This window comes from Synechococcus sp. R65.1 (assembly GCF_047461755.1).
In the GTDB taxonomy this organism is placed as follows: domain Bacteria; phylum Cyanobacteriota; class Cyanobacteriia; order Thermostichales; family Thermostichaceae; genus Thermostichus.
On the sequence record NZ_JANSHU010000014.1, the window covers coordinates 1 to 57,671 of the forward strand.

41 protein-coding genes and 1 tRNA gene (1 of these 42 running past the window's edge) are annotated in these 57,671 nt (G+C 58.9%); 22 read left to right on the forward strand and 20 right to left on the reverse strand.

Going from position 1 to position 57,671, the window contains the following annotated elements:
- Positions 1-108: 108 nt before the first annotated feature.
- Both tsaE and lgt read right to left on the reverse strand, forming a co-directional pair.
- Positions 109-714, reverse strand: coding sequence for a tRNA (adenosine(37)-N6)-threonylcarbamoyltransferase complex ATPase subunit type 1 TsaE (gene tsaE / locus NW814_RS07355; protein ID WP_414405777.1), 606 nt, complete (start codon positions 712-714; stop codon positions 109-111).
- Positions 689-1,543, reverse strand: coding sequence for a prolipoprotein diacylglyceryl transferase (gene lgt, locus NW814_RS07360; protein WP_414405778.1), 855 nt, complete (start codon positions 1,541-1,543; stop codon positions 689-691). The genes tsaE and lgt overlap by 26 nt, the downstream gene beginning before the upstream one ends.
- 166 nt (positions 1,544-1,709) lie before the next feature.
- Between lgt and recA the strand changes: the two genes are divergently transcribed.
- Positions 1,710-2,843, forward strand: a complete 1,134-nt coding sequence (gene recA, locus NW814_RS07365) for a recombinase RecA (protein WP_414405779.1) — start codon at positions 1,710-1,712, stop codon at positions 2,841-2,843.
- On the opposite strand, the gene NW814_RS07370 is transcribed toward recA, so the two are convergent.
- Positions 2,840-3,649: a TrmH family RNA methyltransferase gene (locus tag NW814_RS07370; RefSeq protein ID WP_414405780.1), complete on the reverse strand. Its 810-nt coding sequence runs from the start codon at positions 3,647-3,649 to the stop codon at positions 2,840-2,842. The two genes, recA and NW814_RS07370, sit on opposite strands and share 4 nt — an antisense overlap.
- Positions 3,650-3,658: 9 nt before the next feature.
- Positions 3,659-5,005 carry a 16S rRNA (cytosine(967)-C(5))-methyltransferase gene (locus tag NW814_RS07375; RefSeq protein ID WP_414405781.1) on the reverse strand — a complete coding sequence of 449 codons (1,347 nt, stop codon included), beginning with the start codon at positions 5,003-5,005 and terminating at the stop codon, positions 3,659-3,661.
- Positions 5,006-5,068: 63 nt separating this feature from the next.
- On the opposite strand from NW814_RS07375, the gene hisA reads away from it, so the two are divergent.
- Positions 5,069-5,854 carry a 1-(5-phosphoribosyl)-5-[(5-phosphoribosylamino)methylideneamino]imidazole-4-carboxamide isomerase gene (gene hisA, locus NW814_RS07380; protein ID WP_414405782.1) on the forward strand — a complete coding sequence of 262 codons (786 nt, stop codon included), beginning with the start codon at positions 5,069-5,071 and terminating at the stop codon, positions 5,852-5,854.
- Between the two features lie 117 nt (positions 5,855-5,971).
- Complete coding sequence (locus NW814_RS07385; protein WP_414405783.1) at positions 5,972-7,165, forward strand: M20 metallopeptidase family protein; 1,194 nt, start codon at positions 5,972-5,974, stop codon at positions 7,163-7,165.
- Between the two features lie 372 nt (positions 7,166-7,537).
- Here the strand turns inward: NW814_RS07385 and NW814_RS07390 are convergent, their stop codons facing one another.
- The 6 genes from NW814_RS07390 to NW814_RS07415 are packed head-to-tail and all read right to left on the reverse strand — an operon-like array spanning position 7,538 to position 16,472.
- Positions 7,538-8,110 carry a hypothetical protein gene (locus tag NW814_RS07390; protein WP_414405784.1) on the reverse strand — a complete coding sequence of 191 codons (573 nt, stop codon included), beginning with the start codon at positions 8,108-8,110 and terminating at the stop codon, positions 7,538-7,540.
- Positions 8,111-8,126: 16 nt separating this feature from the next.
- Positions 8,127-9,839, reverse strand: a complete 1,713-nt coding sequence (locus NW814_RS07395) for a helicase HerA domain-containing protein (RefSeq protein WP_414405785.1) — start codon at positions 9,837-9,839, stop codon at positions 8,127-8,129.
- Entirely contained in the window at positions 9,836-10,432 is a 597-nt protein-coding gene (locus NW814_RS07400) for a hypothetical protein (RefSeq protein WP_414405786.1), read from the reverse strand. The genes NW814_RS07395 and NW814_RS07400 overlap by 4 nt, the downstream gene beginning before the upstream one ends.
- Positions 10,432-11,625 carry a DNA double-strand break repair nuclease NurA gene (locus NW814_RS07405; RefSeq protein WP_414405787.1) on the reverse strand — a complete coding sequence of 398 codons (1,194 nt, stop codon included), beginning with the start codon at positions 11,623-11,625 and terminating at the stop codon, positions 10,432-10,434. Before NW814_RS07405 ends, NW814_RS07400 begins: the two co-directional genes overlap by 1 nt.
- 18 nt (positions 11,626-11,643) lie before the next feature.
- Positions 11,644-15,204, reverse strand: coding sequence for an AAA family ATPase (locus NW814_RS07410; protein ID WP_414405788.1), 3,561 nt, complete (start codon positions 15,202-15,204; stop codon positions 11,644-11,646).
- 2 nt (positions 15,205-15,206) lie between these two features.
- Entirely contained in the window at positions 15,207-16,472 is a 1,266-nt protein-coding gene (locus NW814_RS07415; RefSeq protein WP_414405789.1) for a metallophosphoesterase family protein, read from the reverse strand.
- 394 nt (positions 16,473-16,866) lie between these two features.
- On the opposite strand from NW814_RS07415, the gene psaA reads away from it, so the two are divergent.
- Both psaA and psaB read left to right on the forward strand, forming a co-directional pair.
- On the forward strand, positions 16,867-19,134 hold the full coding sequence (psaA, locus tag NW814_RS07420) for a photosystem I core protein PsaA (protein ID WP_414405790.1): 2,268 nt from the start codon (positions 16,867-16,869) through the stop codon (positions 19,132-19,134).
- A gap of 21 nt (positions 19,135-19,155) precedes the next feature.
- Positions 19,156-21,390 carry a photosystem I core protein PsaB gene (gene psaB / locus NW814_RS07425; protein WP_414405791.1) on the forward strand — a complete coding sequence of 745 codons (2,235 nt, stop codon included), beginning with the start codon at positions 19,156-19,158 and terminating at the stop codon, positions 21,388-21,390.
- An 86-nt stretch (positions 21,391-21,476) separates the two neighbouring features.
- On the opposite strand, the gene argS is transcribed toward psaB, so the two are convergent.
- Positions 21,477-23,273 (reverse strand): arginine--tRNA ligase, encoded by a 1,797-nt coding sequence (gene argS, locus NW814_RS07430; protein WP_414405792.1) that lies wholly within the window; start codon positions 23,271-23,273, stop codon positions 21,477-21,479.
- Positions 23,274-23,827: 554 nt separating this feature from the next.
- Here argS and NW814_RS07435 point away from each other — a divergent pair.
- Together NW814_RS07435 and NW814_RS07440 are read left to right on the forward strand one after the other, a co-directional pair.
- Complete coding sequence (locus NW814_RS07435; protein ID WP_414405793.1) at positions 23,828-24,652, forward strand: electron transfer flavoprotein subunit beta/FixA family protein; 825 nt, start codon at positions 23,828-23,830, stop codon at positions 24,650-24,652.
- A gap of 29 nt (positions 24,653-24,681) precedes the next feature.
- Complete coding sequence (locus NW814_RS07440; RefSeq protein ID WP_414396661.1) at positions 24,682-25,794, forward strand: electron transfer flavoprotein subunit alpha/FixB family protein; 1,113 nt, start codon at positions 24,682-24,684, stop codon at positions 25,792-25,794.
- On the opposite strand, the gene NW814_RS07445 is transcribed toward NW814_RS07440, so the two are convergent.
- Positions 25,791-26,084: a YggT family protein gene (locus NW814_RS07445; RefSeq protein WP_414405794.1), complete on the reverse strand. Its 294-nt coding sequence runs from the start codon at positions 26,082-26,084 to the stop codon at positions 25,791-25,793. The genes NW814_RS07440 and NW814_RS07445 overlap by 4 nt on opposite strands.
- Before the next feature lie 171 nt (positions 26,085-26,255).
- Between NW814_RS07445 and NW814_RS07450 the strand changes: the two genes are divergently transcribed.
- From NW814_RS07450 to NW814_RS07495, 10 genes are all read left to right on the forward strand, one after another.
- Positions 26,256-27,395 carry a response regulator gene (locus NW814_RS07450; protein WP_414405795.1) on the forward strand — a complete coding sequence of 380 codons (1,140 nt, stop codon included), beginning with the start codon at positions 26,256-26,258 and terminating at the stop codon, positions 27,393-27,395.
- Between the two features lie 296 nt (positions 27,396-27,691).
- Positions 27,692-28,057, forward strand: a complete 366-nt coding sequence (locus NW814_RS07455) for a response regulator transcription factor (protein ID WP_414405796.1) — start codon at positions 27,692-27,694, stop codon at positions 28,055-28,057.
- Positions 28,058-28,157: 100 nt separating this feature from the next.
- Positions 28,158-28,676, forward strand: coding sequence for a CheW domain-containing protein (locus tag NW814_RS07460; RefSeq protein ID WP_414405797.1), 519 nt, complete (start codon positions 28,158-28,160; stop codon positions 28,674-28,676).
- 300 nt (positions 28,677-28,976) lie between these two features.
- The gene (locus NW814_RS07465; protein WP_414405798.1) at positions 28,977-31,331 is read left to right on the forward strand and encodes a methyl-accepting chemotaxis protein; all 2,355 of its coding nucleotides are present in this window, start codon (positions 28,977-28,979) and stop codon (positions 31,329-31,331) included.
- Between the two features lie 145 nt (positions 31,332-31,476).
- The gene (locus NW814_RS07470; protein ID WP_414405799.1) at positions 31,477-36,258 is read left to right on the forward strand and encodes a response regulator; all 4,782 of its coding nucleotides are present in this window, start codon (positions 31,477-31,479) and stop codon (positions 36,256-36,258) included.
- 91 nt (positions 36,259-36,349) lie between these two features.
- The gene (locus NW814_RS07475; protein ID WP_414405800.1) at positions 36,350-36,988 is read left to right on the forward strand and encodes a DUF305 domain-containing protein; all 639 of its coding nucleotides are present in this window, start codon (positions 36,350-36,352) and stop codon (positions 36,986-36,988) included.
- Between the two features lie 88 nt (positions 36,989-37,076).
- Positions 37,077-38,687 (forward strand): apolipoprotein N-acyltransferase, encoded by a 1,611-nt coding sequence (lnt, locus tag NW814_RS07480; protein WP_414405801.1) that lies wholly within the window; start codon positions 37,077-37,079, stop codon positions 38,685-38,687.
- Between the two features lie 60 nt (positions 38,688-38,747).
- Positions 38,748-38,820 (forward strand) — tRNA-Thr (locus tag NW814_RS07485).
- Positions 38,821-38,929: 109 nt separating this feature from the next.
- Positions 38,930-39,538 (forward strand): precorrin-6Y C5,15-methyltransferase subunit CbiT, encoded by a 609-nt coding sequence (gene cbiT / locus NW814_RS07490; protein WP_414405802.1) that lies wholly within the window; start codon positions 38,930-38,932, stop codon positions 39,536-39,538.
- A 448-nt stretch (positions 39,539-39,986) separates the two neighbouring features.
- Complete coding sequence (locus NW814_RS07495) at positions 39,987-40,238, forward strand: ferredoxin-thioredoxin reductase variable chain (protein WP_414405803.1); 252 nt, start codon at positions 39,987-39,989, stop codon at positions 40,236-40,238.
- On the opposite strand, the gene NW814_RS07500 is transcribed toward NW814_RS07495, so the two are convergent.
- Entirely contained in the window at positions 40,235-40,708 is a 474-nt protein-coding gene (locus NW814_RS07500) for a phycobilisome protein (protein WP_414405804.1), read from the reverse strand. The two genes, NW814_RS07495 and NW814_RS07500, sit on opposite strands and share 4 nt — an antisense overlap.
- A gap of 170 nt (positions 40,709-40,878) precedes the next feature.
- On the opposite strand from NW814_RS07500, the gene ftsH reads away from it, so the two are divergent.
- Positions 40,879-42,789 (forward strand): ATP-dependent zinc metalloprotease FtsH, encoded by a 1,911-nt coding sequence (ftsH, locus tag NW814_RS07505; RefSeq protein WP_414405805.1) that lies wholly within the window; start codon positions 40,879-40,881, stop codon positions 42,787-42,789.
- A gap of 75 nt (positions 42,790-42,864) precedes the next feature.
- Here ftsH and glgP read toward each other — a convergent pair whose 3' ends face one another.
- The 3 genes from glgP to NW814_RS07520 form a co-directional block, all read right to left on the reverse strand.
- Positions 42,865-45,066 carry an alpha-glucan family phosphorylase gene (glgP, locus tag NW814_RS07510; protein WP_414405806.1) on the reverse strand — a complete coding sequence of 734 codons (2,202 nt, stop codon included), beginning with the start codon at positions 45,064-45,066 and terminating at the stop codon, positions 42,865-42,867.
- A gap of 291 nt (positions 45,067-45,357) precedes the next feature.
- A complete protein-coding gene (locus NW814_RS07515; protein WP_414405807.1) occupies positions 45,358-46,461 on the reverse strand; it encodes a SpoIID/LytB domain-containing protein in 1,104 nt (367 codons plus the stop codon).
- 196 nt (positions 46,462-46,657) lie between these two features.
- Positions 46,658-47,179: a nucleoside deaminase gene (locus tag NW814_RS07520; protein WP_414396719.1), complete on the reverse strand. Its 522-nt coding sequence runs from the start codon at positions 47,177-47,179 to the stop codon at positions 46,658-46,660.
- Positions 47,180-47,384: 205 nt separating this feature from the next.
- On the opposite strand from NW814_RS07520, the gene NW814_RS07525 reads away from it, so the two are divergent.
- Together NW814_RS07525 and NW814_RS07530 are read left to right on the forward strand one after the other, a co-directional pair.
- On the forward strand, positions 47,385-48,602 hold the full coding sequence (locus NW814_RS07525) for an HhoA/HhoB/HtrA family serine endopeptidase (RefSeq protein ID WP_414405808.1): 1,218 nt from the start codon (positions 47,385-47,387) through the stop codon (positions 48,600-48,602).
- Positions 48,603-48,674: 72 nt separating this feature from the next.
- Positions 48,675-50,252 (forward strand): serine/threonine-protein kinase, encoded by a 1,578-nt coding sequence (locus NW814_RS07530; RefSeq protein WP_414405809.1) that lies wholly within the window; start codon positions 48,675-48,677, stop codon positions 50,250-50,252.
- A 54-nt stretch (positions 50,253-50,306) separates the two neighbouring features.
- Here NW814_RS07530 and NW814_RS07535 read toward each other — a convergent pair whose 3' ends face one another.
- Positions 50,307-51,659 (reverse strand): FAD/NAD(P)-binding oxidoreductase, encoded by a 1,353-nt coding sequence (locus NW814_RS07535; protein WP_414405810.1) that lies wholly within the window; start codon positions 51,657-51,659, stop codon positions 50,307-50,309.
- 373 nt (positions 51,660-52,032) lie between these two features.
- Between NW814_RS07535 and NW814_RS07540 the strand changes: the two genes are divergently transcribed.
- The gene (locus NW814_RS07540; protein WP_414405811.1) at positions 52,033-54,831 is read left to right on the forward strand and encodes a cation-transporting P-type ATPase; all 2,799 of its coding nucleotides are present in this window, start codon (positions 52,033-52,035) and stop codon (positions 54,829-54,831) included.
- Positions 54,832-54,884: 53 nt separating this feature from the next.
- Here the strand turns inward: NW814_RS07540 and NW814_RS07545 are convergent, their stop codons facing one another.
- Complete coding sequence (locus NW814_RS07545; protein ID WP_414396702.1) at positions 54,885-55,814, reverse strand: TIGR01777 family oxidoreductase; 930 nt, start codon at positions 55,812-55,814, stop codon at positions 54,885-54,887.
- Between the two features lie 197 nt (positions 55,815-56,011).
- Between NW814_RS07545 and NW814_RS07550 the strand changes: the two genes are divergently transcribed.
- Positions 56,012-56,569, forward strand: coding sequence for a hypothetical protein (locus tag NW814_RS07550; protein ID WP_414405812.1), 558 nt, complete (start codon positions 56,012-56,014; stop codon positions 56,567-56,569).
- Here the strand turns inward: NW814_RS07550 and hemB are convergent, their stop codons facing one another.
- Together hemB and NW814_RS07560 are read right to left on the reverse strand one after the other, a co-directional pair.
- Positions 56,570-57,556, reverse strand: a complete 987-nt coding sequence (hemB, locus tag NW814_RS07555; protein ID WP_414405813.1) for a porphobilinogen synthase — start codon at positions 57,554-57,556, stop codon at positions 56,570-56,572.
- A protein-coding gene (locus tag NW814_RS07560; protein WP_414405814.1) for a lysophospholipase crosses the window boundary here: on the reverse strand, positions 57,553-57,671 show its 3' portion. 793 nt of this gene lie beyond the right edge of the window; the window shows 119 of its 912 coding nt (coding positions 794-912); its start codon lies beyond the right edge, outside the window; the stop codon is at positions 57,553-57,555. The genes hemB and NW814_RS07560 overlap by 4 nt, the downstream gene beginning before the upstream one ends.

Here is a 57,671-nt window from a genome sequence, read left to right on the forward strand (position 1 = left end):
GGCCTGGTGGCCTTGTCAGCGCTTCACTACCCTATCCCACACTCACCCCCACCGTCAAGACCCATAAGGGGTTTTTGCTGGTAACTGCCTTTACCCTTTGGTGTCTTGCTAAGGGAGCTGGGAAAGTACTTGCTGCCAAAGCTGGGCAGTCCTGAGTCCCCTGCCCTTGACATGTAGCAGGCGGGATCCCTCTGCCTGCAGATGGGGCTCTAGCTGCAGCCAGAGATAGGTTGGAGGCAGGTAAGGGAGGTACTGAGGCCACTCAATGGCAGTGATCCCAACTTGGCCCCAAAGCTCTTCCAGCCCCAGATCTTCTAGAGCCGAAGCCTCTACCTCGCTGGCATGGGCACCAGAGGTAGGCCCTAGGCGATAGAGGTCGCAGTGGAAGAGAGGGATCCGTCCCGTGCGGTATTCCTGCACCAGCACGAAGCTGGGGCTGTCGATGGGCTCAGGGATCTCCAGTCCCTGCCCTAGCCCCTGCACGAAGGTGGTTTTGCCGCTGCCTAGGCCGCCTGCGAGAAGAATGACCAAGCCGGGGGTAGAGTCGATCTCAACCGCTTGGGGGAGAGCAAACTGCTGCTCTGGTGCAGTGAGAAGGCAGGCGGCGGTCTGCCCCAGGAGAGCTGCTAGGGATTGGGTGGCAGCAGCAGACGGCAGTACCAAAGGAGAGGCTTGTTGCCAAAGCCCTTCACCAGTGATCGCCAGATCCGCCATTTGAGATCTCCTTTTCGAGGGGCTGAGTGGGGATCGCTCTCCCCTCCTCTTGCCTAGAAGCGCGTCTTTGAGCTGTCCCTATCAAAGCCAAGCCGACCGCAATAAGGGCTAGGCTGACTACCTGAGCTACCCGCAGAGATCCCAGCATAAGACTGTCGGTGCGCAGGCCCTCGATCCAAAAACGACCAAGGCTGTACCCCACCAGGTAAAAGCCCAAGAGAGTACCGGGAGGAAGCCGGCCCCGGTAGCTCAAAAAGAGCAGGATCCCGAAGAGGCTGAAGTTCCAGAGGGATTCGTACAAAAAGGTGGGGTGGACTCGGGAGCCGTCAGGAAGCTGCAGTTGCACCCGCAGGCGACTATCTGGAGGCAACGCCTCTCCATAGGCCTCGTTGTTGAAGAAGTTGCCCCAGCGTCCAATCCCCTGGCCAAGGCTGAGAGAAGGAACGATGCAGTCGGCCAGCAGCCAAAAGTTTAGCCGCTGTTGGCGGGCAAACAGGTAGAGGGCTATACTGCCGCCGAGCAAAGCGCCGTGGATGGCCATGCCTCCCTGCCAGAGGGCCAAAACCTTCCACCAAGGGCCATGGCGGTAGCGCTCCCACTCAAAGGCCACATAGTACAGGCGGGCAAGAGGCAGGGATCCCACCACCAGCCACGGCAGCAGGTTGGGCATGACATCCGGGGAAAGGCCACGCCGCTCTGCCAGGTGGCGAGCTAGAACAAGGCCCAGAACAGTGGATAGGCCAATCAGCAGGCCATACCAGCGCAGACTAAAGGGCCCCCAACTGAACACCAGTGGGCCGGGGGATTGTAAGACCAAAGTCGTGAACACAGGAGCCTTCCTGAGTGGATCCTTTAGCCCACTCTACCCATCCCCCGCCCCCCCGCTCCAGCCGCAAGCTGAGGGAGAGAACAGGGATCCGCCTAGGCCAAGGGAACGGCAATGCTAGAATGCAGGCTCAACTTCTCACCGCCACGAGTGGGGGAGGGTGCGGGTTATGGCCCAAGGCAAAGCTGCTGCCGTAAACAATGGGGACGACTTGGAGAGGCTAAAAGCAGAGAAACGCAAGGCGCTGGAGCAGGTCCTGGGCCAGATCGAGCGGAATTTTGGAAAGGGGGCAATCATGCGCCTGGGGGATGCTGCCCAGATACGGGTGGAGACCATCCCCAGCGGTGCTCTTACCCTTGATTTGGCTTTGGGCGGCGGCTACCCCAAGGGGCGCATCATTGAAATCTTTGGGCCGGAGTCGTCGGGGAAAACCTCGCTGGCCCTGCACGCCATTGCCGAGGTGCAAAAACAAGGGGGAACGGCTGCTTTTGTCGATGCGGAGCATGCCTTGGATCCAGCCTACGCGGCAGCCTTGGGGGTGGATATCCAGAATCTGCTGATTTCCCAGCCGGACACGGGAGAGGTTGCCCTAGAAATTGTCGATCAGCTGGTGCGCTCTGCGGCTGTGGATATTGTCGTGGTGGATTCAGTGGCGGCGCTGGTCCCTCGGGCCGAGCTGGAGGGAGAGATGGGAGATGCCCAGCTAGGGCTGCAGGCCCGCCTGATGAGCCAAGCCCTGCGCAAGATTGCGGGCAGCGTTAGCAAGACAGGCTCGATCGTTCTCTTCCTCAATCAGTTGCGCTCCAAAATTGGTGGCGTCGGCTACGGTCCCCAGGAAACCACCACGGGCGGCAATGCCCTCAAGTTCTATGCCTCAGTACGGCTAGATATTCGCCGCGTGCAAACTCTGAAAAAAGGTGCAGAAGAATACGGGATCCGAGCGCGGGTTAAGGTGGTGAAGAACAAGGTCGCTCCCCCGTTTCGGCGGGCGGAATTTGACATCATTTTTGGCCAAGGGATCTCCAATGTCGGCTGCATTATTGACCTAGCCGAGGAGATGGGCATTCTTAAGCGGCGCGGCTCTTGGTATAGCTACAAGGAAGAAAACATTGCCCAAGGGCGAGACAATTTGGTTCTTTTCCTAAAGAAAAACACGCAGCTACTGGCGGAGGTGGAAGCGGCTGTGCGCGAAAAACTTTCGGCAGGAGTGCCGGTTTCTACTAGCTATCCAGCAGGAGTAGGGGAAGGAGAGCAGGAAGAGGAAGCAGCCTTTGCAGAGGAGGAGCTCTGGGAGAGCAGCTAAGCACTTCCCCACTGGGCTCGCCGCTGGCGCAGGGCCTCGTAGAGCAGTAGCCCTCCCGCCATGGCCACGTTGAGGGAGTCGACGCCCTCGGCCATAGGGATCCGCACTTGGGCATTAGCCTGCTGGATGGTTGCTTCCCTCAAGCCCGACCCTTCGTTGCCTAGGAGAAAGAGGGTGGGGCAGGTGAGGTCTTGATCCCAGTAACAGGTGGCGCTGGGGGAGAGGGTAGCAGCCAAGACTTGGATGCCATGGCGACGACAGGCCTGGATCCAGCTAGCCAAGTCGGGCAAAACCCGCGGCGGGCAGCGAAACCACTGGCCGGCAGAAGCCCGCAGGACTTTGGGGCTTTCGGGATCGACGCTGTCTGCGCTTAGCCAGAGGCCATCGGCTCCTGCGGCAGCTACAGCGCGAATCAGAGCTCCCAAATTGCCTGGATCTTGCAGGGTTTCTACCACAAGGCCCAGGTGTACCCCCGACAAGGGAGGAGAGGGGATCGGCTGGCTGACAGCCACCGCCACAACTCCCTCCGGAGACTCGGTTGTCGAGAGCGCCGCCATCACTTCCGAGCTGACGGCCTGCCGCCGCAGATCCTTGGGTAGGCTGGCCAGCAAGTGAGGGTGACGCTCAGCCCACTCGGGCGTGTAGCAGAGAGCTTGGAGGGGCCAGCCAACTCGCAGGGCCTCTTCGACGAGGTGGGATCCCTCTACCAAGAAGGCGCCCTGTTCCTGCCGGCCCTTGCTGCGGTGCAACTGCCGCAACTTGCGGATCCAGGGGTTTTTGGGGCTGGTGAGCAGCTCAGAAGCCATAGGGAGGATCTAATCGCAGCGGCGCAGCCGTTGGATAAAAAACCCATCCCGATCTTGCCGGTGAGGCCAGATGAGCAAGGGATCCCCTTCTGGCGCCCAATAGGGATGGGTCTTGAGGAAAGACTGGATGACTCCCTCGTTTTCAGCAGGGTGCAGCGTGCAGGTGGCATACACCAACAGCCCGCCCGGCTTCAGCCAACGGCCTGCCACTTGCAGAAGCTGAGCTTGCAACTGGGCCAACTCGGCAATCCGCTCGGGGGTTTGTCGCCAGCGAGCGTCAGCACGGCGGTGCAGGGTGCCTAGACCAGAGCAAGGGGCATCCAGCAGCACGCGATCGGCGCTTTGCCACGGGGGCAAGGGGGCAGGGGGTTGGGCAGCGGCGCTCAGGGCCAACAGGTCGATGGCCAGGGGACGGATCGAGCTCAAGCCCAAGCGCTGCACATTTTCCTCCATGCGGCGCAGGCGGTGGGGGTGGCGATCCAAAGCCCAAATCTCGCCGCGATCCTGCATCCGCTCGGCTATGTGCGTGGTCTTGCCCCCCGGAGCGGCACAGCAGTCAATGACCCGTTCCCCCGGCTGAGGATCCAGGCAGTGCACCACCTGCTGAGCACTGGCGTCCTGAACGCTCCACCAGCCCTCGGCAAAGCCAGGTAGGGCTCGAATATCGCCGGCAGGATGTCCTAGCCGCAGAGCGCCTGGCACGTCGGGGAGAGGGGTAGCCGGGATCCCCACGGCTGCAAAGGCTTGGCTAACCTTGTCGATCCCTGCCCGCAGGGGGTTAACCCGCAGATCCAGATGGGGCGGCTGGTTAAACCAAGCGCACAAGGCTTCAGTTTCAGCCGGCCCTAGGCGCTCCCACCACAGACGCACCAGCCAGTCGGGAAAGCTGTGCCGGATCCCCAAGGCCTGAATGGGATCAGCAGGCAGCCTTTCCTGCAGGGGCTGGAGGGGATCCCTTTCCGGCTGCGCTAGCACCTGGCGCTGGTAGGCGCGCAAGATGGCGTTCACCACCCCCGCTAGCGATCCCAAACCCACTTGGCGGGCCAGTTCCACACTGGTGTGGATGGCGGCCCTGGGCGGGATGTGATCCAAAAAGGCCAGTTGGTAAAGGCCAAGGTGGAGAATGAGCCGCAAGTCGGGGGGCTGCTTGGAAGCAGGGTGGCGGGCGAAGCAGTCAATCAGGGCATCGAGGGTGCGGCGACGGCGGGTAACACCGTACACCAGCTCGCTGACCAGGTGGCAGTCGGCAGGGCCCAGGTGGCTGCGGGCCAACAGCTGCTCTAGCACGACGTCAGCGTAGGCGTTGTGTCGCTCAATCTTCTGCAAGGCCAACAGAGCCAGTTGACGCGCGTTCATGCTCGCCCCGCCAGGCTTTTTGTTCCTAGGCGATACTGGAGAAGCTCCCTAAGGGATCTCATCATGCCTTACAGCAGCGCCTTTCTAGAGGTAATCCCCGCCATTGACCTCCTCCAGGGCCGCGCTGTGCGCCTCTACCAGGGGGATTACGCCCAAGCCGAGCAAGTGGCTGCTGACCCCATCCACCAGGCCGAGGTGTGGGCGGCCCAGGGTGCTCCTCGCCTGCACGTGGTAGATCTGGACGGGGCCAGAAGTGGGGATCCGGTTAACCTCCCCACGATCGAGCGCATTGTCCGCCAGGTAGCCATCCCGGTCCAGGTGGGGGGTGGGATCCGATCCCTGGAGCGGGCGCGGCAGTTGCTGGATCTGGGAGTGGATCGGGTAATTGTCGGCACTGTGGCCGTAGAGGATCCCAAGACCCTAGAGGCGATGACCCAGGTCCTGCCTGGTCGGATTTGGGTGGGGATCGACGCCCGCCAAGGGCAAGTGGCCACCCGCGGCTGGCTGAGTACTACGCCTCTACAGGCCACTGAACTGGTGCAGCGAGTGGAAGCTCAGGGAGCTGCTGGGATCATCTACACCGACATCAGCCGAGATGGCACCCTAGCTGGGCCCAACCTGGAGCAGTTGCGCCAGATCCTGGCTGTTTCCCGCCTGCCTGTCATCGCTTCTGGGGGGATCGGCTCGCTCACCGACTTGCTTGCCCTACTCGGCTTGCCCGGCTTGGCGGGAGCCATTTTGGGCAAAGCCCTTTACTCGGGGGCCATCTCCCTGCCAGAGGCGTTGCGCGCGGTGGGGCCGGGCCGCTGGCAGGATCTGCCTCCGGAAACCAACTTCCTATGGGCTTAGGTATCGAGCAAAGCTCCTCCTGGCCTAGCTTTGCCATACTGGGTAAACCGATAGGCAGCTGCCTGCAGCTCCGAGAGAACCTTGCCCTGACGCTGTCCATCCTAGTTCCCACCGGTTATGTCCTTTCCCGCCCTGCGCCCTGCCGTTCAAGCCCTCCAGCCGGAACTGGTGGCCTGGCGGCGCCACCTGCACAAATACCCAGAGCTGGGCTTTCAGGAAAAGCAAACTGCCGCCTACCTCAGCTGGCGCCTAAGAAGTTGGGGGATCCCGCACCAAACCGGCATTGCTGGCACTGGCATTGTAGCCACCATTCCAGGAGAAGAGCCAGGGCCGGTCTTGGCGCTGCGGGCCGACATGGACGCCCTGCCCATCCACGAAGCCAATGAGGTGGAGTACCGTTCCACCGTCCCCAACGTCATGCACGCCTGTGGCCATGACGGCCATATGGCTATCGCCCTAGGCACGGCTAAGCTGCTACAGCAGCACCGCCACCGCCTCAGAGGTACTGTCAAGGTCATCTTTCAGCCCGCCGAGGAGGGCCCCGGTGGCGCCAAGCCAATGGTAGAAGCGGGGGTGCTGAAGAACCCGGATGTAGAAGCCCTCCTAGCTCTCCATCTGTGGAATAACCGTCCGCTGGGCACCATTGGCGTCAAAAGCGGCCCCTTGATGGCCTTTGCCGATCGCTTTCACATCGAGGTCATTGGGCGAGGTGGCCATGCTGCCCTTCCCCAGCAGACGGTGGATGCGATTGTGGTGGGAGCCCACATCGTGAGCGCTTTGCAAACCATCGTCTCCCGCAATGTGGATCCGCTGCAGCCAGCCGTGGTAACAGTAGGCCGGTTCCGCGCTGGCGACACTTTCAATGTCATTGCCTCTAGGGCTGAGATTTGGGGCACTGTGCGCAGCTTTCAGCTAGAGGTGCGGGAGCTCATCGCAAAGCGCATGGAAGAAATCGTGGCCGGCATTTGCCAGGCTCACGGAGCCACCTACAAGTTTCAGTACGAGCGGGGCTATCCAGCAGTTGAAAACGATCCCAGGCTAACAGCTCTCGTAGAACAAGCTGCCCGTCAAGTATTTGGCCCAGAGGCCGCCATCCTCCCCGAGATGACCATGGGGGGTGAGGACGTCTCGTTTTTCTTCAACGAGGTTCCTGGCTGCTACTTCTTCCTGGGATCTGCCAACCCTGCCAAGGGGCTGGACTACCCTCACCACCACCCCCGCTTTGATTTTGATGAGGCTGCCCTCAGCCTCGGCGTGGAGCTGTTTCTGCGCTGCATTGAAAACTACACTGGAAAGCGCATTCTGGAGTAAGTAGCAGCGAGACAGCTTGTAGCATGGAGTCCACTAGGGTTCTCCTCTAGTCCTTGATTCACCAGGCAATTGGCCACTTTGTGGCATAACCAACCTTCTGCCTTGACGTAGATGGGCTGAGCTAGTAGGCTTGCAAGTACATCTTTTCTGGTAGGCATTTTGCCTAGGCTAAAGTTGGCTCCGTCTTTAGCCGGTGTGCCTTATGGGGGCAAGGAGCACCTACCTGCAGCTTGCGGGGAAGTTACGCCTGTGGAGATCCCTCTGGCGGGGTGGTAGGTGTTGAGCCTGCTACTAGCTATGGGTCGCTGAAGCAGGAAGAAAGGCTCAACGCCGAGCGAAAGTCTGCTTTTGCCCGGGGTTGTATTAAGTCTTTCAGAGCGGCCTCAGCAAGTCGGCCCCTCCCCTCCCCGGCAGTAGCAAGGGTTTCATGGGCTCTGGAGTGGGAAGGGCAGGGGCAGCCTTCAAGTCGGGAGGAATGTACAGAGGCTTGGGATCGGGATCCCCGCCAAAGGCCAGCACAAGGGCCCGCAGCAGGGCTTGACGTTGCTGGCGGCTCAAAGATTGCACAACGGCTTTGTCCCGAGTGTAGGGGTTGACTGTAAGACGGTTAGCCCCAGGGTACTGTTGGGCAACCATTGGCTCGTTGGCATCGCAATAGTCAGCCAGTGTCAGTTGCCAATCAAAGCGATCAGTTGGGGAACGCCCAGCCACCTGCAGGTGATAGAGCATCATCCGGCGCACCAAGGTATCTTCTTCAGGCCGGGGGCCGCCGTCATTGGGGTTAATGGGAGTGTAGGTGTTTTCCAGCGGCAGATCCGGCAGGGCCTCATACACCCGCCGCGCCGCGTCAGGGATTAGCCGCAACTGGGCATAGGCAGGCCCCGCTTCTAGCAAAAAGGCAGCGGTGATGCCCAGCCACCCTTGCAAAAAAATTTGTTTCCTCATCCTGCTTGCCCCAAAACTAGTCGATGCTCAATCCATCCACCACTTGGGGTTGAGGACGCGGCTTGAGGGGGGCAGAGTGAGCGAGGCGCTCCTGTTGGCGGTGCTTTCGGAAGTAACCCTGCCAGTGGCTAAGGACATCGAGGGTGTCGCCTCCATGCCGAGTGTAGCGCTGCCGCACCTTGCACAAGACAGGGGTATTGACGCACACCCCAGAGACAATCACCTGCCCTCTACTTAAAGCGGGTAGTTCTTGGAGGAGATCCCGGCCAGCAGCCTCGACGCTATGGCGCAAGTTTTCCTGATCGGCAGGGTTGACAATTCGCATCAAAAACTGGCTCATGCACTGCGACAGGATATCTGAATCTAGCTTACCGGGTCGTTGCGTGATCAGCCCTACCCCCAGCCCAAACTTGCGTCCTTCGCTAAGAATAGTGCGCAACACTTGTTTACAACGAGAAGGCTCGTGCGCAGGAGCAAAGCGATGCGCTTCCTCTAGCAAAATGAAAACAGGATAAGGCAGGTAGTTCTCATCTCCTGGCTGAATTTTGCCCTTTTCGGTGTTGATGCGGGCATGGTTAGCCTGGCGCAAAATAGCAGCGGCGATAACTTGCTGTTCTTCTTGGCTGATTTCGTGCATCTGGAGAATGGTTACTTGACCCGGCTCAAATAAATCCCTAGGAGCCAGGTGCTCTACGTTACTAAAGTAAGGGGAGCGAGCAATTTGTTCCAGCTTCCACTCCAAAGCAGGGGCCGAGGATCCTTGGGAGCCGTCTTCTCTGGAGTCTGCTTCGTTGACGGCCTCGATCAGATCCTGAATTGTCCAGTGCAGTGGATCAAACTGAGTAACCTTGCGGAAGGCTTTCTCCAGAAAAGATTTCTGTCGCTCGGTGGTCTCTGGAAGCAGAGCAAGGATGTCAAAAAATTTGAGAGAAGACACCCGAATCTTAATTTCCTGAGGAGAAAGAACCTTGACCCTAGGTCTGTAGCCATCTTCCCCTACAAACTTGGGATGAGACTGCATTTCCGCTAAAGTGTGGTATTCTCCATGCGGATCAAAAATTAGGACAGCAGCGCGATTTTTGGGCAACATCAGCTCTTCCACCAAAACCGCTGCTGTGTAGGATTTGCCGGAGCCGGTTCCTGCTAAAATGGCTAGATGAGTGCTGACCATTTCCTTGACATCCAGAACCACAGGAACTGCTCCTTCCTCGCGCAGTAGCAGACTGCCCAAATGGGCCCCCCCAACTGCTGTTTCCTCCCGCTTGTTCAAGACGGATTTCAAAAGCTGATTGGAAGCCAAAAAGACCTTAGCGCCCGGCTCCGGGGAGCGGCGGGGGTTAATAAAGCCCATAGCCCGATCGAAATAGCCGATGACTTCGACGGTTACAGCGTAGATCTCCGGGTTGGGATGGGTAAAGCCAACTAGGGCCACAATGGTGCTGGGATCGATCTCCGTGTCGGCAAAGATGCGGTCGGGGATGTGATCCAAAAGCTGAACCTGTCTAATTTTACCCAAGATCTTTAGAGGTTGGAATTGAGAATCCCGCACTTCGTAATAGACAAAATCGCCTACCTTTACCGCTTGGGTGTTGGAGGTGATAAACACATATTGGTTGGAGGTCTCGCCAGGGCCTTTGACGGTGCCGATCACCTCCGGAGTATCCTCCGCCGGGAAAGAAGGGCTTTCTCTAGGGCGACCATTGGAAGTGTCCAGAGTTTTTTGGTTCATCGGCGTATCGCTCCTACGGTTATTTTCCAAGCCAGTTCCTTGCTTAAAATTTGCAGAGCTCGTCGCTGGGCGGGGTCAGAAAACATAGGTATGATATCGTTTAAGACTTGATAGACAAGGTGGTTGGCAAAATTACCACCGCTGCTTAAGAGCAGTCCATAGTACGAAAATTGGGTTTGGCCTTGAGGGTTGAGATGAAAGCGTAGAATTTCCTCCTGGCTCATGCGAAAGACAGGCGTGTTGACAGGCACCACTACGCGCGGGATCCCTTGCCAGCCACAACCCCTTTCTTCGTCCAAAGCTCCTATGAGGATTACCGAAAGTAATGTACGCACCTCATTTTGCAAATCAGGAGAGAAATAAGGATCCGGCTGGCTGGAAAGACGGGGCCCAGCGTTAGGAAACATGGGGTTTAAAATTTGACTGTTGTAAACTAAGCCCACAGCCCAGTGCCGTTGGTTGCTTTCCAGCTTGACAAAGCTGCCAAAGCCATAGTCTTCAGGGGAGGGAGGGTTTTTGACCTCTAGAGCATCATCCACCTGTACCACGTAGTCGCAGTGACTGTTGGAGCGAACCACCTTACCCAGTCTCATCAGATCCGTCTCCGCTGCAGCTTGCTAAGGGTTTTCCGCGATAGCCGGAGGTTAAGCTTCTCGCGGCTGGCCCACTCCTGCATTAGGCGCAAGAAAAGGTTGCGATCTTCATTGCGGATAACGGCCACCTGATCTGCCGTCTCCAGTACATACGGGTAGCCTCGGCCAATAATTACCTCACAGCGTACCAAATCTACCAGCCAGTCCAACAGGCCTGCCTCGTAAACCCAAACGGGGATCTCTAGTCGAGCTGGAAAGTTTTCGTTAGTGGTGCGTAGGTAAACAAACCCCACTCGCCTTTGCATTTCCTGATAGCGGCTGAGGATCCCCTCTTGAGGGTTGAGAACGCCACTGCAGGCGCAGACAAAAAAAGGGGTTCGGTCTCCCCACTCTAACCAGGAGCTAAGGAGCTGCGCATCGTGTAGGTAGGGAGCTTCGGGAAGATCAAAGCAGTGCCTTAGCAGCGTTACCAAATCCGAGCTGTATGTAGTGTCAATGTAAGCTACAACAGGGATCCGGTTTTGCTCACTAGCTCGCAGTACCTGTAACAAACACTCCACATAGAAGTCTTGACTCTTAGCATCAAGAGTTTCAGCAAAAGTGGCCACCAATACCCCATCCAAGAAGGCTAGTTTTTGGGATCCAGGTCGAGATTGCCAAATATATTCGGCAACTTTTTCTGTTTCCATCTGAAAGCGGCGCCTGTTGACGATACTCTCTTTGGGCTCGCCGCTACTTCCCGCTTCCAAATCTCTTGGCGTTAGCACATCGACCTGAATATCCTTTTGGTATAGGCCCTGGTCGCAGTGATAGTTCTCATACCAGCCAATCTGCACTAGGGCTACCGGTATTGACAAATCTTTGCTGGGGTAGATTTGGGATCCATCTACTGCAAAGGTAGGGATGTTTTTAATAACTGGTCTTGCCCATTCATAGCTTTCTTCATAGCTATTCCACTTTTGCTTAAAAGGGACTGTCCAGCTGGAGTAAAGATCCCATTCCTGAGTAGGCAAGGCACCTGGGAAAGCCAATCGAGCTACTCTTTCAGCAATCTTTGCGCTTGACCACTGGCATAATTTCTCCATCGCCTGGCGGTACCACTCTCGGCGCTCTGAAAGCCCTCGATCGAAAGTAGCGAAAGCCTCGCGCTTCTGCCGTAAAACAGCCAGCACCCGGTCAGCTCTAAAAACCATGACTGTCATTCCTCCTCATCATCCGGAGTGCCTTTCCACGCGAATGATGTTTTCTGTTACTTGCTCAAAGGTGTTGTCATGGCTGATTACAAATAGCTGCTCAAAGGAACGCAAGTTGGTAATGGCTTCCGCTAGTCGCTGGCGGCGCTGGGCATCCATGTTGGCAGTAGGCTCGTCAAAAAAGGCAATGTCCAACTGTCCCAGTACCTTGAGCAAAGCTAAGCGAACAGCTAGAGCTGCCGACATTTGCTCTCCTCCAGAAAGGCTGGCAAAACGTCGTTTGGCCCCCCCTCTTTCTTGGATGCGAATCTCATAGTCGGGTTCCCAAGTAAGGCTGACATCAGAGCGGTTGAGAATCTCGCGAAAGAGGTGATCGGCAACAATGTTGATCTGTTGCAGGTAGTACTGGGCAATTTGAGGACCGGCTTTTTTGTAGGTATCTCGACCAAACTTAATGAAGCGGTGCAGCCGCTCTTTTTCAGCTCTTTCCACCTCAGCTTGCTTTAAGGCTTGCTTCACCTGTTCCAGTTGCTGCAGTCTCTCCTGGATTTTCTGCAACTGCGGGGAAAGGCTTTCCAGTCGAGCTTGGGCCTTGGCTTTTTGGATTTCGGTAGACTGCAAAAGGGATCGAAGATGTTGGTGCTCCTGCGGCTGGTAGAGGGAAGTTAGCGGATCCAGCTTTGCCTGCAGTTGAGCTAGTTGAGTTTGCAACTCTTGCTGTTGGGCCTTGAGCTCGGCTAGTTTTTGTTCCCGCTCGGTTAGCAATTTGGCAATAGGCTCCGCCCGTAGGTAGCGTTCGTGATCTAAGCGGTATCTTTCGCGTTCTTCTTGTAGGGATCCCAGCTCCTGCTCCAGGTGTTCAGTTTGGGACAGGGCTTCTTCAAGAGGTTGGAGCACTGCCTCTAAGTCCCGGATTTGCTGAAGGTAGCCGGCTTGCAGGCCTAGGTACTGCTCCTCCAGCTTAAGCTCTGCCTTTAGCCACTCAGCTTGGCTTCTGGGATCCCCTAGTTCCCTTAAAGTTTCAGCAGTTTTCGCAACTTGGGCTTGCAGGTAATCTTTGGAGCCTTCTATCTGTTCCCAACGGTCAATCTGGGCTTGCTTTTCTCGCTTAGCTTTCTGTATTTGGTCTAAGACTAGCTGAGCTGCTTGAAGTTCATCTTGGCGCTGGGGCAAGCTTTGGGCTAGAAGCTGCATGCGGATAAAAGTTTCGTAGCCGTCGCGGTGGCGCCTCTGCTCCTCCTGCAAAGCAGTGATCTTTTCATCCAGCTCCAAAAGAGGATCGAGCTCATGTTCTAGAGTTTGAATCTGCTGCTGAAGCTGATGAACCTGATTCTCAATCCGCTGATACTCTTGCTCTACTTGTGGCTTGTGGCTGAGCTCCCTTTCTAGGCGCTGGAGCTGGCTTTTGGGATCTCCCAATGCCTGGAGAGCCTGTCCAATTTCCTGGTGTTGCCGGAGTAAGTTGTGCTCAGCCTCAAGGCTCCATTGAAGATCCTCAATTTTGCGTTGCCGTTCGTTTTGCAGGTGTGTCAATTGCTCAATTTGAGCCTCCAGCTCAGGGATCTGGGCAGTCAAGCCAATTAGGGGCTGCAGGGCCTTGAGCTGCCTCTGGATGTCAGCCAGTTGCTGGCGCAGTTGAGTCTCATCTGTTTGTGGGGCAAGATCCTGAAGGATTTGGTGGATTGACTGCAGCAAACGTTGGTTCAGAACCAAAGACTGATACAGGACTTCCGGGAGCTGCTGCCATAGGGCCTGAAACTGAGGGTAGTTGCGTTGGTAGACAGCTAGCTCTTGGATAAGCTCCTGGATGCGGCGATGGCACTCGGTAAGTTGGCAAGAGCTTTCCTCAAAAAGGTCTTTCAGCTCTTGTTGAAACTGCCGTGCTGCTGCGATGCGGCTTAGCTGAGTTTGCAGCCGTTCTCGTTGAGCCTCTAGGCTGGGTAGGCTGGCTAGTCGCTCCAGGTCGGCCTGTCGTTGTTGAAGCTGCTGCTGCAGGTGTTCCAGTTGGGTGCGGGCCTGCTCCCACTCTATCTCTTGTTGTTTAAGTTCAAGGCGCAAGGTCTGAAAGTAGGCTAGCTTTTGGCTGATTTGGTTATAACGTTGTTCCAATTCAGTCTGCCTTTGGCAGAGAGCTTGCAAGGAAAGCCTATCAGCTTCCATTTTCTGCAAAAGCTGAAGCTGTTGCTGATATTCGGATCCGCGCAACTGTAGCTGGTGAAGATGCTGCCTCAGCGCTTCCCGCTGCGCCATTAGAGTTTGTCGGATCCCTCGTAGCTTTTCTTGCTCGACAATGAGGTTTTCCAGCTCTAGATAGCGCCTATAGGCTGGTTGATGCTGTTGACAAATGATCTGGGCTTGCTCCGCTTCTTGAACTCGGCTCTGTAAGAGTTGACACCATTCAGCTTGGGCTGACCACTTTCCTTGTAGTTGTTCCCATTCCTGGTATAGCTGTAGCAAGGTATTGAGCTGCTGAGTCCAGCGGTCTTGTTGGCGCTCCAGCTCTTCCTGGAGCTGAATTTTGGGCGCAAGATCTTCTAGCTCCTGTTTCCAGCGCTGTAGCTGGCTTAGTTTTTCCTGAAGTCTTGCCAGTTGATTCTCAATATTCTGCTTTTGCAAGAGTAGGTTCTCTCGCTGCCTTAGCCACTCCAAGCGCTGCTGCTGTTGCTTTTCCAACTCCCGCAGCTGAGCCTCTATGGCTAGGAAGCGCTGTGCCCCTGCTCGAGATTGTTCTTGCTCTGCTTGAGCTTGCTTGGCTTCTGCCCATAGCTTTTCTGCTTGCTCAAGGGATAGATTTAGTAGCGATCTCTTTTGCTCCAGTTGAACGATTTGCTGCTCAAGTGTTTGGATTTGCTCAAGCAGCTTCTCCAGGTGTTCAAGCTTCTGCCTAGTTTCACTTAGGGTATGGGTGCATTGATTGAGATGTGTTCGCCAGTAGTTTAACTCCCGCTCAATCTCTTGCTGTTCTGATTGGAGTAGATCCCAGTCTTGCAGTTGTTGATGAAGCAGCTCGATTCGGTGCTTAACAGCCTGAACCTGTGCCTCACTGTATTTTTCAACCGTCTGCAAATCCTTAGCAACCTGCTGATATTCTTCTACCTTCAAGATACGGTCAAAGACTTCTTTTCGTTCTTTGCTTGTTTTGAGAAAGTCTGCTGTAAATGTACCCTGAGGCACACCGATAGTTGTAGCAAACAGCCGTGCTAAATCTGTACCCGCGGGCACTCCCAAGTGTTGCCTTAGCCAAGCCAGTACATCGGTTTTGCGTTCGCAGTCTAGGCGCTGCTTGAGCTGGGGGTCAAAGAGGCGATAGCCCTGGGCTACACTGCGGCGGACACTGTAGGTGCGCTGATCCCATTTCGAGACAAACTGTACAGTGGCCACCGCATCGTTGGCGCCTGTGCGAATCAGCTCCTCTTGGTTGTAGGGACAGTAGTCAAACAGAACCCAAGCAATAGCCTCCAGAATGCTGGTTTTTCCGGCTCCGTTTTCTCCACAGATAGCGTTGATGCCGGGTTCAAATTCAAAGACAGCCTCCTCGTAGGCCTTAAAGTTCTGGAGAGCTACCGAGAGGATCCGCATGATCAGTCTTCTTCTCCTACAAAGGCTCTGCTCAGGCGGGTGTATATCTCTGCCTCGCTTTGTCCCTCCAAGACTCTTTCTTTGAGATCCAAAAGCAGCTGCGCCAGCTCCTTGCTGCGCTTCCGGTAGTGGGCATGACTGCTCAGCAGATCCCTATAGATTTTCTCTTCAACTTGGAGCCTTTGCTCTTCTTCAAGGGAAAGAGCGGCCGAGCCAATCTCAAGAGAATTGGCCTCGAAACGAAACAGGACAACCAGGGCACCAGTAAGCTGCTGAATTTGCCGTTGCAGAGCTCGGCTATCCAGCTCGTGCTTGGCAAAGCCCACCTGGCCTACCAGCCGCAACTCTACCAGCGGCTCTGGCCCGTCGCCTGGCGGCCCAACTTCCTTGGCCATGGCAAGGGCTGCTGCAGCAATTTCGGCAGGCGTTTCTCGACCCTTAGCCTCGAGGTAGAGTCGCTGACAGGGTCTTTGGTAGTAATCCTGCACCAGCTCTGCCTGGGGCGGTCCCTCTCCCCAGCGGACGCGATAAGCCCCTCGCGGAAGGTCCCATTCAGCAGTACTGGTGGCCTCCAGCGATCCTGGATTGAAGATCCAGCCTTCTTCTGCATAGCTTTTGTGGATATGTCCCAAGGCTAGATAGCCCACCCCCACCTCCCGTAGAGGCAGGAGATCCCGGTAGCGCAAGGCGCCCTGGTAGCGGGCAATTTGCCCTTCCAGTCCGTGGTGGAACATCAACACCACCCGCTCGGGGCCAGGAGGCAACTGCCGAATAGCTGCCGCCAACTGCTCAATGGACTTGGGAGCCGCTGACCCGTACCACTGGGAGCCGATGACCCGCACCCCACAGGGGAGATCTAAGTAGCTCCCCCGCCCGTCTGACCAGGGGTGCAGCTCCAGGCCCTGTTCCCCTTCCTCTGGCTCCAGCAAAATGAGCTCTCCATGATCGGCCAAGTAGCGCAGCCAACTGGTCTTGACACCATAGGGGCGACTGTCGTGGTTGCCCTCGATGGCCAAAACCGGGATCCCTGCCTGCTTCAGCTCCCGCAAGACAAGCTGGGCTTGGTTGAGAACCCCCGGCTGAATTTGTCGATGCTCAAACAGGTCGCCAGCAATGAGGACAAAGTCTACCCGCTTCTGAATGGCATGGCGGCGCACCACATCCCGAAAGGCCAAGAAAAAATCTTTGCTCCGTTCTGGACTGTCGTAGCGGTCGCAGCCCAGATGCACATCGGCCAAATGCAAAAAGGTGCAGGTAGAAGTGGCCATCGCCAGAGCTTGTCAGCAAATTGCTCACAGTTTAGCAAACGGATCTTGAGGGATCCCTGCCCCGCAATTTTCGGCTTCACGCCGCTGGGGTAGGCACTGCCCTTCTGCTGCCAGACCGATTATTTAGGCTAGCCACTGAAACGAGTGATCCATCCCGGCCAGCTCTTTCTGCAAGCTGAAAGTCCGTTACACAACTATGCGAAGGAGAGATCCCCAGCCTGCCGTAATCCCTCAGGTGGGAGGGGATGCCTGGCTCCTGAGTTTAATTATTGTGAAGCGACAGGGGGTTTACAGAGGCTGACCTATAATGCCAGGTAAGTCCCGCCCAGGGGAGAATCCCCAGTTTTGCTAGGGCGGGGGTGCTTCGTTCCTGGTCGCAAGAGAGGAGTTCTTGATGACAACTACACCTAAGGAGCGAGAGCCGAAAGTCAAGGTTTCGGTTGATATCGATCCAGTTCCCACCTCATTTGAGAAATGGGCCAAGCCAGGGCACTTCGATCGCAGCCTGGCGCGAGGGCCCAAGACCACGACCTGGATCTGGAACCTGCATGCTCTTGCCCATGACTTCGACAGTCACACCAGCGACTTAGAAGACATCTCTCGCAAGATCTTTTCGGCGCACTTCGGCCACCTGGCGGTGGTCTTCGTTTGGCTGAGCGGCATGTACTACCACGGCGCTCAGTTTTCCAACTACTCCGCTTGGCTGGCTGATCCCATCAATGTCAAGCCCAGCGCCCAGGTAGTCTGGCCCATTTTTGGCCAGGAGATCCTCAACGGCGATGTGGGCGGCGGCTTTGAAGGGATCCGCATCACGTCGGGCCTCTTTCACCTCTGGCGGGCTGCCGGCATCACCAATGAGTTTCAGCTCCTGGTAACGGCCATTGGCGGCTTGGTGATGGCCGCCCTCTGCCTGTTTGCTGGCTGGTTCCACTACCACAAGCGGGCTCCCAAGCTGGAGTGGTTCCAAAACGTGGAGTCGATGCTCAACCACCACCTGGCGGGCCTGCTGGGGCTAGGTGCGCTGGCCTGGGCTGGTCACCAAATCCACGTGGCCATTCCCATCAACAAGATGTTGGATGCCGGCGTGCCGGCGGCCCAGATCCCTCTGCCCCATGAATTCATCCTCAAGCCGGCCCTGATGAAGGAGATGTTCCCCAGCGTGGATTGGGGCTTCTTCAGCGGGGTGGTGCCTTTCTTTACCTTGGACTGGGGCAAGTACGCGGAGTTCCTCACCTTCAAGGGTGGTCTGGATCCGCAAACGGGCGCCCTCTGGCTGACGGATCAGGCCCACCACCACCTGGCCATCGCCGTGCTCTTTATCGTGGCTGGCCACATGTACCGCACCAACTGGGGCATTGGCCACTCCATTAAGGAGATCCTGGAAGCCCACAAGGGCCCCTACACGGGCGAGGGCCACAAGGGTCTGTACGAAGTGCTAACCACCTCTTGGCACGCCCAACTGGCCATCAACCTGGCCATGGTGGGATCCCTGAGCATCATCGTGGCCCAGCACATGTACGCCATGAACCCCTACCCCTACATGGGCATTGACTACGCCACCCAGATCTCCCTGTTTACCCACCACATGTGGATAGGGGGCCTGTTTATCGTTGGCGGCGCTGCCCACGGGGCCATCTACATGGTTCGCGATTATGACCCGGCGGTGAACCGCAACAATGTCTTGGATCGGGTGATCCGCCACCGCGACGCCATCATCAGCCACCTGAACTGGGTGTGCCTATTCCTGGGCTTCCACGCCTTCGGCTTCTACGTTCACAACGACACGATGCAGGCTCTGGGCCGTCCGCAGGACATGTTCTCGGATACAGGCATCCAGCTGCAGCCCATTTTTGCCCAGTGGATTCAATCTCTGCACACCAAGGCCATCGCTAGCACTGCTCCCTATGTGGGCGCTTCGGTAAGCCCCATCTTTGGGGGTGATGTGGTGGCTGTGGGTGGCAAGGTGTCCATGATGCCGATGGTGCTGGGCACGGCGGACTTCATGGTTCACCACATTCACGCCATGACCATCCACATCACGGTGCTGATCCTGCTCAAGGGGGTGCTGTTTGCCCGCTCTTCTCGCCTGATCCCCGATAAGGCCAAGCTGGGCTTCCGCTTCCCCTGCGATGGCCCGGGCCGCGGCGGCACTTGCCAAGTCTCCGCTTGGGATCACGTGTTCCTGGGGCTGTTCTGGATGTACAACTGCATCTCGATCGTGATCTTCCACTTCAGTTGGAAGATGCAGAGCGACATCTGGGGCACCGTCAACCCGGACGGCACGATTGAGCACATCACCGGAGGCAACTTTGCGGCCAGCGCTATCAACATCAACGGCTGGTTGCGGGACTTCCTGTGGGCCCAATCGGTGCAGGTGATCAACTCCTACGGCTCAGCTCTGTCAGCCTACGGGCTGCTCTTCTTGGGCGCCCACTTCGTCTGGGCCTTCAGCTTGATGTTCCTGTTCAGCGGTCGCGGCTACTGGCAGGAGCTCATTGAGTCAATTGTCTGGGCTCACAACAAGCTGAAAGTTGCTCCGGCCATTCAACCTCGCGCCCTCAGCATCATCCAGGGGCGGGCGGTCGGTGTGGCCCACTACCTGCTGGGCGGAATCGTGACCACTTGGGCGTTCTTCCTGGCACGGTTTGCCGCACTCGGCTAAGGCAAGGAGGAAGAGACAATCATGACCACTGCAACTCGTTTTCCCCAATTCAGCCAAGACCTGGCCAGCGATCCCACTACTCGACGTCTGTGGTATGGCATTGCCACCGCCCACGACTTTGAGACCCACGATGGCATGACAGAGGAGCGGCTCTACCAAAAGCTGTTTGCCACTCACTTCGGCCATCTGGCGATCATCTTCCTGTGGGCCTCTGGCAACGTCTTCCACATCGCCTGGCAGGGCAACTATGAGCAATGGGTGGCCAACCCCACCGGCGTCACGCCTATTGCCCACGCCATTTGGGATCCCCACTTTGGCAAGGCAGCGGTGGAAGCCTTTACCCAACCGGGGGGCGGCGGCCCTGTGAATGCGGCCTACTCTGGCCTGTACTACTGGTTCAACACCATTGGCCTACGCACCAACGGCGATCTCTACGCCGGCGCCATTGGCCTACTGCTACTAGCAGCGGTGTTCCTGTTTGCTGGCTGGCTGCACCTGCAGCCTCGCTTCCGCCCCAGCCTGAGCTGGTTTAAGAACGCCGAAGCCCGCCTCAACCACCACTTGGCCGGCCTGTTTGGCGTCAGCTCCTTGGCTTGGGCGGGCCACCTGATCCATGTGGCCATCCCTGAGTCCCGCGGTCAGCACGTAGGTTGGGACAACTTCCTCACCACCCTGCCCCACCCAGCGGGCCTGAAGCCGTTCTTCACCCTCAACTGGGGGGTGTACGCCCAGAACCCAGACACGGCCAACCACGTCTGGGGCACGGCAGAAGGGGCAGGGACGGCCATCCTTACCTTCTTGGGCGGCTTCAACCCCAACACCCAGTCTCTGTGGCTGACGGACATGGCCCACCACCACCTGGCCATTGCGGTGATCTTCATCGTGGCTGGGCACATGTATCGCACCAACTGGGGTATTGGCCACAGCATCCGCGAGATCCTGGGCGCCCATAACCCACCCAAGAACACTCCTTTTGGGGGCCTGTTGGGCGAAGGGCACAAGGGCCTCTACGACACGGTCAACAACTCCCTGCACTTCCAGTTGGCACTGGCTCTGGCCTGCTTGGGGGTGGTGACCTCGCTGGTGGCCCAGCACATGTACGCCCTCAACCCCTATGTGTTCATGTCCATGGATCACACCACGGAGGCGGCTCTCTACACCCATCACCAGTACATTGCTGGCTTCTTGATGGTAGGAGCTTTTGCTCACGGAGCCATTTTCCTGGTGCGGGACTACGATCCCGAGGCCAACAAGAACAACGTGCTGGCGCGGGTGCTGGATCACAAGGAGGCGATCATCTCCCACCTGAGCTGGGTGTCGCTGTTCTTGGGCTTCCACACGCTGGGGCTGTACGTCCACAACGACGTCATGCAGGCCTTTGGCACGCCGGAGAAGCAGATCCTGATCGAGCCGGTGTTTGCCCAGTTCATCCAGGCCTCCCACGGCAAGATGCTCTATGGCATGAACGTGCTGTTGTCGGATCCCAACAGCATTGCCTCCACTGCTTGGCCCAACCACGGCAACGTGTGGCTGCCAGGCTGGCTGCAAGCCATTAACGACCCCAATGGGTTCCTCTTCCTGCCTATTGGCCCTGGGGACTTCCTGGTGCACCACGCCATTGCCCTAGGCCTGCACACTACCACGTTGATTCTGGTCAAAGGGGCGCTGGATGCCCGCGGCTCTAAGCTGATGCCGGACAAAAAAGACTTCGGCTACAGCTTCCCCTGCGATGGGCCAGGTCGGGGCGGCACCTGCGACATCTCGGCCTGGGATGCTTTCTACCTGGCCATGTTCTGGATGCTGAACACCATTGGCTGGGTCACCTTCTACTGGCACTGGAAGCACCTGGGGATCTGGAGCGGCAACACTGCCCAGTTCAACGAGAACTCCACCTACCTCATGGGCTGGCTGCGGGACTACCTCTGGGCCAACTCCGCTCAGTTGATCAACGGCTACAACCCCTACGGGATGAACAACCTGTCGGTTTGGGCCTGGATGTTCCTGTTCGGCCACCTGGTGTGGGCCACGGGGTTCATGTTCCTCATCTCCTGGCGCGGCTACTGGCAAGAGCTGATCGAGACACTGGTGTGGGCGCATGAGCGCACTCCCTTGGCTAACTTGATCCGCTGGAAGGATAAGCCAGTGGCCCTGTCGATTGTGCAAGGGCGCTTGGTGGGTCTAGCCCACTTCACAGTGGGGTACGTGCTGACCTACGCGGCCTTCCTCATCGCCTCGACAGCTTCCTTGTCGGGCTAACTGCCTAGCTAAAGCAACTCCAGGGATCCCTATAAGTGGGATCCCTTTTTTACTGCTCGAACCTTGGATAGGAACTCGGCCAAGCTTTACATGGACTCGGGGGCACTTAGGCCGAGGATGCCAGTGAGCACGTTAAACAAGACCTGCCGCGTAGCTTGCACTAGTTGAATGCGGGCTTGCGCCAAGAGGGGATCCTCTTTCAAGAGAGGTAAAATGCGGCAGTTGTCGTAAAACTTGTTGAAATCGGCAGCAACGGCTTCTGCATAGCGGATGATTTTATGCGGGGCGCGCTCCTCGGCAGCGGCAATCAGCTCATCCGGCAGAGCCAACAGGCGCAACAGCAAGGCTCGCTCTTCGGGTTCTCTGTAGGGCAGTCTTCGTTGCTCCGTCAGGGCAACTTCGTCAGTTAGTTTCACTTTTTCTTCCTCCTGTAACCGCCGCAACAGGGTACAGCAGCGGGCGTGGCTGTAGTGGACATAGACCACTGGGTTATCGAAAGTTTGCTTGACAGCTAAATCCAAATCAAAGTTGATGGGACTGTCCATGCTGCTGCTGAGCAAAAACCAGCGCGCTGCGTCGACCCCCACGCCAATTTCTGGATCTTCGATGAGATCGTTTAGCGAAACAAAATTGCCAGTGCGCTTGGACATGCGCACTTCGACCTTCTCTCCAGTTTCCGGGTCAGCTTTAAACAACTTGACAAATTGGCCAATCAGGATTTCCAGCTTCACCTCTGGGTTGAAGGCCGCCACCGCTGCCCTCAGGCGACCAATATAGCCATGGTGATCCGAGCCAAGGATGTTGATCAGCCGCTGGTAGCCCCGCCGGACTTTGTCGCGGTGGTAAGCGATATCAGCCGCTAGGTAGGTAAACGAGCCATCAGCCTTCTGCACCACCCGATCCTTGTCGTCGCCAAATTCTTGGGTTTTGAAGTAAACGGCCTCCTCGGCCCCTAGCTTGGGATCCTCGCCTCGCGGCGCTCTAGCCCTATAGAGAAAACCGCGCTCTTGCAGCTCTTGCAAAGCCTGCTGGATAGCGCTCAGGCCCGTCTGGGGATCTGGCGTATGCAAGCAGCGCTCGCTAAACCAGTGATCGAACTCGGTGCGCAACTGCTGTAGGGTCTGCTTTTGCCAGGCCAGGATTTCCTCATAAGCAAACTCTATGTATTCCTCTAGGCTGGCTGGCAGAGGGCGGATCCCAGCCTGCACTTGCTCCAGCAGCCGCCGGGCAATATCGATCAAGTAGCTGCCGTGATAGCCGTCCTCTGGCAGAGCCACTTCTTCGCCCTGGAGTTGCCGCACCCGCACCTCTAGAGACTGACCTAAGAGCCGCATCTGATTGCCGGCATCGTTAATGTAGAACTCCCGCTCCACTTGGTGGCCTGTCCAGCGCAGCAGGTTAGCCAGGGTGGAGCCAACCGCCGCCCAGCGGCCATGCCCTACGTGCAGCGGCCCTGTTGGGTTGGCGGAAACATATTCCAGCAAAATGCGCTCGGGATGGGGGGTAGCTGTTTTGCCAAAGTCCTCCCCCAACCTCAACAACTCTTGCAGTCGCCTGGCCAAAAAGGGATCCCCAAGCCGAAAGTTGAGGTACCCTCCCCCTGCCACCTCAGTTTCAATATCCGGCAAATCCAGGTGTTTTCGCAGAGTTTGAGCGATCTGAGCCGGCGCTAGGCGGCAGAGCTTGGCCATTCCCAAGGGAGTGGGACAGGCGTAATCGCCATAGCGAGGATCGCTGGGGATCTGAACAACTGGCACCACGCCGGCTGCCCGCTCGGGAGTCAAGGATCCCAGTTGCCCTGCTGCGGCTGCCCGTTGAATGCTTTCGGCTACGGCAGCGGTGAGAAAGCGAATCAGGGAGGTGGATAGGGACTGGGTGACCATGGCTGAGGGTACCAAGACAACTCTGCGAAAGCTCAACTGGGCACCAGCGCGTCTCTTGATTTTGACACAACTGCCTCCTCTCTGCTCCAGCCGGCCTGGTTCTAGGGAGTGAAGACCAAAATCCTAGTGTCTCGAGGATGGCAATTTCCAACGGATGAGAGCAGTCTGCCTTGCCGCGAAGCAGTTGCGGCTACACCTCTGGTTTTGATTGCCCTGCGCTACGCAAGAGGCGTTCAGGGGCCTTCACCTCAGCCACCGCCAAAGTTACGGCATGAAGTCTGTTGCTACTTAATGCCAACTGCAACCACCGGCACTTTACCTGTAGACAAGAAACTTTGTCTTCCAGTGAAATTAAGCAGGCTAACTCCATCGGCTTGGCAAGGTCTAGTAAGCTTGTCGATTGAGCTCGCCAAAAGGCTGCTAGCAACAGATAAACGGTAACAACAAGTAACGGCTGACTAAAGCTGGTAGTGATCCCAAAAAAAAGCTGAATAAGTTTCGTGAGACAGGAAATCCCTTCTACCTTAGAGGAGATCAGTAGGGGACAAGGGCCCTTGGAGACCTTTGTTTTGATTAAGCAAGTGCCCGATCCTAACAGCAAAACGGGCGTCAACAGCGATGGCACCATCGACCGGGCCAAGGCCAAGCGGATGTTAAACCCCTTTGATCGCTACGCCCTGGAAGCGGCTCTCCAAACCAAACGCCAGCACGGGGCCAGGGTGACGGCAATCACCATGGGGCCACCGCCAGCCATCGAGGTACTTTACGAGGCCATTGCCCACGGCGTGGATCGGGGCATTCTGATAACCGATCGCCGCCTCGCTGCTTCCGATACCTTGGCCACTGCCTACACCTTGGCCCAGACAGTTCGCTATGCGGGCCAGCCGGATATCCTCTTCTGCGGGCTCCAGACCACCGACGGCGATACAGCCCAAGTGGGGCCCCAGTTGGCGGAGCGGCTGGGGATCCCTCAGGTTACCTATTGCGAGGCCTTCGAGATCCAAGAGGGGATCTTGGTGGCGCGGCGGGCTATCGAAGGAGGATCCCAGACAGTAAGGGTGCCCTTGCCGGTTCTGGTTACAGTGGCCAACACAGCGCGACGCTTGGCCTACCCTACCCTGCGCGGCATGCAGCGGGTGCAGCGGCTCATGCGGGACGAGGCAGCACGGGCTGAGGTCATCCAGATTCTTAGCCTAGACGACATAGGGGCCGATCCAGATCGCTGTGGCCTCAAGGGATCCCCGACCATTGTGGCCGCTACCGAAAAAGTTGGGGAGATGGGCGGCCGGTGTCAAGTTTTTCAGGGGCAGCCGCTGCCCCAACTGGTGCAACAACTCACCCAAGCCGTCGACTTGTTCCGCTACACCCTGACCTCTTAGCTTCCCCACCCCGAGAGGAGTCCCAACTTATGGATAGCAAGCGGGTAGTGGTCTTTGCCGAGCAGGTAGACGGGGAGCTACAGCCCATCGCTCTGGAGTTGTTAGGAGCGGGGCGACGGCTAGCGGACAAGCTAGGAGGGATCCTGAGTGCCTTGGTCCTTGGGCACAACATCGCCCACTTGCCCTCCCTTCTCATCGGCCACGGGGCGGATCAAGTCTTCATTGCCGATCATCCAGAGCTGGCTCAATACCGCACTCTGCCTTACCGCCGCGTCATCGTGGATCTCATCAAAAGCTGGCCTCAGCCGCCCCACATCTTGCTATTTGGCGCCACCACCACTGGCCGCGACTTGGCCCCCCGCTTGGCAGCCCACCTGGAAACGGGCTTGACCGCCGATTGCACCGAGCTGGACATCGGCCCCTTTGAGTACACCAACAGCAGAGATCCCAGCAAGGCTGGCTTCTTCCCCGCCTGCCTGTACGCCATTCGGCCCAGCTTTGGCGAATCGCTCAAAGCCCGCATTCTTGGACCTTGGAAGAATCCGCAAATGGCCACGGTGCGCCCCGGGGTGATGCTGCCCCTGCCATGGGACGGATCTCGCCAGGGGGAGGTGATCCCGGTGCCGGTTAACCTGAAGCCGGAGGATCTAAAGTTGCACATTGTGGAAACGGTGCGCAACCTTTCCCAGGCAGTGGATCTCAGCCGCGCCAAAGTCATCGTTGCAGGCGGCTACGGCCTGGGATGCGCGGAAGGCTTTGAGCTGATGAGGGAGCTAGCCGCCTGTTTCCCCAACAGCGCCGTTGGCTCTTCTCGCAAGGCTGTCGATGCCGGCTGGATCCCCTATGCCCACCAGGTAGGCCAAACGGGGAAAACTGTCCGTCCTCAGCTCTACATTGCCTGTGGCATTTCGGGAGCCATCCAGCACCGAGTCGGCATGGACAAGTCCCAGCTTATCATCGCCATCAACAAGGACAGCTCCGCCCCCATCTTCAAATTCGCCCACTACGGCATTGTGGGGGATCTCTACCAGGTGGTGCCAGAGCTAATTCGGCACCTGAAACAGGCTCAGGAGGAGAGGCGAGAAGGAGCCAATGTCCAACAACCCTTCCAGCAGCGGCTCCCTCTCCTACAAAAGCCCTAGAAAGACGGGTGTAGGACCATCGTTAGCAGACCCTGCTGCCCCAGCAACAGCTCCCGCAACAGGGTTACTAGGCCCACCCAAACCACAGGCGCCATGTCCACACCCCCCAGAGGCGGGATCAGGCGGCGTGTCGGGCGCAACAGAAACTCTGTTAGGCCGACCACCAGGGAGTAGGGAAGGCGGGAAGTATCCAGTTGCGGATACCAGGACAGGAAAATGCGCAGCACAAACAGCACGGTGTAAGTTGCCAACAGCGGACCTAGCACCCAGGCAGCGAATATCGGCAGCATACGTCTTGCAGGAACTAGGGGATTCGGAGCCCAAGGGGGATGTAGGCCTCGGCTCTAACCTTAGACTCAGCTTCTTAAAACTTTAACTCCATTTCCAAGATAGTCCTACAGGCAGCCGTTGGAGACTAGCGCCATAATGGTCGTATCTTGCTGACTGCAGGGAGGGATCCCATGCAGGGAAGACTCCAAGAGATCGATATCCGCAGCATTCTCCAGCTGATCGAGTTGGGCCAGCGCACCGGCGAACTTGTCGTGGAGGCAAACCCTTCCCTCTACTGGTTCATCTTTTTCCTCAATGGGCGAATCATCTATGCCTCTGAAGGCGAAGGCAACGTTGCTCGTCTCAGGGACTACCTGCGCCGCTTCCAGCTCGAAGCTGCCTTAGACGAAATTCAGATGCCACCCAAAGCAGCGGTGAACATCCCCGAGTACAGCCGCCTCTGGTCTTTGCTGGAAAACCACAAGCTCAACCCCAACCAAGGTAAGCAAATCCTTCTGGGCATGGTGCGGGAAGTCCTCTTTGATCTGCTCAGCCTTCACCACGGCTCCTTTATTTTCGAGGCTGGCCCTCCTCTGGCCCCCCAACTGACCACCTTCCCGGTCACTTCCCTGCTCACTGAGATGGTGACCCAAGTGCAGGAGTGGAAGAAGCTGCATCCCTACATCCAGACTCCCAACCAAGCCCCCACCATCGTCAACCCCCTGCCCCTCCAGCAAACCCTGCCAGCCGCCGTCTTCAAAGCTCTGAGTGAGTGGTCAGACGGCAAAACCAGCATTCGCCAGATGGCCCGCTACCTGGGCCGAGACATCCTGCTAGTGGCCAAAGCCTTCTATCCCTATGTGCAGCAGGGGGCAATCCACCTGTCCGAGCCTGTCCCCCTTGCTGGCCCCAAGCCTAGTAGACCCCTCAAACCTAGCGACAAGCCTGCTCACATCCTCTGCATCGACGATTCCATGGCTATCCAAAAAACCGTGGAGTTCATCCTGCAAAACGAGGGCTACCGGGTTACCACCATTGGCAACCCCCTCAAAGCTCTGGGACAGGTGTTTCTCCTCAACCCCGACATGATTCTCTGCGATGTGGCCATGCCCAAGCTGGATGGGTATGAGCTGTGCGCCATGTTGCGCAAATCCAGCCAGTTCCATGAAACCCCCATCGTGATGCTCACCGGCAAGGATAGTTTTTCTGACCGAATTAAAGCCCGCATGGCGGGGGCCAACGAGTTTCTGGGCAAGCCCTTTTCTGAGAAGGAGTTGTTGACCGTCGTCGAATCCTACGTGGGCCCACCTCCCAAACAGGGCGGCGAATAGGATCAAACGGGAGAGGGAGTACCGGACGGAGGAATGCCGTATCGAAACAATAGGGGTAGCACGGCTGGCCCACAGCCCCAGAGCTGAGCAATAGGCTTCAGTCGCAGCAGGCCAATGGCTGGGGGGTACAGGCGATGGTCAAAGTGATAGTGGATAACCAGTTACCTACCTGGAGGCCACGCAGGAACGGCTACGAAGTGCTCCGGTGAAGGGAAATGAAAGCACCCGACATGTTTGCAGAGTCTCTGCTCCACCAATTAGGTTAATGGTTAAGAGATCAAGGAGACTGGCCAAAAATGAGTCGCATTTTGGTGGTAGAAGATAGCCAATCCCAGCGGGAGATGATCAGTAAGCTGCTGCAGGAAAACGGCTTCGAGGTCATGACCGTGGAAGATGGAGTGGAAGCTGTAGAGGCGGTAAAGCAGAACAAACCCGACCTGATTGTGCTGGACATCGTCCTGCCCCGCATGAACGGCTACGAGGTGTGCCGTCTTCTCAAAGCTGACCCGCTTACTCAGAACACTCCGATTGTCATGTGCTCTTCCAAGGGTGAGGAAGCCGACCGCTACTGGGGGCTGCGCCAGGGAGCAGATGCCTATGTCGTCAAGCCTTTTCAGCCGCAGGAACTGGTGGGTACGATTAAGCGATTACTAAGGGGCTAGCCCGCTTCTATGCCTTCCGGCAGAGCCCAGGGGGGGCTCTAGACCCGGGCAAGGGAGCGGTGGCCACCTCTCCACAGGACCATCCACAGGGGGGAGCATCATGGTGGGGGATCTGGACTTGTTGATGGGGGACGAAACCCAGGAATTGAGAGAAATTGAGGCTCCTGAAGGTGAGCTATTCCTGAAATTCAAGGTTGCTACCGGCGGAGAATTTGCATTGCCGGCAGTATCAATTGTGGAAGTGATGAGCATTGGCCCTGAGAAGATTACCCCCATGCCCAATGTGGCACCGGTTTTGCTGGGCACACTCAACTTGCGGGGTGAAGTGATCTGGGTTGCAGACCTGGGGCAATTCTTGGGGATCAGTCCCCCCCTCAATCTTGAGCGTGCCGAGCTGCCTGTGGTGGCTGTAATGGATCAACAGGATTTGCTGATGGGATTGGCTGTGGACTCCATTGGGGGCATGGAGTGGCTCAAGACGGAATCGCTGCAACCTGTTCAGAAGGCTCCTGAGTCGCTAGCTCCCTTCTTGCGAGGAGAATGGGTGGTGCCAGAGACAGGGGCTCACTTGCCGTTCCTGGATCCGTCGGCCATCCTGAAATCTAATCGTTGGGGCTGATGAGGAGCCGCCTATAAGTTCGCCAGGAAAAGGAGGATGTATAGTTCTTATCGAGATTGCTCCCTAGACAGGGGAAACAGCTTGGAGCCTGTTCCCAAAAGATTTGCCCCAAGCTTGCTGGGGATGTGTTGCGCTAGCTCTTGCCCCCAAAGCTTTAGGGTTGGAGGGGAAAAGCAGTCCATGAGCATATTACTACAGCTTTATGGCGACCTAGCGACTTTGAGGGGTTGGTATGGGGTGAGTTCTGTGCATTGAGGCTAAAGCAGTCCCAGAGGTAGCCAAGCAGGGAAGGGAGGAGCCATGGTTTCCAGCGCAAACAATCAGAGAGACTTCACTGAGGGAATGGTTGCCTTTTGGCGGGGAGACTACGCTGAGGCAGTGCGTCTATTCAGCCAGGTGGCCGCTGCTCAACCTCAGGATACGGCGGTCAAGCTGTTGCTGGCTTCGGCCCAGAAGCAAGCGGGGCAACTGCGGGAAGCCCGCCATACCTACGATACCATCCTCAAAACAGCCAGCGATCCTGAGGATCTGGAAGCAGCCCGTAGGGGCCTGGAGGAGCTGTTGCAGGTGGCGCCGGAGCTAGCAGAGGCTCCCCCTTTACCGCAGGAGGACGAGCTTCAGCCTCGGGAGGGGTTTGCTGCTCAACTGGAGGAGTCGGATCCTTTTTCCCAGTTTGCGTTTGAGGAGAGGAGAGAAGCTGGGGCCGATCCCCTTGCTGCGGAGAGCAACAGCTTTGGAGAATTTGCCGAACCTTTCGAGACGAGACTCTCAGTGGAGCCAGCAGCCCTGTTGGGCTCCTCTCAGCCCCTGCCCACGACTCCTCGAACAACGGGAGGGGGTGTGAAGCAACCTCAGGCAGAGCCGATGCTCGAGGACGACTTTGCCTTCCTCAACGAGTTTGAGCAACAGCCGCAAGATCTGGAAAGCGATGCTGTTACTCAATTGGCTAGCGGTGCCGATTTTCCCGAGGAGATAGGCTTTTCTCTACCCACTTTTGAGGAAGGGGGATCCCTAGAAGAAAGCTTGCCGACGGAATTGGCCGCCCCCATGAGCGAGCCGATCCCTGCCCCCGACGAAGATACAGCCAGCGCTGGCTCTACGGTGCTCTTTGAGCCTGACGAGTTGGACAGCTTGGATCGCGAACTGGCCGGCACAGGCAGGAGCGAGCCGGCGGCCCTCGGCGCCGATGAGGGCAAGACAGGAGAAACGGCTAGAACGCTACAAAGCTTGCCGACTCTCTCCGTTCCTCTCCCCAGCATACCTAGAGGGGAACTGCCTAGCCGACTGACAGCCAATCAGCTGACCCTGGCGCTGATGCAAGGGGTGGTCAGTTTGGCTGCCGGCTTGGCCATTGGCCTAGGGATCCCAGCCAACGGTGGAGCCCGCCTGCTGGCCGGCGTAGTTGGCGGGGGGGTCATTGGCACAGGGGTTGGGGCTGTCCTTGCCTCCCGCCATGCCCAGCGCCTTCGCGCCACTACCCAAGAGCTGGCCGGACACTTTGCCGCCCTGGCCCAGGGGAATTATTCCGTGCGGGCAGAGGCGAGAGGAGATGACGAGCTGGGGCGCTTGGCCGACAGCTTCAACCGGATGGCTGCTGCCCTGGAGGCCCATTTTGCTGACCTCAGCCAGCGGGCTGCTGAACAGGGGCAGGCTAAGGAAGACTTGCAACGCCAAGTGATCCGCCTCCTGGACGATGTGGAGGGGGCAGCCCGCGGGGACTTGACGGTGCGGGCGGAGGTTACCGCTGACGTGCTCGGAGCTGTTGCTGACTCTTTCAACCTGACCATTCGCAGCCTGCGGGACATCGTGATTCAAGTGAAGCGGGCCGCAGCCGCTGTGAACGATGCAGCTTTACAGAGCGAGGACTTTGCCCGCAACCTTTCTGCCGACGCCCTGCGCCAGGCGGAGGAGATTTCCAACTCCCTCAACTCCATTCAGGAGATGACAGACTCCATTCAGGAGGTGGCTGGCAATGCTCGCGAGGCAGCCAATGTCGCTGCCCAGGCTACAGAAGCAGCTGCCCGAGGCGGAGAAGCCGTGGATCGCACGGTGGCCAGCATCCTGGAGATTCGGGAAGTGGCAGCAGAGGCGACCCGCAAGGTGAAACGCTTGGCAGAATCCTCCCAGGAGATCTCCAAGATTGTGGCTTTGATCTCACAAATTGCCTCGCGCACCAACCTGCTTGCCCTCAACGCCAGTATCGAGGCCGCGCGGGCCGGCGAGGCGGGACGGGGCTTTGCCATTGTGGCCGATGAGGTGCGACAACTGGCTGACCGAGCCGCCAAAGCTTCGAAAGAGATCGAGCAGATTGTGCTGCAGATCCAGTCGGAGACCAGCAACGTCATGACAGCCATGGAAGAGGGAACCCAGGTGGTGATCGAGGGAACAAGGCGGGCTGAGCAGGCCAAAAACAGTCTGGACGAGATCATCGAGGTCAGCCACCAGATTGATAGGTTGGTGCGGGCCATTTCTCAGGCTACCGTACAACAAACAGAGACCTCTCGCGCTGTGGCCCACCTCATGCAATCAGTGGCGCTGACAGCCAACGAGACATCCGAAGAGGCGCAGAAAGTGGCTGCTTCGCTGCAGCAGTTGGTGGGCATTGCCCGTGAGCTTCAAGCTTCCGTGGGTCGCTTCCGAGTGGGAGATGAATGAGCAAATTTGCCTGGTTCGCGGGCACTCTAGGGAGTAAGGATCCCGAGTCTCCTTGGGAGCCCCCTGCCAATCAGCGCAGAGGCAAGTTTTCCTGTGTCCAATTTGTTACTACTAAAACTGTGGGCCGTAGGAGGAGCCTCCTGCCATGAATGAAGAAGCACAAAAGCGGATTCTCAACTATTTCATCGAAGAGGCCCGCGACCACTTGGCCACTATCGAGCAAGGGCTCCTCAGCTTGCGGGACACGGTCGGCGACCCTGAGCAAATCAATGAGCTATTCCGAGCTGCTCACTCCATCAAGGGGGGAGCAGCCATGCTGGGCCTTACCAGCATTCAGCGAACAGCCCACCGCCTAGAAGACTTCTTTAACATCTTTCGCTCTCGTCCGGGCGAGGTGCCAGTGGATCAGCACCTGGAAACACTGCTGCTGCAGGTCTTTGATGGTCTGACGGCGCTCTTGGACGAGCTGCAGAGCCCCCAAGGCCTCACCCAGGAGTTCAGCGCTTCCACTTTGGCAGGATTGGAGCCAGTTTTTCAGGAGGCCGAAAAGCACATTCGCAGTCTTCTGGGCGAAGGCCCCCCCTCCATTCCCGCTCCGGCTGTTGCCCCGCCGTCGGCAGCTCGCAGCCTTCAGCAGGAGATGGTGGAAGTGGTGCCGCAGCAGTTGCGGCAGATGTTGGAGCTGTTCAAGCAAGGGGATCAGCCGGGCGTGCGCGAGCAGTTGCGGGAGGCAAATGCCGTCCTCAAGCAAATCGGGCAAACTCATCACTTGAAAGGCTGGCAACAGCTCACAGAAACTTTCGAGCAAGCGCTGGGCAACCCCAATGCCGATCTGCGAACGCTGGCGTTGATTGCCCTGCGGGACTTCAAGCAAGGGCAGCAGTTGATCTTGGCAGGCAGGGCTGAGGAGGTGAGTGCCTCGGCAGAATTGCAGCAGCTGGCCCGCCCGGCAGCGCCGGCTGCACCCCCTGATCCCTTGGACGTGGTGATCCAGCAGCGGATCCCGGCCCTACTGCGCCAGATGCTGGAGCTGTTCAAACGGCCCGACGACCCCGCTACGCGGCCCGCCTTGCAGAGCATCGCCCAATCCCTGCAGGAGGTGGGGCAAGCCGAGGGTGTGGATCTGGGCGGCTGGACAGCCCTAGCGCGCCTGGTTGGGGAGATTTTGGCAGATCCTGCCCAAGATTTACGGCAGGTGGCTCTGCCAGTGTTGCGAGATCTTAAGCAGGCCCACCAGGCTCTGGCTAGCGGAGCAGCCCAGAGCATCCAGCCCTCTGCAGAGTTGTTGGCCTTCCGCCGCGTGCCGACAGTTGCTGAGGAGGCTGAGTCAGAACTGTCCTCTGCCGAACCCGAGGCCGTCCTCTCTGCTCCGGCTCTAAGCCGAGAATCTGGGTTAGAGGAAGCCCTAGAAGCCGAAAGCCAAGAAACAGAACACCCAGAGCTAGGCCGGCCGGAGATGCTTGCCGAGAAGGGGATAGAGGAAGACGGGCAAGCTGCCGCCGACCTTGCCCAAGAAGGCCTTGCTGGCTCCGCAGAGATGAACTGGCTTCAGGAGAAGGGGGTGCCACAAGCCGACTGGGCCGTGGGTGGAGGTGACTTCGACGCCACTCCCTTGAGTTTGGAGGAAGAAGTCTCCTTGGCCTTTGAGGAGCTGTTTGCCAACGCGGAACAGCTATCCGATATCGAAGAACTTCCACCAGAGCTGATCCCTCCTGCCTCTGAACTCTCCTCAGCAGCGTTCGAGGAGCTCATCCCAGAAGAGAGGAGAGCGGAAGCGGATCTGGCAGCGCTGTTTGCGGAAGTGTCGGGCGAAGCAACAGCGGAGGCTGGCGCTGCTGAGCAGACAGAGGCTGAGGACACAGGTCAAGCTCTCTGGAACGTCACCGAAGAGGAGTTGACGGTCCAAGCACCTGCGGAAAGGCCTACGGCGAGCCTCGACTTTGCGGCTGCAAGTGGTGGAGTGGAGGCCCCGTTTGAGCTGGAGGAGCTAGCCGTTGAGAGTTCTCCCTTGCCTGACTTGGAGTCAACTCCCAGGGTGGAGCTTTGGGCAGAGGTCGAGGAGGGATCCCCTGCCGAGGAGAGCCTAGAGGATCTTCTTGGGGCGGCAGAGCTGGCCTGGTCGGAAGCAGCCGAGCAGTCTGAAAGCCTCGAGGAGCCAAAGGTTGCGGCAGCCCAGGGCTTCACGGCTGAGCTGAGTCTGGCTGAGCTCTTGGCTAGTGAGACGGTGGAGGCCCCAGAAAACCAGGAGGAGTGGGCGCTCCTGGAGCAGATGTTTCCAGCCCCAGAAGAGGAGCCCTCTGCAGCAGCTGCTGCCTCTTTCTCGGAGGATTCTCTCAACCGTCTCGAGGTGTTGTTTGCCGAGGAGGCCGAGGCCGAAGAGCTGGGCAGGGGGGCTGGCGAACCTTCATCGGCTGTGGATACTGATGGCGACAGCCAGATCGATCTGGAGGAGCTGAGCCGGTTCTTTGCCGCAGCGGCAGACACGCAGGAAGGAGCCCCCCTGGGTGACCTAGAAGCCTCGCCAGCAAGCAACTTAGCTGCAGAAGTTCCGCCAGAGGTAGCAGAGGAGGGTAGGGCTCTGCAGTCAGCAGAGGAAGACCTGGCCAGGCAACTGGAAAGCCTGTTTGCCGAGGATGAGCCCTTGGCCGCCCTGGGCGCAACTGTGGCTGAGGGCAAGATGCAGACCCCGGCAGAAGAAGCTTTAGAAGGCTCTTCCAGCCCTAGCCTGGACGATCTGGCTGCTCTCTTTGATGCTGCTGAACCAGCAGTGACTCCTAAGCTGGAAGAGGCTACTGCTCCCCCTGCAGAAGCCGCCAGCGACTTCGCAGCCCAACTGGAATTGCTCCTAGGCGACCTCGAGGTCGCTCCCCAGGCTCCTGCTGCGCCTCCTCCCCCTGCTGTTACTGCTCCAGCAGCCACCCCAGCAGTACCCGCTACGCCAGCAACACCGGCCAGCCGGCGGGCTGCCCTAGGTAGCTCTGTAATGCGGGTGGAGGTGCGTCACCTGGACTTCATCAACAACTTGGTGGGAGAGCTGGTTGTCATTCGCAATAGCATAGAGCAAAACCAAACTCGTCTGCGCCAATTTCTCGATGGCCTATTGAGCCGTGTCCAGCAGCTTGGGGAGCTGAGCCAGCGCATGCGGGATCAGTACGACCGCTCCCTGCTGGAAGCAGCGCTGTTTTCTGGCCGCAGGAGCACGGCAGCAGTGGGCTCCAGTCGCAACGGCGAGGGATCCAGCCGCGCCAGAGTAGGTCACTCCACAGGCCAGGAGTTTGACAAGCTGGAGATGGACCAGTTTACGGCCTTCCACGCCCTGGCCCAGGAGATTATCGAGCTCATTGTGCGGGTGCGTGAGTCTTCCTCCGACATTGAGTTTGCCGTGAATGAGGCGGAGCAGATTGCCCGCCAGTTCCGGCAGGTCACCGCCCAACTGCAAGAGGGCCTGAACCGAGCGCGCATGGTGCCTTTTGCGCAAATTGCCGACCGCTTGCCCCGAGCTGTTCGCGACCTCTCCCTCAAAACCGGTAAGCAGGCCAGCCTGGTGGTGGAAGGCCGGGACACCCTTATCGACAAGGCCATTCTGGAAGAGCTCTCCGACCCGCTAACCCACCTGGTGAACAACGCCCTGGTGCACGGGATCGAGCCGCCGGAAGAGCGGCGCCGCTTGGGCAAGCCCCCTGAGGGCAAGATTACCGTCAAGGCTTTCTACCAGGGCAACCAAGCCATCATTGTCGTCTCCGACGACGGGGCGGGGATCCCGGTGGAGAAGGTCAAGGCCAAGGCGCAAAGGTTGGGGCTGCTGTCAGAGGAAGCAACCGAAGACGAAGTATTTGGGGTTCTCTTCCACCCCGGCTTCAGCAGCCGCGAGGCTAGCGAGGTAGACGATCTGGCTGGGCGAGGGGTTGGCTTGGATGTGGTGCGGCGCAACATCACTGCACTGCGCGGCAGCATTCAGGTGGATTCTGTGCGCGGCAGGGGCACCACCTTCACCATCTGCCTGCCGCTCACTCTGAGCATTTCCAAGGCGATGGTGTGTGTCAGCGACAAGGCCCTGATTGCCTTCCCCCTCGACGGCGTGGAGGAGATGCTGGATGTTCCCGTCGACGCCGTGCAGCCTGATGAGCAGGGACGGCCCACCATTCCCTGGCGGGATCAGCGTCTTCCCTTCCAGCCCCTCTCCAGCTTGTTGTCCTACAGCCGCAGCCACAGCCGCAGCCGCTCTGAGGTTTATACCGTCACCCAGGATGAGGGTATCATTCCCATCGTTGTCCTCCAAAGTGCGGGCCAGTACCTTGCTCTGCAGGTGGACAGCTTTGTGGAAGAGCAGGAGATCGTGATCAAGCAACTGCGCGGCCCTGTGCCTAAGCCGCCGGGAATCTCTGGGGTAACGGTGTTGGGGAACGGGCGGGTGCTGCCGATTGCTGACGTCCTCGAGCTGGTGGATATGGCTCAAGGCCGCCGTCGCGATCTCAGCCGCCTCTGGGCAGAGCGTCGCGCTGAGGAGCCAAGGGCCGAGGAAACCCATCAGACCACGGTGCTCATTGTGGACGACTCGATTACCGTGCGAGAGCTGCTCTCCATGTCCTTCCAAAAGGTGGGCTACCGGGTGGAGCAGGCCCGCGATGGCCAGGATGCCTGGGAAAAGCTCCGCGGCGGCTTGCGCTGCGATCTCGTCTTCTGCGACATCGAGATGCCGCGCATGGACGGCCTAGAGTTGCTCTCCCGCATACGGGCAGACAGCAACCTCAAGCATATTCCGGTAGCTATGCTCACCTCGCGAGGGGCAGAACGACACCGGCAAACAGCCCGGGAGCTGGGGGCCACTGCCTACTTCACCAAGCCCTACCTGGAGGAGGAGCTGCTCAGCGCTGCTGCCCGCATGCTGCAAGGGGAGCAGTTGTTGAAGCCTGCCCCCCCTTCCTGAAGGGGCGACGCCAGGATCGCCAAAGGGCTTGACTCCAGAGGAGATTGGAAGGTGTAGGATATTGGCCTGTTGTCCTCGGAGGGAAGTGGCGATGCGCCTGACTGTCTGGGCTCTCATCCTGGCTGGTGGGTTTGTCCTGGGGGCTTCCTGGGCTGGCAGGGAGCTGGAGGCAACTGCTCATGAGAGCAAGGGGAAGGGGGAGCTCTCGATCCATAGAGCTCATCAGATAAGCCTAGGCCCTGCCGACGAATCCTTCGACCTGCGGTTTCTGGATGCGATGATCCTCCACCACGAGGGAGCGGTGAGCATGGCCGCGGAGGCCCTGCAAAAATCCCGGCGGCGGGAAATTCGTCAGTTAGCCAAGGGTATCATGGCTGCCCAGAGCCAAGAAATCAAGCAGATGCAAGGCTGGCGGCTGAGCTGGTACCTGCAAGCTCCCCGGGATCCCGTCATGGGGCATGAAGAGATGGGCCACCAGATGGCCATGACTCCGGAGATGGCTGCTGCCATGCGCATGGATACCAACCTGGGATCCGCTGACCCTGAGTTTGACCTGCGCTTCCTGCAAGCCATGATCCAGCACCACGAAGGAGCCCTGGTCATGGCTAGAGAGGCTCTGGAAAAATCCAAGCGCCTCGAGATTCGGCAACTGGCAACAGCCATTGTCACTACCCAGCAGGCGGAGATTGAGCAAATGCGGGCCTGGCAAAAGCGGTGGTATCCGCGGTAGGGCCGCTGGGATAGAAAGATGAGGGGATGCGAGCAAGGCCGGCTCTTACGGCTGCCCGCAGCACCCAAAGGATTCCTCCGCATTGCCAATGGCCCTAGAGCTGCCCTCCCTCCCTCAACACCCCGATTTGCTTCCACCGGTTCGCCAAGACCGGAGATCCCGCTGGCTGGCAGGGCTAGCTGTTTTGCTGCTGTGCTTGGGATCCCCCAACCGCTGGTTGCACTGGTTCCCAGGGGCACTACTGGGCCTAGCACCCCTGTTTCACCTCTGCGAACAGCAACAGGGGTGGAGGCGGTGGCGTTTGGCCTATGGCCTGTGGTTTTGCGTGTGCCTGTACGCCTTCTGGGTGGATCCCTTCTCCCTTCAAGTGCTCAGCGCTTGGGAAGTCTTGGGGGGAATGGTGGTGGCCCCCCTGATTCCTCTGTTTTTCACAACGGCCACAGTTTTAAGTTTGCAGTTGAGCCAGCCGCTTCCCCCCTGGGCCCGTCCTCTAGGGGTAGCCACGGTCTGGACAGGGCTAGATGGGCTGCTGGGCCTGCTCCGCTGGCCGATTCCCTTCCACTGGGGCTCCCTGCTGTTCGATTGGCCGCTGGGGATCCAAGTGGCTGATCTGGCGGGGATCTGGGGGGTGACCTTTTTTGCGGTCTTCGTCAACGGCGTGCTCTGGCAGTTGGCCCTCCAGCTTCCCCAGCTTTCCTTGCGGGGGGTGCTGAGTGCAGGGCGCAGAAACCCGGATTTCTGGCGGATCTTGGCCTGCGGCCTGGCTCTAGCAGGGCCAGTCTTGGCCTACGGGAGCGTGCGGCTGGCCTATTTCGATGTCCTGGCGGCAAGAGGAGGGAATCCCAGCTTTCGCGTGGGGACGGTGCAGCAGGTGGCCTGGCTAGAAGCCGATCGCAGTTGGGACTACCGCAGCCAGCGCTACCGCGAGCTGCACCAGCTTTCGGCCCAAGCGGTGGCCGAGGGGGCGCAGTTGGTGATCTGGCCAGAAGGAGCGCTGCGGGCCCGCCTGCTGAACACCCCGCTACAACCCTATGTGATCGAGCCGATGCGAGCCATCCTTCCCCCTGAAGGGGCCTTGATTACCGGGGCAACGGAGCCCGATCCCCGAACGGTACATCTGCCAGAGGAGGAGCAGCGGTTTTTCAACACAGCCCTCCTCTTCAACGCCCAGGGCCAGGTGCAGGATTGGTTTGGCAAGCAGTGGATCTTCCCCTACTTCGAGTCGGGCCGCTACGTGCCCTCTCCCGATGGCTATCGGCCGCTAGCAGGAGGAGAGCTGTTTGGGCCTTTGGGGGTGATGATCTGCCTGGAGAGCGTCTTGCCTGCCCCCAGCCGAGCTCTAACTCGTGCGGGAGCGGAGTCGTTGATCGTGATCTCCGACAGCAGCTGGTTTGGCAACAGCCACTGGCCCCTGCTCCACGGCCGGCTTTCGGTCTTTCGGGCGGTTGAAAACCGGCGCAGCGTGGTTTTTGTCAACAACACCGGCGGCAACTTGGTGGTGGATCCCTCCGGTCGAATACAACGCGTGGGCCCGATTTTTCAGCGCGGAGTGGTTACTGGGGAGGTGAGGCGGCAATCCCAGCTAACCTTCTACACGCGCACAGGCGACTGGCTGGCCTGGTTGACCTTAGGCCTTTCTCTGGGATTGAAGGCCTGGGGATCCCGAGCCAAGCCAGGATACGCTAAAATTCCCAGGTAGGGTTAGGGCTTTGCGGCAGGCGGTGCCTAGCTCCGCTTAAATGGAATCCGAGCCCTCCTTGCTGATGTAGCTCAGTTGGTAGAGCAGCTCACTCGTAATGAGCAGGTCATCGGTTCGAGTCCGATCATCAGCTTTAAAACCTGCCTTAGCTTTACAAGGGCTGTGGGGCGGGAGGGGCTGCCCCCTAAGCGTGGCTAGGTGATCAAGCTGTCTCCTTACCTTCCCGGCCGCAGTTTTTGGCCATGACAACCCCTTTTCCTTGGCCCTACCGCACCCCCGGCATTCCAGACTCTGCCTTTGAGCGGATCCCGGGGATCCCTATGAGCCCCCGCGAGGTGCGGGTGCTGGTGCTGAGCCAGTTACGCTTGGGAGAAGACCACTGCCTATGGGATATCGGCGCCGGCACTGGCACTATTGCCATCGAGGCGGCCATTCTCTGCCCCCGCGCTTGCGTGATTGCCATCGAGCGCGATGCGGAGGTGGTCAGCTTGATCGAGAGTAACTGCCAGAAATTTGGCCTCAGCAACGTGCAAGTTATCCAGGGCACTGCTCCCGAGTGTCTGCATCAGCTTTCTCCGCCCCCCGACCGCCTCTGTATTGAAGGGGGCCATCCCCTCCGCCAGATCCTAGAGGCTGCTTGGCACTATCTCAAACCCAACGGCCGAGTCGTGGCCACCACCAACTCGCTAGAAGATCTCTACGGCCTCTCCGCCGGCCTGGCTGCGGTGGGAGCCCACCAGGTTGAAGTTATCCAGGCAGCAGTAAACCGTCTGGAGTCGCGAGGCCGCACCCAACTGTTGCTGGCTTTGGATCCTACTTTTGTGTTAAGCGGAGAGAAAAGCTCTAAATAGCTTGAGAGGTTTCTTCTCCGCTGCTTGCAAAGCTTTTTCTAAAGCAATGTGAATCAACCAAACCGAACCACCAGGACTCCAATTTTCTCCAGCTGCAGAGGGCAATGGAGAGATTTCACATCCCCTTTCCAGAGTTGCAGGCAGTAAGGCTGGGGCGGCTGTTGATTCGACCTGCAGCGACTTGAATGCTATGGGGACTGGGGCATTGGCAATCGCTGCCGACAGGAAGTGATTTAGGCCAAGCCAGCCGAAGGAAAAGCCAGGTTGGGCTAGCGATGCCTCCTCGCTTTACCCCGCTCTTCCCGAAACCCTAGCAGCTGCCAATCCCCCACTGCGAGCCCAAGGAAGGCAACTACTGCGCCATACACATTTCTCTACACTCTGCAGCCTTTGTTAGGGATCGAGGTAGAGTATTTCCAGAACAATTGCCTCTTCGGGAGAGCAAAGGATGAAAGTTGGAGATCGAGTACGGGTGCGCGCCAGCGTGATTGTCTATCACCACCCGGAACATCGCAATCAACCGTTTGACCTCAAGGGCATGGAGGGAGAAGTAATAGCTGTCGTCCGGGACTGGAATGGCCGCCCCGTCAGCGCCAACTTTCCCTTTCAGGTGCAGTTTGGTAACAAGTTCCGCGCCCATCTGCAGGCGGAGGAACTGGAGCTGATCGAGGCGGCCCCCTTGCCGGAAACTCCTGCCTAGGAGAGACCTAGCAGGGTGCGGTTGGTTTCCAGAATTGGCTGGATTAAGGCAAACTCCGCCGGGGTAAGGTACTTGGCAATCACCTCCTGCAGAAGGCGGTAGGTGGCCTCGCAACTGCGCTGCTTGCGAAAGGCCCGCATCAAGGTCTGAAACCAGTAGAGGAACCGCTCCTTGTAGCGCTGCTCATCGTCCAAAAGCATGGCCAAAGCGGAAAGACGCAAAACCCGCACTGTGTCTGCCTTACACTTGTTGCTGAAGTCCTCTATCCCCCGCATGAGCAAGTAGGGATCCAAGGCGCGCAGCTTGGCCTCCACCTCGCCGACAATCTGGGCTTCCGCCGCTTGAATTTTGCGGTAGGCGCTTAGCCGCAACTCAAAAGAAGCTAGGTAGGCCTCCATGAACTGCATCTCCTCATCTCGGAGATAGCGTCCGTCGGCGGCCAGGCTCAATTGGCGCAGTTGGGTCAGCATCGGGATACCAGAGGAATACAGGAGGACATTCGCTTGCTTTTAAGTCTAGCGGCAGAAGGTGTGCCATTTGATTTCCGCTGGCTTCTCAGCTAGGTTAATATTAGTTAATAGTCTGCCAGTGGGCCCAGGCACCATTGGATAGAAAGCACCCTTTGGGAGGAAACACTTCCGTGAGTCAGAAAAGTAAAAACAAAAAATGGAGGAGTGCCGGCTTGTATGCCTTGCTGGCCATCGTCTTGATCTCGCTGGCCACAACCTTCTTCGGCACCCGCCCGGCTGAGCGCCTGGAGATCAGCTACTCGGATCTCATGAGCCGCGTAGAGCGGGGCGAGGTCAGCAAGGTTTTGGTTGAGGTTACTCCTGATGGCCGCCAAATTGCCATTGCTGACGCGGAGATCAACAGCCGCGCCACTCGAGTGCAGGTCAATCTGCCCCCCCTCACTCCCGACTTTGAGAACACCTTGCTTGCCAAAGGAGTAGAACTGGCAGTGCGCCCTGTTCAGGATGAGGGTTTGCTGGGGCGCATCTTTAGCACCTTCCTTCTACCTGTTTTGCTGCTGCTGGGTTTGTTTTTCCTGCTACGGCGAGCCCAGAATGGCCCTGGCAGTCAAGCGCTTAACTTCGGCAAGTCGAGGGCGCGGGTGCAGATGGAGCCGAAAACCCAAGTTACCTTCAACGATGTGGCAGGTGTAGACCAGGCCAAGCTGGAGCTGGCGGAGGTGGTAGACTTCTTGAAAAACCCTGAGCGCTACAACGCTCTCGGGGCGAGGATCCCGCGAGGGGTGTTGCTGGTCGGCCCCCCAGGCACCGGCAAAACTCTCTTGGCGCGCGCTGTGGCTGGGGAGGCAGGGGTGCCCTTCTTTTCCATTTCCGGCTCCGAGTTTGTGGAGATGTTTGTGGGGGTAGGGGCCTCGCGCGTGCGGGATCTATTCGAGCAAGCTAAGCAAAATGCCCCCTGCATTGTCTTTATCGACGAGATCGATGCCGTTGGTCGGCAGCGGGGAGCGGGTTTGGGAGGTGGCAACGACGAGCGGGAGCAAACTCTCAACCAGCTGCTGACCGAGATGGATGGCTTTGAGGGCAACTCCGGTGTCATTGTTATTGCAGCTACCAACCGACCCGATGTGTTGGATGCAGCGCTGCTGCGACCGGGGCGCTTTGACCGCCAAGTAACGGTGGACCGCCCTGACTTCCAAGGCCGCCTGGAGATCCTCAAGGTGCATGCCCGTGGCAAAACCCTGGCCGCCGATGTGGATTTGGAGAAGTTAGCCCGCCGTACCCCTGGGTTTACGGGGGCGGATCTGGCCAACCTGCTCAACGAGGCAGCCATCTTGGCGGCCCGCCGCAACCTCACGGAGATCTCGATGGACGAGATCAACGACGCGGTGGATCGAGTGCTGGCTGGCCCAGAGAAGAAGGATCGCCTCATGAGCGAGCGGCGCAAGGAGCTGGTGGCCTACCACGAGGCGGGCCACGCCCTGGTGGGAGCCCTCTTGCCCAACTACGATCCCATCCAAAAGGTCACCATCATCCCTCGCGGCCAGGCGAGCGGCCTTACCTGGTTTGTGCCCAACGATGACGACATGGGCCTGACTAGCCGTGCTCATCTCAAAAACATGATGACTGTCGCCCTAGGCGGACGGGTGGCCGAAGAGGTGGTTTACGGCGAGGCGGAGGTGACTACGGGGGCAGCCAGCGACCTGCAGCAGGTAGCCCGTATTGCCCGCAACATGGTGACTCGCTTTGGCATGAGCGACCGCCTAGGCAATGTGGCCCTAGGCCGCCAGTACGCCAACATCTTCCTAGGTCGCGAGATTGCTGCCGAGCGGGACTTCTCCGAAGAGACAGCAGCCCTTATCGACGAGGAAGTGCGGCGTCTGGTTAACGAAGCCTACCAGCGGGCTACCTATCTCATCCGGGAGAACCGCGCTCTCTTGGATCGCATTGCCCGTCGCCTGGTGGAGGCGGAAACCATCGACGGGGAAGAGCTACAGGCAATCATCGAGAGCTCTGAAGTGGTGATGCTGCCACCTGAGGAGGAGCCAGTGAGCTTGCCAGTGGCCCTCAACGTCAACGCTTAGGTCTCTCTCGCTGGAGGCGAGGTGGGGGATCCCTGCTTTCCAGGCAGGGATCTCAAGTTTTTCGAGGAGGCTGTCTTAGTCGACGACAGCCGAGCCCGACAAGAGGCGGCTCACCTCTGTTTCGGTGGCCCGAGGCTCGTACATCTTCACCACGTATTCGGCCACCATGCGGTCGGTGTTGAAAACCGGGTTGAGCGTGCGGATCGCCTCCTTCATGCGGGCAACCCAGCGGCGCGGGATCCCCTTTTCATCCCGCTCGTAGAACATGGGGATGATCTCGTACTCCAACACATCGTAGAGGGAGTTGGCATCCAGTTCATCTTGGATGGCGGGATCTAGGCCTTCAATGGCTTGTCCAATGGCCCAGCCGTTGCGACCGTTGTAGCCCTCAGGCCACCACCCATCCAAAACCGAGAGGTTGAGCCCGCCGTTGAAGCCCACCTTTTGCCCAGAGGTGCCCGAGGCTTCAAGAGGGCGCCGCGGGGTGTTTAGCCACAAATCCACCCCTTGGATCAGGTTGCGGCTGACGTAGGCATCGTAATTTTCAATAAAGGCAACCCTGTGGGCCACCTCAGGCCGATTTGACCATTCGACCACCCGTTGGATGAGGCGCTTACCCTCTTCATCTCGCGGGTGAGCCTTGCCAGCAAAGATAATTTGCACAGGGTATTCTTTGTTGGTGAAGATGCGGGTAACCCGCTCCAAATTCCGCAAGATGAGGTCTCCTCGCTTGTAGGTGCTAAAGCGCCGGGCAAACCCAATCGTCAGGATCTTGGGATCCAGCAACTGGTTGACAGCCTGAATGCGCTCGTTGCTCTCTCCGCGGCTGCGCCGCGCCCGCAACACCCGGTGACGGGTAAAAGCCACCAGCCGCTCCCGCAGGGCTTCTTTGCACCGCCACAGTTCCTCATCAGGTATTTCCTCTACCTTGGCCCACAGCTCCGGGTCGGATACCCGCTCGGGCCAGTCGGGACCTAGGTATTGGTTGTAGAGGTTCCAGAAAAGAGGAGCAACCCAGGTGCGGGCGTGAACCCCATTGGTAATGGAGCCAATGCGCACCTCATCCACGGAGCGCTCTGGGTAGAGCACATGCCACATCTGGCGTGAGACCCGACCATGCAACTGGCTTACTCCGTTAGCCGCACGTGCGTAGCGCAAAGCCAGCACCGTCATGTGGAAGGGCTCCCAGGGATCCCCGCCGCGCCGCGCTCCCAGAGCCAAAAACTGCTCCCGCGTCAGGCCTAGTTGCGGCCAGAAAGAGGCAAAGAACGCATCCATCTCGCTGGGGCTGAAGGCATCGTGGCCAGCCGGCACCGGCGTGTGAGTGGTGAACACACATTTCTCCCGCACCTTGGCCTCTGCTGCCTCAAAGGGCGTGCCCCGCGCCACCTCCTCCCGCAGCAGCTCCAGGGTTAGGAAGGCGGAATGCCCCTCGTTCATGTGGTAGACCATGGGATCCAAGCCCAGCTGGCGCAGCAGCCGTACCCCGCCAATGCCGAGGACGCACTCCTGGGCAAGGCGCGTGTCGGTGCTGCCGCCATAGAGGTGGGCGGTGATCCAGCGGTCAATAGGATCGTTCTCCGGCAGGTTAGTGTCTAAGAGGAAAAGAGGAACCCGGCCCACATCGACCCGCCAGGCGCGCACCTTGACCAACCGCTGCCGCATTGACAGCTCCACCAGCAGGGGGCTGCCATCTGGCCGCCGCACCAGCGTCAGGGGCAGGGAGTCAACCTCACAGTCTTCGTAGAGCTCCCCTTGCCAGCCACTGATGTCGAGGCGCTGTTGGAAATAGCCTTGACGGTAGAGCAACCCCACGCCCACCATCGGCACCCCTAGATCGGAGGCGGATTTGAGGTGATCGGCGGCCAGCATGCCCAGGCCACCGGAGTAGATCGGCAAGGACTCGTGTAGACCGTACTCAGCGCAGAAATAGGCAATAGGGCGCTGCCAGTCGTAGGTTTTCATGGTGCGCTTGGCCCAGGTGTCCTCAGCTGCCATGTACTTGCGATAGGCTTGCACCATCCGATTGAGGGTGTTGAGATAGTTGACATCGGTGGCCAAGGCCGCCAAGCGCAAGTAAGAAACCTCCTCCAGCATGCGCACTGGATTGTGGGAGGTTTTTTCCCAGAGGGCAGGATCCATTTCCCGAAAAATGGTGAGGTGATCCGGGTTCCAAGTCCACCAGTAGTTGCGGGCAATCTCGCACAAAGGGGCAAGCGCCGGCGGCAGGGCCGGGCAACGTTCGGGAAAAGCAGAGGCTAGAGCAGCAAGGGACATAGGATAGATACCTGAGGTGGCGGAGTTTGATTGTACCTGGTAAGCGTTTCTAACTGATTTTAGATTCAGCAGGATCTCTACAACCTGCAGTAGCTCCAAGCCAGATTTCCTCAGCCTTTATTATCCCAGCAGCTCAGCTTTCAATCTTAAAGAGGGCCACTGGCCAGTCTTCGGCCCGTCTGGAGAGATGGCACTGCATCAGGTTAACAGAGGGTAATTGCCACAAGCTCGGAAAAGCTTTAGCTGCCTTCGCTACCCAATGAGTTCTTCCGATAGGAGCTCCCACTGAACCTAGCGTCCCTCCACCACGGCCAAGCTGGTGTTGCGGTAGTAGTGGCTGAGGATCTGTTGGTAGGAGTAGTTTTGGCTAGCCAGGGCGGCAGCTCCCCACTGGCTCATGCCCACTCCGTGCCCGTAGCCGCGCCCTTGGATCTCGAAGAAAGCAGGGAAGCTTGCCCTAGCAGGAGTCAGGCTGGCGGTGGTGGCTGTCTCCCCACGCGGGCTGATGGTGATCATTGTGCTGCGCAACCCCAGGGCCTTGCGAAACTCGTTACCCCTGATGTCTTGACTGCCCTGGGATCCCACTAGGCGCAGGGTAATGGCCCGTCCCCAAGGGGAGCTGCGCAGGATCTCGATGGAACGGATGGCACCGATCCCGTCGGCCAATTGCTGGATCTGGTGAGCAGGAATGGTGGCCGTCCAGCTAAACACGGGCGAGTGGTGATCGAAGTCGGGCACTCCCTGCAAGTAGGGCCGCGACTCCAGCCAAACATTGCCGGCATCGTCTGTGTGCCCCCCACTAGAGGAGTGGAAAACGGCATTGATCAACTGCCCCTGGTGGACGAGAACCTGCCCAGCCGTCTCGCGGGCCGCCGCTTGGGTGCGGTTGGATTCAGCCGCCACCCCCTTGTAGACCTGCCAATCGACGCCATTTCCGATGTCAAAAGGCTGGTGGGAACGGCGACTGCGATGGTAGAGGGCATAGGTGCGGGAGGCCACGGCTTGGGCTTTGAGGGCCTCCATCGGGAAACGGTGACCCATCTCGCTGCCCACCACGCTGGAAACGTAGTCCTCCAAACCCACTTGATTGATGGCGATCACTCCCCTCTCGCCGGGGACCAGCTCTGCCCAGCCGCGGTACCAGTTCTGGTCAATGAACACCAGCCCCTCCGGCTCCGTAGGCTGGAGATAGAGGCGCTCTGCCTGGTGACCAGCTACGCTTACTGCTGAGCCTACCCGAATGGCCTGAAGGGGCTGCATGGCCGGGATCTCAGCTAGCAGCTGGCCTTGGGGGTTTAGGAGACGGGCCGGAGTAGAGCTGCCAAGCCTAACCTGTGGCTTGTTGACGGCAATGCCCACCCGCAGCAGCACCCGCGCCTGAACTGGGAAGGTCAAGCAAAGCCAAGCCCAAAACAGAAAGCCAGCTAGCCGAGCTAGTGGAGCAGAAAACTGCTTTTCAGGCACAGCCCCTATCCTCCGCACGAGACTACTTGGAAGCAGAAAACCTCCCGATTGCCCGCAAAGCTGGCCAACCCGTTATGACGATATATCAAAAACTGCCTGCAGAGGCACCTTCTTGGGTTCTCGCTCCTCACCAAGAGCTCCCCCGCCGGCGGCTAAACCACTCCTGCAATAGACGACGACACTCAGCCTCGCAGACCCCCCCGATGACTTCTGGGCAATGGAAGCTGGCAGCAGAAGCAGGCAAGTTGAGCACACTGCGCAGTGCGCCGGCCTTGGGATCGTCAGCACCATAGATCACCTGGGCCAGCCGCGATTGGCTAATCGCCCCCGCACACATGGGGCAGGGTTCCAGGGTCACGTACAGCCGGCAGCCCTGCAACTGCCAATCGCCCAGACGCTGCCCTGCCTGCCGCAGGGCCAAGATCTCCGCGTGGGCCGTGGGATCCCGATCCCGCTCCCGCCGGTTGCCGCTCAGGGCCAGCAACTCTTCCCCTGGCCCGACCACCAGAGCTGCCACGGGCACCTCGCCCGCCTCCCCCGCTTGCCTAGCTTCTTCCAGAGCTAACTGCATCCAGGCGCGGTGGCGCTGCCACGGATCCCGCTCCTGGGGCAAAAAAGAGGGGATCTTGCCCAAATTGCCGATCGTCATTGAGCGTTTGAGCACTGCTGTTGCCTGCTAGATTTGCTAAGTTGAGCACAAGGCTCTCACTCATCTAAAGGGTAACGGGGGGCCAGGTAGGATAGGGTATAGAGGCGGGGTTAACCAAGCTGGCCTTAGTCAGCGGATTGGGTCTAAGCCTTCCCTATGCTTGCATTCGTTTTCTTGGCAATAGGGCTTAGCTGTGGGAGAGATCATGGCGCGGCTTTTACGGCAAACACTTCTGGCAATGGCTTTGTTTAGCGGCGGCCTCGCCTACGGAGTTTGGCTGTCGTCGCCAAGGGGGCAGGAGTGGCTGCAGCAAACTCCCCTTGCCTCTTGGTCGCAGCGGACCAGTGAGGGGGTGGGATCCCTTCTGCCTCGCCCCGAGGCTGCCAATTCTGCTGCTCCTGCTGACGCCGTCCGGCCCTCCAATTTTATTGCCGCGGTTGCCCAAAAGGTGGGGCCGGCAGTGGTGCGCATCGACGCCACCCGCACCGTGGCCAACCCCCTTGATCCTGAGCTGTTTAACCATCCCCTGTTCCGCCACTTCTTCCCGCAACTGCCGCAAGAGTTCCAGCAGGAAGGCACCGGATCCGGATTCATCATCGACGCCGACGGCCTGATCCTCACCAATGCCCACGTGGTGGAGGGTAGCAAGCGGGTTAGGGTGCATCTGCTCGATGGGCGCACCTTTGAAGGGAAAGTCAAAGGCTCAGACCCGGTGACCGACATCGCGGTGATCCAGATCGAGGGAGAAAATCTGCCCACGGTGACCCTGGGCAACTCTGACCAGGTGCGGCCAGGAGACTGGGCCATTGCCATTGGCAACCCACTGGGCCTGGACAACACGGTAACGGTGGGGATCATCAGTGCCGTCGGACGCTCCTCTGGGCAAATCGGGGCTGCCAACAAGCGGGTGACCTTCCTGCAAACCGACGCTGCCATCAACCCTGGCAACTCTGGCGGTCCCTTGCTGGATGCGGAAGGTCGGGTTATTGGGGTGAATACGGCCATTTTCCAGCGGGCTCAGGGTGTTGGCTTTGCCATTCCCATCAACCGCGCCATGGAAATTGCCGAGCGGCTGATCCGCGACGGCCGGGTGGAGCACGCCTTCCTGGGTATTCGCATGATTACCCTTAACCCCGATTTGGTAGCCCGCCTCAACCGCGACCCAGCGCGGCTCAGCCCGCTGACGGTGCAGGAAGGGGTGTTGATTGGGGAGGTGGTTCCGGGCTCGCCGGCTGAGCAAGTTGGCCTGCGCAAAGGGGATGTCATTGTCGAGATCGACGGCCAACCTATTCGCGACGCCGAGCAGGTGCAGCAGTTGGTGGATGCCGCCGGCGTGGGCAAGACCCTGACGCTGCGGGTCATCCGCGATGGACAAGTGCGCATCTTCCAGGTGAAAACGGGGGTGCTGCCCCCAGACTTCTAGGGAGCTTTCCAAGCCCTCAAGTCATTGATCCCCGTAACAGAATGACTTCAGGAGCGGGGAAGAGGGGTGCGCATGGCTTGGGCAGTTGGCGAAACATTGCAGGGGGGGTGCTACCGCATTGAGGCTGTTTTGGGGGAAGGGGGCTTCGGCATCACCTACCGGGCCTGGGATAGCGTTCGCGCCGAGCAGGTGGTTATCAAGGTCTTGAGCGACAGCCTCCGCAAGGATCCAGACTATCCTCGCTTTCAACAAAACTTCATGAACGAGGCGCTGCAACTGGCCCGCTGCCGTCACCCCCACGTGGTGAAGGTGGAGGAGGTCATTTGGGAGCGGGATTGTTGGTGCATTGTGATGGAGTACGTTCGCGGCCAGACGCTGCACCAGCTTTTGCAGCAAAAGGGGCCGTTGCCCCTGCCAGAGGCTCTGCGCCTGACGCGGGAGGTGGGATCTGCCCTCATGTGCTTGCACGAACAGGGGATCCTGCACCGCGATGTAAAGCCCGCCAACATCTTGGTGCGGGAGGGATCCGGCCAGGCGGTGTTGATCGACTTTGGGCTAGCGCGGACTTATAGGCAGGGGCTCATCCAACGCCACACCTCCTACGGCACCGATGGCTATGCTCCCCTGGAGCAGTACGACAGCCTGCGCCGCCGCGGGGCTTTTACCGATGTCTATGCCTTGGCTGCTACCCTCTACACCATGCTGACGGGGATGGTGCCCCTCTGTGCGCCGGTGCGGGCCACAGGTCGGCAGTTGGATCCTCCCCGCCGCCTCAACCCCAGCATTCCTGAAGATGTGGAGGCTGCTATCCTCAAAGGGATGGCCCTCCACCCCGAAGACCGCCCGCAAACGGTAGCTGAGTGGCTGGCCCTGCTGCCGGCAGAGTCAGCCCTGCAAGAGAAGCGGCCAGCTACCTTTGAGCCTGCCATCCGCACCCAAGAACTGCGGGAACTGGAACAGCTTCTGGCCCAGCAGCAACCCCAAGATGAGCTGGAGCAGCTCCTGGCCAACCACTCCGCAGAAGAGCTGGAGCAAATGGTGGCACCCCCCACCCCTGCCCCAACAAAAGGGGAGGCGGGATCCAGAGCCCTGATTTTCCCTGAGGTTTCTCGAGAGGGATCCCTGCCTGCAACTCTCCCCTGGCCAGACTGGGTGGGAAAAGCGGCGCCTGCCCTGCAAGGGCTGTGGGATCGGCTGCGGGCCGGCCAGTGGGGGGAAGCCGATCGGTGGACGACAGCTTTGATGCTCAAACTCAGTGGGCGCTCCCAGGTAGGCTTTTTCGACCCCAAGGATGTTGAGGCTTTCCCGTGCCCTATGTTGCGGCTCATCGACCAACTCTGGATGCAGGCCAGCCATGGGCGCTTTGGCTTTACCGTCCAGAAGCAACTTTGGCAGGAGTGTGACCCGGAGGGAAGAGGAGGGCTTCGTTCGAGATCTTTCTCCGCCTTGCCCCGCGAAGAGTGCATGGGAGAAAGGGTCGGCTGGTGGGTGCAGGGCCGCTGGCTGGGGTACGAGGAGCTTAAAACCAACCTGGAAGCGCCCGAGGGCCATCTGCCGGTGGGCTTTTTTTGGGGCTACTCAGGTGGCCTACGTGCGGCGCTGCTGATGCTGGATCGGGCGGTATTGAAAAAGTTCAAAGCCTGCCTGTAAAAAACTCCCCCCTCCCAAAGGGAGAGGGGCTGGGGAGTGAGGGGATAGAAAGCCCTAGTAGCGGTGCACCAGCTTGTTGATGGGCTTGAAGATGTCTGCCTCAAACTTTTTGCCCTTGAGCATGCGGTTCCAATAGATCCAGGGTAATAGATGCACCTTGGCTAGGTACATGGAGTAGCGCTCCCGCGTCGGATCCAGCGGGAAGGAGGGAGCCAGTTTCCCCCCGTAGGCAAACTCCGCCATGATTAGGGAGTTATAGCCTGTGATCAGGGGACAACAGGTGTAGCCATCATACTGGGCCACCGGGGGCTTGGACTGCATGGCAGCCAAGAGATTTTCGGCCAGTACCGGCGCTTGCTTGCGGGCGGCAGCCGCCGTTTTGGACGTTGGCAGAGAAGAGGCATCTCCCAAGGAAAACACGTTGGGGTAGCGGGTGTGCTGCAGCGTTGCCTTATCCACATCCACCCATCCTCCCGGCCCGGCCAGGGGGCTGCGCTTGACAAAGTCCGGAGCGCTCATGGGCGGAGCCACGTGGATCATGTCGTAGTGCAGGCTCACCTCTTCTTTGCCATTGTCGGTGGTGACTTCAAAGATGGCTTCCTGAGTCTCAGGCCGGATGGCTTTGAGGTTGTGCTTGAATTTCACCTGGATCCCTCGCCGCTCTACCACCTTCTCCAGGGCGGCGCTGTACTCCGGCACGGGAAAGAGAGTGGGAGTGGCTGTGCAAAAGAGAACCTTGGTGTTGACGCCAACCCCACTTTTGCTTTTGAAGACATCGTCGGCCAGGTACATGATTTTTTGGGGGGCGCCACCGCACTTGATTGGGGTAGCCGGGTGCGTGAAGATGGCTGTTCCTCCCTTGAAGTTGCGGATGGTCTCCCAAGTGTAGGGGGCGTAGTCCTTGGAGTAGTTGCTGGTTACTCCTCCTTTGCCCAGCGCCTCCGGCAAGCCCTCGATCAAGTGCCAGTCGATTTGGATCCCTGGGGCAACGATGAGGTAATCATATTCGATGATCTGCCCGCTCTCCGTGATCACGCGGTTGTGATCCGGATCTAACTCCGCCACGCATGCTTGGATCCAGGTGGCTCCCTTGGGGATCACTGTTTTTTCGTCCCGGATAAACTTGGCCAGGGGGGCAATACCTCCCCCTACCAATGTCCAGCCGGGCTGGTAGTAGTGCTTGTCGGAGGGCTCGACAATCGCGATATCAAGATTGCGCTTGCGCTCCAGCAACTGGGCCGCTGCGCTGATGCCGGCAGCCCCTCCTCCCACTACAACAATTTGATGGTGAATGACAGGTTGCGAAGTTCTGGAGGTGGATCCCTCGACGCCAGGGCGCCCGTTCGTTTGGGTGGAGGCGGGTGGGGATTGGGTTTTGAGTTCCATTGGCTTAGTAGTCGTTGACACAGCAGTTTCCTCAAACAGAACTGAACTTGAGCTCAAGAAGCTGTTTAGTTTAATGCGGAAGAACCTGTTAAATGACAGCCAACAACCCCGAACTGGCAATCCTTAGAAGACTCTGCAGATTGCCAGCCTTCAGGAGCTGCAGCTGGGAAACAAGTGTAATCATAACACCCAATAAGAATATAGCCATTTTTTCAAGCTGTCGAGAATTTGAGGCAAATCTTAGCCTAGGACTTAGGCTTTGTTGACGCTGGGGGGAACAGCGGCACTTCTGGGGGGTAGGCGGCGTCGGCTAGGCTGTAGACTGTACGAGGGATTTGCCGTTGAATTCACGGCTGGCTTTCAAGTTCTGTTGCGATTCAACTAGAGACCTGCGATGGCAAAATCCGTCTCCCCTGACTCATTGCCGGCAGCTCCCTGGCACGCCCTGCCCGAAGAGGAAGTTGCCCGCCAAATCGTTGCAGTGGATCTGCCTCTGGCGGCGCTTCTGGAACGGGGTCTGTCTCAAGCTGAGGTGATCCAGCGGCAGAAGCAATATGGCCCCAACGAGCTAAAGGCCAAGGCGGCTACCCCGGCCTGGCTTAAGTTCCTGCAGCAGTTTAACCAGTCGCTGCTCTACATCCTGCTGGTGGCCGGGGCAATCAAGGCGTTCCTGGGATCCTGGCGCAATGCCATCGTGATCTGGGCGGTGGTGGTAATCAACGCTCTCATCGGCTACATCCAGGAGTCCAAAGCGGAGGAAGCGATTGCCGCTCTGGCTCGGTCGGTGGTGACGGAGGTCACGGTCATCCGGGATGGGCAAAAACTGCGGGTGCCCTCGCGGGAGCTGGTGCCGGGGGATGTGGTGCTCTTGAGCTCGGGAGATAAGGTGCCCGCCGACCTGCGCTTGCTGAGCGTGCGCAACTTGCAGGTGGATGAATCGGCCCTGACCGGAGAGTCGGTGCCGGTGGAAAAACGGCTGGGATCCCTCCCCGAAGACACGCCGTTGGCCGAGCGCCAGAACATGGCCTATGCCGGCAGCTTCGTGACCTTTGGCCAAGGGGCGGGGGTGGTGGTGGCCATCGGTAACCAGACCCAAACAGGCCGCATCTCCAAGCTGATCGAGGAAAGGGGATCCCTGCAAACTCCCCTGACACGTAAGTTTGAGGCGTTCAGCCTGACTTTGCTGAAAATTATCCTCACCTTGGCTGCGCTTACTTTCCTGGTGGGGCTGGTGCAGGGCCAGGCGGCAGCGAGTGTCTTTGAGGCGGCGGTGGCGCTGGCGGTGAGTGCTATCCCCGAAGGGTTGCCGGCAGTAGTTACCGTAACCCTGGCCATTGGGGTTTCCCGTATGGCCCGACGCCATGCCATTATCCGCAAGTTGCCGGCGGTAGAAACTCTAGGCAGCGCCACGGTGATTTGCTCGGACAAAACCGGCACCCTTACAGAAAACCAGATGACGGTGCAGGCCATCTACGCCGGATCCCAGCTCTACCAAGTTACGGGCAGTGGCTACAGTCCTCAGGGACAAATCCTGGCCCAGGAGGGGGGTGATCCAGTGGAAGTGGAGCGGCTGCTGGCGTTACAGGCTTGTCTCTTGGCCGGCTGCCTCTGCAATGACACCCGTCTGCAACCCAAAGACAACGGCCAGTGGGAGGTGGTAGGGGATCCCACCGAGGCGGCTCTGCTTGTGGCAGCCCAGAAGGGGGGTCTGGATCTGGAAGAACTGCAGCGCTGCCGCCCTCGCCTAGATACCCTCCCCTTTGAATCCCAGTTTCAGTACATGGCTACCTTACACAGATTGGGGCCGGAGGAGCATTGCATTTACGTCAAGGGATCCGCAGAAGCTCTCTTGCCGCGCTGCTGCAGCCAGATGGGATCCCAAGGGGAGATCCAGCCCTTGGAAGCAGAGCCGATTCGCCAGCAGGTGGAGGCCTTGGCGCGGCAGGGGCTGCGAGTTCTGGCCTTTGCCCAAAAAACCGTCCCCAGCAGCCAAACTCAGGTGGATCACTCAGATCTAGAGGAAGGGCTGATTTTCTTGGGCTTGCAGGGGATGATTGATCCGCCGCGGCCGGAGGCCATTGCCGCCGTGCGCGCCTGCCAGAGCGCCGGGATCCAGGTGAAGATGATTACCGGCGACCATGTGCTCACCGCCCAAGCCATTGCCGAGCAGATGGGGCTGGGGGGTGGCAAACCGGTGAAAGCCTACAGCGGCCGGGATCTGGAGCAGCTCGGCCCAGAGGAGTTTGTTACCGCCGCCAACGAGGGATCTGTCTTTGCGCGGGTGGCCCCGGAGCAAAAGCTGCGCCTGGTGGAAGCTCTGCAGTCGCAGGGCCATATCGTGGCCATGACTGGCGATGGAGTTAACGACGCCCCGGCCTTGAAGCAGGCGGACGTGGGGATTGCTATGGGAAGGGGTGGCACCGAAGTGGCCAAAGCCGCCGCCGACATGATCCTGACCGATGACAACTTTGCCTCCATCGAGGCCGCCGTCGAAGAGGGGCGCACCGTTTACAACAACCTGCTCAAGGCCATCGCCTTCATCCTGCCGGTGAACGGAGGGGAGTCAATGACCCTTCTCCTCAGCGTCCTCCTCAACCGCGAGCTGCCCATTTTGGCCATCCAGGTGTTGTGGCTCAACATGATCAACTCCATCACCATGACGGTGCCCCTCTCCTTTGAGCCCAGCACGGGGCGGGAGATGACCCAACCACCGCGGGATCCCGACGCCAATTTGCTTTCTCCCCGGCTGCTGCAACGCATTCTGCTGGTTTCGGCCTTTAACTGGCTCTTGATCTTCGGGGTTTTTGAATACATCGAACAAACCACCGGCAACCTCAACCTGGCCCGCAGCATGGCCATTCAGACGCTGGTGATTGGGCGCATCTTCTACTTGCTCAGCCTCAGCCAGGCTATTCCTACCCTGTTGGGCCGCGGGCGCGCCAGCCAGTTGGAACGCCACGAACGCCTAATGGATGTGGCGGCTATCACCATCGGCATTGGAGCGGCCATCCTGCTGCAGATCCTCTTCAGCCAATGGAGCCTGTTCAACGCTCTCTTCGACACGGCACCGCTAGCTTGGGAGCAGTGGGGCTTCTGCCTGGTGGTGAGCCTGCCAATGATTGGGGTGGCAGCGCTGGCCAACCGGGTGGATCCGGAAGGCGCTTCGCTGGCCCGCTTACCCAGGAAAACCTAAATCTTGGGGGAAGCCAGAGCGGCGGCAAGGGCTTGCCTCCTAGATGGCTACGCTCAGCGGTTGCCCTGGGGGATGAGGAGTTGCCGCAAGGCTTCTTTGAGGTGGGGATATTGGAAGGTGAACCCCAGCTGCAGCGCGGCTTGGGGGATCACCTTCTGCCCCGTTAGAACCACCTGAGCTGCTTCGCCCAGCAGCAGTTCTAAGGCTAGGGCTGGCACTGGCAGCCACGAGGGGCGGGCCAGAACTTGCCCCAACGTGCGGCAGAACTCTTCCATTGGCACTGGGTTAGGGGCAGTGGCGTTGAAGACGCCGGATCCCTGTTGCAGCAGGAAGCAGACTAGACTCACCCAGTCGTCGCGGTGGATCCAGGAGACCCACTGCTTGCCAGAGCCAATGGGGCCGCCGAGGAAGAACTGAAAGGGGGCAAGCATTTGACCCAGGGCTCCTCCATCGGGCCCTAGGACAATCCCCGTGCGCAGGATGGCCAAGCGGATCCCCAGCTCCTCAGCCGGGCGGGCAGCTGCTTCCCACGCCTGACAGACTTCTGCCAAAAAGCCCTGGCCAGGGGGATCTGCCTCCGTCAGGGGCTCTCCTTCGGGTCGGGATCCGTAGTAGCCCACCGCCGAGCTGCTGATCATCACCTGGGGCTTCTGGCCAAGGGAGGCGAGGGCTTGGACAAGGGCCTGGGTGGTCTCCACGCGGCTGCGGCGGATCTCTCTTTTCTTAGCTTCCGTCCAGCGGGAAGAAGCCAGGGGTTCTCCGGCCAAGTTGACGACTGCCTCGTACCCTTCCAGAGCTGAGGCCCAGCTTTGCGGTTGGTAGGGATCGTACCCCAGCAGCTTGAGGTTGGGGGAGGCTCCCAGAACGCGGCGGGCCTGCTCAGGGCGGCGGCTCAAAACCAACACCTCATCTCCTCGCTCCAGCAGGTGGGCCACCAAGCGGCGCCCGATAAAGCCACTCCCACCCGTAACCGCTATGCGCATAGGCGGATCCCGACTCCTTGCATTCCCCCTGTCGAACCTCTAGCCTAGCGCGTCTGCGGTTTACCCCGCCTCCGCCGCGCTGAGTTGGCGCTAAAAGACAGAAAAGTCGTGGGCCAGCCCCTGACATGCTCGGAAAAATCGGCTTCAATAAGCCCTAGCTGCGCTTCCTGGTAGCAGCGGCGGCTCTTTACCTCCTTATGGCACCCAAGTCTGCTTCCCGCACTCTGGCTCGCTCCTTGCCTCTACAGGTGGAGCAAGTTGCTGGGCCTAGACTGCGCCTTTCCAGTCGCTCCCAGGGATCCTTAGCTCGGGTGCGGGGGCAGGGAACGCTAGCTGCCAACCGACGGACGATCCCTGTCCGGCCTTCTAGAACCTCGCCCCGACTGCGGAGACGGCCAGAGCCTCAAGCTTGGGAACTGCTCTGTCGCATCGGAGTGAATCTCCTGTTTACGGCGGCTGCTCTCAGCGGTCTGTACCGCCTTTTGCCTGTACAACTAGCCCAGCATCACCGTCTAAAGGTTTTGGAGCAGAACCTCGAAGTCCTCTCAGCGCGAATCTCGCGACTGCGGGAGGAGTTGGATCGCGGCATGGATCCCTTGCAGCAGCAGGCCCTTATCAAGGAACGCCTCAACCGAGTGCCGCCGGATCAAATCCAGGTGCGCCTGGTGGATCCCAGCGCTCTAGTAGCCGACACGGAGAAAGAGGCGCCTCTTGCCTGGATTGGACAATCTCCCCAGTTGTCTAGAAGGCCTTAGCTAGGACTGCCGCAAAAGCAGGGCCGCCTCCTTGGCGAAGTAGGTGAGGATCATGTCAGCGCCGGCTCGCTTCATGGCCAAAAGCGATTCCATCATCACTTTCTTGCCGTCGATCCAGCCCTTTTGCTCGGCAGCCTTAATCATGGCGTATTCGCCGCTAACGTTGTAGGCAGCCACAGGCAGATTTGTTGCTTCCTTAACCCGATAGATGATGTCCAGGTAGGCCAAGGCCGGCTTTACCATCACCATGTCCGCCCCTTCCGCCTCGTCCAGCTCCACTTCTCTGAGGGCCTCGCGGGCGTTGGCGGGATCCATCTGATAAGTTTTCTTGTCCCCCCACTTGGGCGCAGATCCCAGGGCATCGCGGAAAGGGCCGTAGAAGGCAGAGGCATACTTGGCCGAGTAGGCCAGGATGGCCACGTCGGTGTAGCCTTGCTCGTCCAGGGCCTCGCGAATGGCGCCGACGCGACCGTCCATCATGTCGGAGGGGGCAACAATATCGGTTCCCGCTTCCGCTTGCGAGAGGGCCTGCTTAACCAGCACCTCCACTGTCTCGTCGTTGAGGATCACCCCGTCCCGCACGATGCCGTCGTGGCCCTCGCTGCTGTAGGGATCCAAGGCCACATCCGTTATCACCAGGATCTCGGGGATTTCCTGCTTCAGCCGCCGCACCGCCCGCTGGATCAACCCTTCTGGGTTAAAGGACTCCCGCCCCGTGGGATCCTTTTTCTCTTCCGGCACCACTGGGAAGAGAGCCACCGCTGGGATCCCCAAGTTGGCTGCTTCCTCCACCTCCTTCAGGAGCAGATCCAGAGTGTAGCGGTAGCAGCCGGGCATGGATTCCACTTCCTGCCGCTGGTTCTCTCCCTCCATAACAAACAGCGGGTAGATGAGATCCTGCACCCGCAGGTGGGTTTCCTGAACCAGTTGGCGAAGGGCCTCAGTGCGCCGCAGCCGGCGGGGACGGTAGATTAGGTCTAGGCTCATGGGAGCAAGCAGAAAGAGGGCCTCTCTATTTTGCCACGAGGGCCCAAGCGGCAGGGAAAGTGCCGATCCAGCCACTGGCAGAGAGTCTCCTGGACGGCTTCGGCTTGGCAGTCGT

What these genes read in the sequence shown, in the direction of transcription:
- NW814_RS07465 (WP_414405798.1), top strand. Translation starts at nt 28,977, where the DNA reads ATGGTTTCCAGCGCAAACAATCAGAGAGACTTCACTGAGGGAATGGTT.
- NW814_RS07550 (WP_414405812.1), top strand. Translation starts at nt 56,012, where the DNA reads ATGGCACCCAAGTCTGCTTCCCGCACTCTGGCTCGCTCCTTGCCTCTA.
- NW814_RS07405 (WP_414405787.1), bottom strand. Translation starts at nt 11,625, where the DNA reads ATGGTTTTTAGAGCTGACCGGGTGCTGGCTGTTTTACGGCAGAAGCGC.
- recA (WP_414405779.1), top strand. Translation starts at nt 1,710, where the DNA reads ATGGCCCAAGGCAAAGCTGCTGCCGTAAACAATGGGGACGACTTGGAG.
- NW814_RS07545 (WP_414396702.1), bottom strand. Translation starts at nt 55,814, where the DNA reads ATGCGCATAGCGGTTACGGGTGGGAGTGGCTTTATCGGGCGCCGCTTG.
- lnt (WP_414405801.1), top strand. Translation starts at nt 37,077, where the DNA reads ATGGCCCTAGAGCTGCCCTCCCTCCCTCAACACCCCGATTTGCTTCCA.
- NW814_RS07390 (WP_414405784.1), bottom strand. Translation starts at nt 8,110, where the DNA reads ATGAGGAAACAAATTTTTTTGCAAGGGTGGCTGGGCATCACCGCTGCC.
- NW814_RS07475 (WP_414405800.1), top strand. Translation starts at nt 36,350, where the DNA reads ATGCGCCTGACTGTCTGGGCTCTCATCCTGGCTGGTGGGTTTGTCCTG.
- NW814_RS07470 (WP_414405799.1), top strand. Translation starts at nt 31,477, where the DNA reads ATGAATGAAGAAGCACAAAAGCGGATTCTCAACTATTTCATCGAAGAG.
- glgP (WP_414405806.1), bottom strand. Translation starts at nt 45,066, where the DNA reads ATGTCCCTTGCTGCTCTAGCCTCTGCTTTTCCCGAACGTTGCCCGGCC.
- NW814_RS07455 (WP_414405796.1), top strand. Translation starts at nt 27,692, where the DNA reads ATGAGTCGCATTTTGGTGGTAGAAGATAGCCAATCCCAGCGGGAGATG.
- NW814_RS07530 (WP_414405809.1), top strand. Translation starts at nt 48,675, where the DNA reads ATGGCTTGGGCAGTTGGCGAAACATTGCAGGGGGGGTGCTACCGCATT.
- NW814_RS07415 (WP_414405789.1), bottom strand. Translation starts at nt 16,472, where the DNA reads ATGGCCACTTCTACCTGCACCTTTTTGCATTTGGCCGATGTGCATCTG.
- NW814_RS07450 (WP_414405795.1), top strand. Translation starts at nt 26,256, where the DNA reads ATGCAGGGAAGACTCCAAGAGATCGATATCCGCAGCATTCTCCAGCTG.
- NW814_RS07520 (WP_414396719.1), bottom strand. Translation starts at nt 47,179, where the DNA reads ATGACGATCGGCAATTTGGGCAAGATCCCCTCTTTTTTGCCCCAGGAG.
- NW814_RS07460 (WP_414405797.1), top strand. Translation starts at nt 28,158, where the DNA reads ATGGTGGGGGATCTGGACTTGTTGATGGGGGACGAAACCCAGGAATTG.
- NW814_RS07375 (WP_414405781.1), bottom strand. Translation starts at nt 5,005, where the DNA reads ATGAACGCGCGTCAACTGGCTCTGTTGGCCTTGCAGAAGATTGAGCGA.
- NW814_RS07385 (WP_414405783.1), top strand. Translation starts at nt 5,972, where the DNA reads ATGTCCTTTCCCGCCCTGCGCCCTGCCGTTCAAGCCCTCCAGCCGGAA.
- argS (WP_414405792.1), bottom strand. Translation starts at nt 23,273, where the DNA reads ATGGTCACCCAGTCCCTATCCACCTCCCTGATTCGCTTTCTCACCGCT.
- hemB (WP_414405813.1), bottom strand. Translation starts at nt 57,556, where the DNA reads ATGAGCCTAGACCTAATCTACCGTCCCCGCCGGCTGCGGCGCACTGAG.
- cbiT (WP_414405802.1), top strand. Translation starts at nt 38,930, where the DNA reads ATGACAACCCCTTTTCCTTGGCCCTACCGCACCCCCGGCATTCCAGAC.
- NW814_RS07540 (WP_414405811.1), top strand. Translation starts at nt 52,033, where the DNA reads ATGGCAAAATCCGTCTCCCCTGACTCATTGCCGGCAGCTCCCTGGCAC.
- NW814_RS07500 (WP_414405804.1), bottom strand. Translation starts at nt 40,708, where the DNA reads ATGCTGACCCAACTGCGCCAATTGAGCCTGGCCGCCGACGGACGCTAT.
- NW814_RS07410 (WP_414405788.1), bottom strand. Translation starts at nt 15,204, where the DNA reads ATGCGGATCCTCTCGGTAGCTCTCCAGAACTTTAAGGCCTACGAGGAG.
- psaB (WP_414405791.1), top strand. Translation starts at nt 19,156, where the DNA reads ATGACCACTGCAACTCGTTTTCCCCAATTCAGCCAAGACCTGGCCAGC.
- tsaE (WP_414405777.1), bottom strand. Translation starts at nt 714, where the DNA reads ATGGCGGATCTGGCGATCACTGGTGAAGGGCTTTGGCAACAAGCCTCT.
- NW814_RS07370 (WP_414405780.1), bottom strand. Translation starts at nt 3,649, where the DNA reads ATGGCTTCTGAGCTGCTCACCAGCCCCAAAAACCCCTGGATCCGCAAG.
- NW814_RS07445 (WP_414405794.1), bottom strand. Translation starts at nt 26,084, where the DNA reads ATGCTGCCGATATTCGCTGCCTGGGTGCTAGGTCCGCTGTTGGCAACT.
- hisA (WP_414405782.1), top strand. Translation starts at nt 5,069, where the DNA reads ATGCCTTACAGCAGCGCCTTTCTAGAGGTAATCCCCGCCATTGACCTC.
- NW814_RS07495 (WP_414405803.1), top strand. Translation starts at nt 39,987, where the DNA reads ATGAAAGTTGGAGATCGAGTACGGGTGCGCGCCAGCGTGATTGTCTAT.
- NW814_RS07525 (WP_414405808.1), top strand. Translation starts at nt 47,385, where the DNA reads ATGGCGCGGCTTTTACGGCAAACACTTCTGGCAATGGCTTTGTTTAGC.
- NW814_RS07400 (WP_414405786.1), bottom strand. Translation starts at nt 10,432, where the DNA reads ATGAGACTGGGTAAGGTGGTTCGCTCCAACAGTCACTGCGACTACGTG.
- NW814_RS07440 (WP_414396661.1), top strand. Translation starts at nt 24,682, where the DNA reads ATGGATAGCAAGCGGGTAGTGGTCTTTGCCGAGCAGGTAGACGGGGAG.
- NW814_RS07395 (WP_414405785.1), bottom strand. Translation starts at nt 9,839, where the DNA reads ATGAACCAAAAAACTCTGGACACTTCCAATGGTCGCCCTAGAGAAAGC.
- psaA (WP_414405790.1), top strand. Translation starts at nt 16,867, where the DNA reads ATGACAACTACACCTAAGGAGCGAGAGCCGAAAGTCAAGGTTTCGGTT.